The sequence below is a fragment of the Paenibacillus dauci genome (genome assembly GCF_000971985.1).
GTDB classification, from domain to species: Bacteria; Bacillota; Bacilli; order Paenibacillales; family Paenibacillaceae; genus Saccharibacillus; species Saccharibacillus dauci.
Genome location: NZ_LAQQ01000001.1, coordinates 115,344 through 173,014, shown reverse-complemented (window position 1 = coordinate 173,014; position 57,671 = coordinate 115,344). Strand labels below are relative to the sequence as shown.

General features: G+C 46.1%; 51 protein-coding genes (2 of these 51 cut by a window edge). 11 read left to right on the top strand and 40 right to left on the bottom strand.

The features are described from left to right. Positions 1-579 carry the 3' portion of an NAD(P)H-quinone oxidoreductase gene (locus WH46_RS08235; RefSeq protein ID WP_046226363.1) on the top strand. 402 nt of this gene lie to the left of the window's left edge, so the window shows 579 of its 981 coding nt (coding positions 403-981); its start codon lies beyond the left edge, outside the window; the stop codon is at positions 577-579. A gap of 221 nt (positions 580-800) precedes the next feature. Here WH46_RS08235 and WH46_RS08230 read toward each other — a convergent pair whose 3' ends face one another. The 3 genes from WH46_RS08230 to WH46_RS08220 form a co-directional block, all read right to left on the bottom strand. Beyond that, positions 801-1,412 (bottom strand): response regulator transcription factor, encoded by a 612-nt coding sequence (locus WH46_RS08230; RefSeq protein ID WP_046226362.1) that lies wholly within the window; start codon positions 1,410-1,412, stop codon positions 801-803. Positions 1,413-1,430: 18 nt separating this feature from the next. Then, positions 1,431-2,555, bottom strand: a complete 1,125-nt coding sequence (locus tag WH46_RS08225; RefSeq protein ID WP_046227151.1) for a sensor histidine kinase — start codon at positions 2,553-2,555, stop codon at positions 1,431-1,433. A gap of 84 nt (positions 2,556-2,639) precedes the next feature. Beyond that, positions 2,640-3,698, bottom strand: a complete 1,059-nt coding sequence (locus WH46_RS08220) for a Delta(5) desaturase DesA (RefSeq protein WP_046226361.1) — start codon at positions 3,696-3,698, stop codon at positions 2,640-2,642. A 262-nt stretch (positions 3,699-3,960) separates the two neighbouring features. On the opposite strand from WH46_RS08220, the gene bla reads away from it, so the two are divergent. Next, positions 3,961-4,953, top strand: coding sequence for a class A beta-lactamase (gene bla / locus WH46_RS08215; RefSeq protein ID WP_046226360.1), 993 nt, complete (start codon positions 3,961-3,963; stop codon positions 4,951-4,953). Positions 4,954-5,120: 167 nt separating this feature from the next. On the opposite strand, the gene WH46_RS08210 is transcribed toward bla, so the two are convergent. From WH46_RS08210 to WH46_RS08200, 3 genes are all read right to left on the bottom strand, one after another. Beyond that, positions 5,121-6,008 carry a class I SAM-dependent methyltransferase gene (locus WH46_RS08210; protein WP_046226359.1) on the bottom strand — a complete coding sequence of 296 codons (888 nt, stop codon included), beginning with the start codon at positions 6,006-6,008 and terminating at the stop codon, positions 5,121-5,123. Positions 6,009-6,038: 30 nt separating this feature from the next. After that, positions 6,039-6,944, bottom strand: a complete 906-nt coding sequence (locus WH46_RS08205) for an NAD(P)/FAD-dependent oxidoreductase (protein WP_046226358.1) — start codon at positions 6,942-6,944, stop codon at positions 6,039-6,041. Positions 6,945-7,015: 71 nt separating this feature from the next. Next, complete coding sequence (locus tag WH46_RS08200; protein WP_017812230.1) at positions 7,016-7,417, bottom strand: RrF2 family transcriptional regulator; 402 nt, start codon at positions 7,415-7,417, stop codon at positions 7,016-7,018. Positions 7,418-7,784: 367 nt separating this feature from the next. Between WH46_RS08200 and WH46_RS08195 the strand changes: the two genes are divergently transcribed. Continuing rightward, positions 7,785-8,642 (top strand): alpha/beta fold hydrolase, encoded by an 858-nt coding sequence (locus WH46_RS08195; protein ID WP_046226357.1) that lies wholly within the window; start codon positions 7,785-7,787, stop codon positions 8,640-8,642. Between the two features lie 153 nt (positions 8,643-8,795). Here the strand turns inward: WH46_RS08195 and WH46_RS08190 are convergent, their stop codons facing one another. Beyond that, positions 8,796-9,197 (bottom strand): NUDIX hydrolase, encoded by a 402-nt coding sequence (locus tag WH46_RS08190; protein WP_046226356.1) that lies wholly within the window; start codon positions 9,195-9,197, stop codon positions 8,796-8,798. Between the two features lie 144 nt (positions 9,198-9,341). Further along, complete coding sequence (locus tag WH46_RS08185) at positions 9,342-10,037, bottom strand: Crp/Fnr family transcriptional regulator (RefSeq protein WP_046226355.1); 696 nt, start codon at positions 10,035-10,037, stop codon at positions 9,342-9,344. 249 nt (positions 10,038-10,286) lie between these two features. On the opposite strand from WH46_RS08185, the gene WH46_RS08180 reads away from it, so the two are divergent. Beyond that, entirely contained in the window at positions 10,287-10,853 is a 567-nt protein-coding gene (locus WH46_RS08180) for a GNAT family N-acetyltransferase (protein WP_046226354.1), read from the top strand. 105 nt (positions 10,854-10,958) lie between these two features. Here WH46_RS08180 and WH46_RS08175 read toward each other — a convergent pair whose 3' ends face one another. The 11 genes from WH46_RS08175 to WH46_RS08125 all read right to left on the bottom strand — a co-directional run bounded on the left by WH46_RS08175 (position 10,959) and on the right by WH46_RS08125 (position 23,174). Continuing rightward, a complete protein-coding gene (locus WH46_RS08175; RefSeq protein ID WP_017812225.1) occupies positions 10,959-11,387 on the bottom strand; it encodes a DMT family transporter in 429 nt (142 codons plus the stop codon). 108 nt (positions 11,388-11,495) lie between these two features. Further along, on the bottom strand, positions 11,496-12,158 hold the full coding sequence (locus WH46_RS08170) for a serine/threonine protein kinase (RefSeq protein ID WP_046226353.1): 663 nt from the start codon (positions 12,156-12,158) through the stop codon (positions 11,496-11,498). 357 nt (positions 12,159-12,515) lie between these two features. Continuing rightward, positions 12,516-14,351 carry a UbiD family decarboxylase gene (locus tag WH46_RS08165; protein WP_046226352.1) on the bottom strand — a complete coding sequence of 612 codons (1,836 nt, stop codon included), beginning with the start codon at positions 14,349-14,351 and terminating at the stop codon, positions 12,516-12,518. Between the two features lie 95 nt (positions 14,352-14,446). After that, positions 14,447-15,976 (bottom strand): serine hydrolase, encoded by a 1,530-nt coding sequence (locus WH46_RS08160; protein WP_046226351.1) that lies wholly within the window; start codon positions 15,974-15,976, stop codon positions 14,447-14,449. 228 nt (positions 15,977-16,204) lie between these two features. Next, positions 16,205-16,672 carry a DinB family protein gene (locus WH46_RS08155; protein ID WP_046226350.1) on the bottom strand — a complete coding sequence of 156 codons (468 nt, stop codon included), beginning with the start codon at positions 16,670-16,672 and terminating at the stop codon, positions 16,205-16,207. Positions 16,673-16,789: 117 nt separating this feature from the next. Beyond that, the gene (locus WH46_RS08150) at positions 16,790-17,743 is read right to left on the bottom strand and encodes an MBL fold metallo-hydrolase (protein ID WP_046226349.1); all 954 of its coding nucleotides are present in this window, start codon (positions 17,741-17,743) and stop codon (positions 16,790-16,792) included. Positions 17,744-17,855: 112 nt separating this feature from the next. Beyond that, on the bottom strand, positions 17,856-18,899 hold the full coding sequence (locus WH46_RS08145; protein ID WP_046226348.1) for a threonine aldolase family protein: 1,044 nt from the start codon (positions 18,897-18,899) through the stop codon (positions 17,856-17,858). A gap of 213 nt (positions 18,900-19,112) precedes the next feature. Continuing rightward, complete coding sequence (locus WH46_RS08140) at positions 19,113-19,769, bottom strand: S-layer homology domain-containing protein (RefSeq protein ID WP_052714159.1); 657 nt, start codon at positions 19,767-19,769, stop codon at positions 19,113-19,115. A gap of 182 nt (positions 19,770-19,951) precedes the next feature. After that, complete coding sequence (locus WH46_RS08135; protein ID WP_017812217.1) at positions 19,952-20,680, bottom strand: YebC/PmpR family DNA-binding transcriptional regulator; 729 nt, start codon at positions 20,678-20,680, stop codon at positions 19,952-19,954. Positions 20,681-21,051: 371 nt separating this feature from the next. After that, entirely contained in the window at positions 21,052-21,456 is a 405-nt protein-coding gene (locus WH46_RS08130) for an NUDIX domain-containing protein (protein ID WP_046226347.1), read from the bottom strand. A gap of 161 nt (positions 21,457-21,617) precedes the next feature. Next, the gene (locus tag WH46_RS08125) at positions 21,618-23,174 is read right to left on the bottom strand and encodes an ABC-F family ATP-binding cassette domain-containing protein (RefSeq protein ID WP_017812215.1); all 1,557 of its coding nucleotides are present in this window, start codon (positions 23,172-23,174) and stop codon (positions 21,618-21,620) included. Positions 23,175-23,451: 277 nt separating this feature from the next. Between WH46_RS08125 and WH46_RS08120 the strand changes: the two genes are divergently transcribed. The 4 genes from WH46_RS08120 to WH46_RS08105 all read left to right on the top strand — a co-directional run bounded on the left by WH46_RS08120 (position 23,452) and on the right by WH46_RS08105 (position 27,514). Beyond that, the gene (locus WH46_RS08120; RefSeq protein WP_156172237.1) at positions 23,452-24,270 is read left to right on the top strand and encodes a hypothetical protein; all 819 of its coding nucleotides are present in this window, start codon (positions 23,452-23,454) and stop codon (positions 24,268-24,270) included. 142 nt (positions 24,271-24,412) lie between these two features. Beyond that, positions 24,413-24,877 (top strand): sigma-70 family RNA polymerase sigma factor, encoded by a 465-nt coding sequence (locus WH46_RS08115; protein WP_231584311.1) that lies wholly within the window; start codon positions 24,413-24,415, stop codon positions 24,875-24,877. Then, positions 24,874-25,242, top strand: a complete 369-nt coding sequence (locus WH46_RS08110; RefSeq protein ID WP_046226344.1) for a hypothetical protein — start codon at positions 24,874-24,876, stop codon at positions 25,240-25,242. The genes WH46_RS08115 and WH46_RS08110 overlap by 4 nt, the downstream gene beginning before the upstream one ends. Beyond that, positions 25,232-27,514 (top strand): carboxypeptidase-like regulatory domain-containing protein, encoded by a 2,283-nt coding sequence (locus WH46_RS08105; RefSeq protein WP_046226343.1) that lies wholly within the window; start codon positions 25,232-25,234, stop codon positions 27,512-27,514. The genes WH46_RS08110 and WH46_RS08105 overlap by 11 nt, the downstream gene beginning before the upstream one ends. Before the next feature lie 82 nt (positions 27,515-27,596). On the opposite strand, the gene WH46_RS08100 is transcribed toward WH46_RS08105, so the two are convergent. The 16 genes from WH46_RS08100 to WH46_RS08025 all read right to left on the bottom strand — a co-directional run bounded on the left by WH46_RS08100 (position 27,597) and on the right by WH46_RS08025 (position 47,866). After that, complete coding sequence (locus WH46_RS08100) at positions 27,597-28,454, bottom strand: aminoglycoside phosphotransferase family protein (protein WP_269430614.1); 858 nt, start codon at positions 28,452-28,454, stop codon at positions 27,597-27,599. 297 nt (positions 28,455-28,751) lie between these two features. Further along, the gene (locus WH46_RS08095; RefSeq protein ID WP_017812209.1) at positions 28,752-29,927 is read right to left on the bottom strand and encodes a sugar ABC transporter permease; all 1,176 of its coding nucleotides are present in this window, start codon (positions 29,925-29,927) and stop codon (positions 28,752-28,754) included. Positions 29,928-29,938: 11 nt separating this feature from the next. Beyond that, entirely contained in the window at positions 29,939-31,459 is a 1,521-nt protein-coding gene (locus WH46_RS08090) for a sugar ABC transporter ATP-binding protein (RefSeq protein ID WP_046226342.1), read from the bottom strand. Between the two features lie 116 nt (positions 31,460-31,575). Next, positions 31,576-32,703 carry a sugar ABC transporter substrate-binding protein gene (locus tag WH46_RS08085; protein ID WP_017812207.1) on the bottom strand — a complete coding sequence of 376 codons (1,128 nt, stop codon included), beginning with the start codon at positions 32,701-32,703 and terminating at the stop codon, positions 31,576-31,578. Between the two features lie 234 nt (positions 32,704-32,937). After that, positions 32,938-34,077 carry a D-xylose ABC transporter substrate-binding protein gene (gene xylF / locus WH46_RS08080; protein WP_407944404.1) on the bottom strand — a complete coding sequence of 380 codons (1,140 nt, stop codon included), beginning with the start codon at positions 34,075-34,077 and terminating at the stop codon, positions 32,938-32,940. Between the two features lie 131 nt (positions 34,078-34,208). Further along, on the bottom strand, positions 34,209-35,756 hold the full coding sequence (locus WH46_RS08075) for a response regulator (protein WP_046226340.1): 1,548 nt from the start codon (positions 35,754-35,756) through the stop codon (positions 34,209-34,211). After that, positions 35,731-37,197 carry a sensor histidine kinase gene (locus WH46_RS08070; protein ID WP_046226339.1) on the bottom strand — a complete coding sequence of 489 codons (1,467 nt, stop codon included), beginning with the start codon at positions 37,195-37,197 and terminating at the stop codon, positions 35,731-35,733. The genes WH46_RS08075 and WH46_RS08070 overlap by 26 nt, the downstream gene beginning before the upstream one ends. After that, the gene (locus tag WH46_RS08065) at positions 37,194-38,174 is read right to left on the bottom strand and encodes a sugar ABC transporter substrate-binding protein (RefSeq protein ID WP_197088262.1); all 981 of its coding nucleotides are present in this window, start codon (positions 38,172-38,174) and stop codon (positions 37,194-37,196) included. The genes WH46_RS08070 and WH46_RS08065 overlap by 4 nt, the downstream gene beginning before the upstream one ends. Positions 38,175-38,510: 336 nt before the next feature. After that, positions 38,511-39,266 carry an SDR family NAD(P)-dependent oxidoreductase gene (locus WH46_RS08060; protein WP_046226338.1) on the bottom strand — a complete coding sequence of 252 codons (756 nt, stop codon included), beginning with the start codon at positions 39,264-39,266 and terminating at the stop codon, positions 38,511-38,513. 72 nt (positions 39,267-39,338) lie between these two features. After that, the gene (locus tag WH46_RS08055) at positions 39,339-39,788 is read right to left on the bottom strand and encodes a MarR family winged helix-turn-helix transcriptional regulator (RefSeq protein WP_046226337.1); all 450 of its coding nucleotides are present in this window, start codon (positions 39,786-39,788) and stop codon (positions 39,339-39,341) included. 256 nt (positions 39,789-40,044) lie between these two features. Then, positions 40,045-41,766 (bottom strand): assimilatory sulfite reductase (NADPH) hemoprotein subunit, encoded by a 1,722-nt coding sequence (gene cysI, locus WH46_RS08050; RefSeq protein WP_046226336.1) that lies wholly within the window; start codon positions 41,764-41,766, stop codon positions 40,045-40,047. A gap of 36 nt (positions 41,767-41,802) precedes the next feature. Further along, positions 41,803-43,653, bottom strand: coding sequence for an assimilatory sulfite reductase (NADPH) flavoprotein subunit (locus WH46_RS08045; RefSeq protein WP_046226335.1), 1,851 nt, complete (start codon positions 43,651-43,653; stop codon positions 41,803-41,805). 719 nt (positions 43,654-44,372) lie between these two features. After that, complete coding sequence (locus WH46_RS08040; protein WP_046226334.1) at positions 44,373-45,212, bottom strand: hypothetical protein; 840 nt, start codon at positions 45,210-45,212, stop codon at positions 44,373-44,375. Positions 45,213-45,506: 294 nt separating this feature from the next. Next, positions 45,507-46,052, bottom strand: a complete 546-nt coding sequence (locus WH46_RS08035) for a GrpB family protein (RefSeq protein ID WP_046226333.1) — start codon at positions 46,050-46,052, stop codon at positions 45,507-45,509. An 87-nt stretch (positions 46,053-46,139) separates the two neighbouring features. Next, positions 46,140-47,327 (bottom strand): alanyl-tRNA editing protein, encoded by a 1,188-nt coding sequence (locus tag WH46_RS08030; protein WP_046226332.1) that lies wholly within the window; start codon positions 47,325-47,327, stop codon positions 46,140-46,142. Positions 47,328-47,410: 83 nt separating this feature from the next. Next, on the bottom strand, positions 47,411-47,866 hold the full coding sequence (locus tag WH46_RS08025; RefSeq protein WP_046226331.1) for a GNAT family N-acetyltransferase: 456 nt from the start codon (positions 47,864-47,866) through the stop codon (positions 47,411-47,413). 347 nt (positions 47,867-48,213) lie between these two features. On the opposite strand from WH46_RS08025, the gene WH46_RS08020 reads away from it, so the two are divergent. Next, positions 48,214-49,911: a methyl-accepting chemotaxis protein gene (locus WH46_RS08020; protein WP_046226330.1), complete on the top strand. Its 1,698-nt coding sequence runs from the start codon at positions 48,214-48,216 to the stop codon at positions 49,909-49,911. Between the two features lie 103 nt (positions 49,912-50,014). Here WH46_RS08020 and WH46_RS08015 read toward each other — a convergent pair whose 3' ends face one another. From WH46_RS08015 to WH46_RS08000, 4 genes are all read right to left on the bottom strand, one after another. Further along, entirely contained in the window at positions 50,015-50,842 is an 828-nt protein-coding gene (locus tag WH46_RS08015; protein ID WP_046226329.1) for an aldo/keto reductase, read from the bottom strand. Between the two features lie 201 nt (positions 50,843-51,043). After that, complete coding sequence (locus WH46_RS08010; RefSeq protein ID WP_046226328.1) at positions 51,044-52,072, bottom strand: acyltransferase family protein; 1,029 nt, start codon at positions 52,070-52,072, stop codon at positions 51,044-51,046. Between the two features lie 349 nt (positions 52,073-52,421). After that, the gene (locus WH46_RS08005) at positions 52,422-53,474 is read right to left on the bottom strand and encodes an LLM class flavin-dependent oxidoreductase (protein WP_046226327.1); all 1,053 of its coding nucleotides are present in this window, start codon (positions 53,472-53,474) and stop codon (positions 52,422-52,424) included. Positions 53,475-53,559: 85 nt separating this feature from the next. Then, positions 53,560-55,206 (bottom strand): tetratricopeptide repeat-containing diguanylate cyclase, encoded by a 1,647-nt coding sequence (locus tag WH46_RS08000; RefSeq protein WP_017812192.1) that lies wholly within the window; start codon positions 55,204-55,206, stop codon positions 53,560-53,562. A gap of 274 nt (positions 55,207-55,480) precedes the next feature. Between WH46_RS08000 and coaA the strand changes: the two genes are divergently transcribed. Next, positions 55,481-56,410 carry a type I pantothenate kinase gene (coaA, locus tag WH46_RS07995; protein WP_017812191.1) on the top strand — a complete coding sequence of 310 codons (930 nt, stop codon included), beginning with the start codon at positions 55,481-55,483 and terminating at the stop codon, positions 56,408-56,410. Between the two features lie 68 nt (positions 56,411-56,478). Beyond that, complete coding sequence (locus WH46_RS07990; protein WP_017812190.1) at positions 56,479-56,847, top strand: DUF423 domain-containing protein; 369 nt, start codon at positions 56,479-56,481, stop codon at positions 56,845-56,847. A gap of 216 nt (positions 56,848-57,063) precedes the next feature. Here WH46_RS07990 and WH46_RS07985 read toward each other — a convergent pair whose 3' ends face one another. Further along, positions 57,064-57,671: the end of a chitinase N-terminal domain-containing protein gene (locus WH46_RS07985; protein ID WP_017812189.1), read on the bottom strand. The gene runs 2,200 nt beyond the window's last position; the window shows 608 of its 2,808 coding nt (coding positions 2,201-2,808); its start codon lies beyond the right edge, outside the window; its stop codon occupies positions 57,064-57,066.

Here is a 57,671-nt window from a genome sequence, read left to right as displayed (position 1 = left end):
CAGCCTGGTGAGTCGGTGCTGATTCATGCCGGTGCCAGCGGCGTCGGAACAGCAGCGATACAGCTCGCCAAAAAACTCAGTAATGCCAAGGTTATTGTAACAGCCGGTTCCCAGGAAAAGTTGGATTTCTGCCGAGATCTGGGTGCCGATGTACTGATTAATTATAAACAGCAATCTTTTGAAGAAGAAGTACTTAAGGCGACTGATGGTCAGGGAGTCGATCTGATCCTGGACTTTGTCGGTGCAGACTACTGGGATAAGAACCTCGCCAGTATCAAAAAAGAAGGTCGCTGGGTGCTGATCGGTATTCTGGGTGGTATACAGGTCGAACAAGTCAATCTGTTTGCACTGATGTCCAAATGCGTTCAGCTGACCGGTACCCTTCTCACCCCGAGAAGTAACGAGTACAAGGCACGGTTGACTGCTGACTTTATGCGGGATGTATTCCCTCATATGGAAAACGGCGAAATCGAGCCGATCGTGGACACCGTATTCCCCCTGGCGCAGGCAATGGAAGCCCAGCAGCATATGGAAGCCAACCGCAATATCGGCAAAATCATTCTCAAGGTAACCGAATAAGACTTACTCTCGAAAAAATGAATTACCCAAACACAGAATGACAATTAAATACAAGATCACCAAAAAGCTGTAGATCAGGTTGAGCCCTGTATCTACAGCTTTTTTCTATACAACTATAAGAAAAATGAAAATTCACAGTATGTTTATCGAGCTAAAGACTATAGGATCGCAAAACCGATCGTACATTACCGCAAAAAAACAGTGAATTTCAATAGCGAAATTCACTGCGATTTAAACCAGCCTTTTTCCTTGAAATGCTTGATTGCTTCGATTCGATTACTCACGTTAAGCTTATCCATAATAATCGATACATAGTTGCGTACCGTACCGGTCGTAATGAACAGTTCGCTCGATATTTCCTTGGTGTTTTTGCCATCTGCAATTAATTCCAGCACAGCTTTTTCCCGTTCAGTGAGCGGATTTTTCTCGCCATGATAACCATCATCAATGAGCTCGGAAGCATAGATTTTACGTCCGGCCATAACCATGCGAATGGTATGAGCCAGCTCTTCTATTGGACTGTCCTTGAGCAGGTAGCCCTGTATATCCGCTTTGAGTGCCCGCTCAAAATATCCTGTTCGGGCAAAGGTAGTGAGAATAATAACTTTGCAGTTGCTGGTGTTTTTAAGCTCTTCTGCGGCATCGAGACCGCTTTTGGCAGGCATCTCGATGTCCATGATGCAGATATCCGGCTGCAGACTGTGTACCAGCTGAACGGCTTCTTCTCCGTTGGTCGCTTTGCCGATGACAGTAATATCATCTTCCAGATCCAGCAGAGAAGCGAGTGCACCGAGCAGCATGCGTTGATCTTCAGCAATGACGATCTTAATCATATCCATGCCCTTCTTTCTTTATAACTGTCGTTGTACCGCATTCGGCACGGTAATTCGCAGTGTCGTTCCTTCGTCTGACGCAATAGACAGATTACCATTTACAAATTCAAGCCGTTCTTTCATCCCTCTGAGTCCATTGCCGGGATAGCGCTTGGACTTTAGATTAATACCGACTCCGTTGTCTTTCACTGTTAGCCTTAGCTCGGTTGGACTGGACTCAATCACAATATCGCAGGCAGTGGCTTCACTATGCTTGATAACATTGTTGATCGCTTCCTTGAGACACATACCAAGTACATTTTCTGCAATCAGGGATACATCATGCAGATCATCATTCTGGGACAAGTGCAGCTCGACATCTGCCACTTCCAGAATCTGACGCGCCCGGAATAGTTCATCTTCAAGACGAGTACCACGCATCTGGGTAACCAGCTCACGAACTTCCTTGAGAGCGGTACGTGCAGTCTGCCGTACATCCAGCATCTCCTGTTCCGCTTGCTTCGGCTTGCTCTCGATCAGCTTGTAGGCCAGTTCGCTTTTCAGACCAATCAGTGACAATTTTTGCCCAAGTGTGTCATGCAGATCGCGGGCAATCCGTTGACGCTCTTCGAGCTTCACCAGCTCGGAGATTTTGCGATTGGCATCTTCCAATTGAACCTGCAAATGATCCTGACGAGTCTTGTTGTGTGCCTGAATCGGAACAAGAATCACAGCGATCACATTGATCATGACCAGAGGCAGCTGTCCGATAAACTCCGTCGTATCCGATACCAGACTGATATAACTGAGTCCAAGCGTACTGAGCAGATTGATAATGTACAGTACAAAAAATCCTACCTTGTTATGCACAGCTCCCAGGAAAAAAGACAGGAACAGAGAGAAATAAATAAAACCAAAGTTCAAGCCCATAATGACCGATAGCACAATCTGTATCCCAAACCATACATAAATCTGCCGCCCTTTGACAATCAGGGACAGCAGATTGGCGGTGAAGAATACCAGGATCAGGATAACTCCGAATACAAAGCCCATGATCGAGAATTTATCGTAGATAAAGTAGAACGGTAGTATAAAAAAGAGCAGCCATATGTACAGGTTAATGCCGCCTGTACTTTTTCGAAAGAGTTCCTGCAGTTTATTCATCCGGGTCACTTTTGCTTATCACCATTGCTTTCTTGCAGTTTTCCGGTGAACAGGATATTCCCGATCCACCGGTCTACTTCTATTTTACTTCAAATCCATCTGAACTGCAGCAGATGGTTTCGATTCATTGGTGAGTCGTTGATTCTGTCTTTCCTGCTGCTTGAATTGACGGAAGCTGACGAATTTCTTGCCTTCCTCATCCCACAGACGGAAACGAATCGATTTGAAGCTGGTTTTGAGTGTAATCGTGGTCGCTTTTTGCAGCGGCGGCGTTGCGTTATGCGCATCTTCCAGATAATAGTTCGGTACACGAGGGCTCAGATGATGCACATGGTGGAAGCCGATATTACCTGTGAACCACTGCAGTACCAGCGGCAGCTGATAGTAGGAACTTCCTTCTACCGCAGCCTGTACATAAGACCATTCGTCTTCTTTTTCAAAATATGAATCTTCAAATGTATGCTGTACATAGAATAACCAGATACCGAGCATCGTGGCGATGTAGAAGATTGGCAGTTGAATCATGACAAAAGCTTTCCATCCGACCAACAGACACAGTCCGGTATACAGGGCAACGATCAGGATGTTGATCAGATACGTATTCAGACGTTCTGCACGCTTCGCACCGCGACGGTTAAAGCGCTGTTGAATCAGGAATACTGCGATAGGACCAATACCAAACAGTACGAACGGATTGCGGTACAGACGATAGCTCAGACGTGTATACCATGGTGCTTCAGCGTATTCTTTGACGGTAAGTGTCCAGATGTCGCCGGTTCCACGCTTGTCCAGATTGCTGCTTGTAGCATGATGGATCGAGTGACTTTGCTTCCACTGCATGTAGGGAGTCAGCGTGATTACACCGGTAATTGTACCGATAATATTATTTAGCTGACGATTTTTGAAGAACGAACCATGACAGCAATCATGGAAAATAATGAATGTGCGGATAACGAACAGTCCAGCCACAATAGTAATCGGAATCGTTAACCAATAGGATACAGACAGACTCCAGTAGGCAGCGAACCAAAGTATGATTAAGGGAAGTATGGTCGTAATTAATTGCATAATGCTTTTGTTGGAGTCATTTTTTTCAAAGGGAGCAACTTCTTTTTTTAATTGTTTGATGGAAGACATAATCATTTCTCCTTCGTGGGTGTAGTGACCCATAGATAGATGCAATGTGCATAGCAACTTTCCTTATGTCTCCATTGTATCGTCATCAGGTGTTGGGATGAAGTCATAAGTGTCAGTAGTACACCATGACATTTGTCATGTATTTTGCTCTATCAGGCTCCTGACAGCTTTGTCAGATTCATTCCATTGCTCGGTTTCGGAAAAATTCTTATGCTTACTAAGGGTTCCACACTCTATCTATGATTACACCCAAAAAGGAGCGTTCATCATGAAAAAACAACTAAATTCCCGTCTTCACAAACAACCCCGGCGTACAGCGTATGCCGCTCTGGCACTACTCACTCTGACAGGACTAGTACTATCGGATATTCCGGCAACTCATCATACCGATGCAGCAGCACTTCCTGCTGCAGGTCATACCTTCGTAACCACTGCTGCTGTATCCGGGCAACCTTCTACCGCTGCCAAACACTCTACCGCATCGCTTGCGTCCAGCTTCCGCATGCTTGAACAGCAGCATCAGGCACGTCTAGGCGTATATGCCATAGACACGGGTACAGGAAAGGTTGTCGCTTACCGCCACAATGAACGGTTTGCTTTTGCTTCTACATATAAGGCGCTGGCTGCCGCCGCTGTATTGCAGCAGAATTCCATCGCTGATCTGGATCGGGTGATCACTTATTCCGCGAAAGATCTGGTCGAGTATTCCCCAGTCACCGAAAAACATGTGGATACTGGCATGACACTTCGGGAAATCTGCGAAGCCGCAATCCAGTATAGCGATAATACTGCCGGTAATATTCTGTTCCAGGAATTAAACGGCCCTGCTGGTTTCCAGCAAGCTCTGCGGCAATTGGAAGATCGGACAACTCGCTCGGAACGAATCGAGCCCGAGCTGAATGCAGCCGTCCCCGGTGATCCAAGAGACACCAGCACGCCGAGAGCATTGGCCAGGGACTTACGTCTTTTCACTACGGGTAAAGTACTCAGTCAGGACAAGCGCCAGTTACTGGCTGAATGGATGAAAGGAAATACGACCGGTGACGATCTGATTCGTGCAGCCGCTCCCAAAGGCTGGATCGTCGGTGACAAGACGGGTAGCGCTTCTTATGGCACACGTAACGATATTGCAGTCGTCTGGCCGCCGGGACGCTCACCTATTATTATTACTGTGCTGACTAGTCATACAGATAAGAACGCCAAAGTGGATAATGAACTCGTCGCAAAAGCTACAAAAATGGTATTCGATACTATGAAATAAAAAAAGAGCAACCAGCCGGTGATTATCATATACCCGTTGGTTGCTCTTTTTTTATTGGGATATTCACGTTATTGCTGATCTATCGCAGCATGTCCCGAATCGCCTGGATCGACTGCTCTATCGAAGTGACCTCCGGCTTTCTTTTCAGAACATGGGGATGCTACTACTCAGCTCATCGCCTGATCGCGCAGACGAATCAGTACTTTGCCAAAACGTCCACCCTGCTGGATCTCGGCCAGCGGTTCGGTATAGGTAGCTCTCACGTACTGTTCCGCTTCGCGAAGTGCATCAGAGTCAGTAGGCAGACCCTCGAACGCAAACCAGCCGGGCAGATTACGAACCATCTGCTCTACCGACATCCGGATCGTTTCCTTTTCATGTGTAACCAATGCCTGAAAAGAGTATCCGTATATATGCAGCAGCTGTGTGATATAAGCCATATCGGAGCCGTGCACCGGCTTCTCTGGTATCCCCAGCACCGGACGAAGCTCATCTATAATACTGAGCTCCCGAGGGCCGGCTATCGTGCTGATATAACAAAATTGACTGGCAGCACGGATCGCCTGTTCCACCCTATCCCAGCCGAATATCGCCGGACACATGGAGGCAAATACCAGATCATACTGGCCTTCCCACCCTTGCTGCTGCACATCAATATCTTCAAAAGGCTGCTGAACAATCTCAATATGATTCGTCCGATCAGATGGAATACTGTCACGCATCAAGTCTGCCAGATGCACAGAAGGCTCTACAGCAGTAACCAATGCCCCTCGCTCCGCAAAAGGAATACTGAATACTCCGGATGCCGCACCGATATCCAGAATCGATGCATTGGCAAATGATACTCCCTGCGTCTCGATCCAGTCCATGATGCGCTTGGATCGACGTCTTCCTTCCTCACTAAAAGCTTTCTTATGAAAATTGCGTGCCCTGGCAGCTTCATCAAAAGCGCTCACCGGTTCAACGCCCGATCGCCGCATACGATTAACGCCTGCCTCGGGATCGTTGATCCAGGCCTTTTTCCACTCTTCCGGGTCAAATAGGGATGAATTCATGGGATTCTCCTTTGTATTTCATAATAGTGATTATGAGCTGAACGTCTCTTCTGTCAATTCCATATTAATATGAACTGCTATCAGACTGCCTGCAGCCGCCGAGAGGATTAGCTGCGAGGAACCACCGGATGCGGCTTCACCCGCTGCAAATAAACCCGGGATACTGCTTCTCCCTGTCTCATCGGTCTGGATCCCGCCCAGCTCGGTCTTCTCATAATGCAGCTCTTCACAGAATCCAGCTTGCGGTACCCATGCCGGAGTAATAAATCCTCCAGTTCGATTAATGCGGGAACCATCTGCGAATTCTACCTGCTCCAGCTTGCCATTTTGACCGTGAAAGGCAGTAATCTTCTGCTCTGTAACCGTAACGCCGCGGGAAATCAGCTGCTCCTTTTGCTCGTCGGTCAGTATGGAACTTCCGTGCGTACAGATAACCAGATCCCGGCTCCATCCGTACAGCAGCTTGGCCAGATGATACATTCGCTCATGATCGGAGACGACAATCAGCGGCTGATCGCGCAGCTCCCATCCATCGCAATAAGGACAGTTAAACAGACTTTGACCGTACATGTCTACCACACCGGGGATGTCAGGCAGAATTTCTTTTAGCCCGGTTGTGATTAGTATTTTACGTGCCTGGATAGCTTCACCGTTATCTGCTGCAACCTCAAACCCATCTGCAAGGCGACGTACAGACGTGACCTTGCTGGTATGATGCTCTACCGATGGATATCGAAGCACTTCCTCATACGCTATTCGTCGAAATTCGGCTGGTGTTACTCCATCCTGTGTCAGAAATCCATGGGAAGCGTGAGTCACGGCATTGCGGGGCTGATTATTATCGAATAAAGCTACTGTACGCCTTGCTCTTCCCAGAACAAGTGCAGCATTCAGACCTGCCGGTCCTCCGCCAATAATGGCACAATCGTAGATCATTGGTATTCCTCCTTTTATATGGATATTAGAGACTATTAATATCTATGATTGGCGTGTAAAATGCTGCGGTTCTAATGAACCGACGGCATTTTGGCAACGAGCGATGACAGCTTCTGGTTTTGCAGATAGGTCTCCATTTCGTTCTCTGCGTGAATCATGACCTGTTGTACCAGACATTCCGGTCCGTGATCCAGACCACATTCGAAAAAGGATGATGTTCCTTCAATTGCATGAATAACATCGAGAAACGAAAACTCTTCCCAATTTCGCTTGAGTCGATAGCCTCCATTGGCTCCCGAAGAAGATTCAATCATATTGGCTTTGACCAGCTTGGTCAGGATTTTGGATAAATAGGTCGGTGATACATTCAATTTATCAGCCAGTGTCTGCACACCAACGAGTCGTGCAGGAGTTACTGCTGCCAGATAGAGCATCGCATGCAGTGCATAATCGGTTGCTTTGGAGAATTTCATAGAGAATCGTCCACCTTCATTACAGACTTTATTCATCCATGATAGCTCTTATTTGACCAAAGCGTCAATTCACCATGCAGATTATATTTTGTATTCGCGTAGAAACCCATCCACAATCACCAGCCTGCACTCCCAGTCTGCTTTACCTTTGGTCTTTGCCATTGGATAAAAGAACAATAATCATAGACTTTATGGGTCTATAATATATTTTATATCTGAAAGTGTCAATCTTTTTATCTATAGCCTATATCTGATAGATTGCTAACACCGTCTCCATTTGGTTAAAAGATATCATTGGGCTTTTGGACCCGTAAGTTTATTCGCCTCTATATAATGTTATACCATTTCACTTCTAGGAGAGATGACGATGTTATTCGAAGGATTTCAACAGACAACGATTCATACCAGTGAAATAAGTACACGTGTACGTCATGGAGGTGATGGCCCACCACTACTCCTGCTGCATGGACATCCTCAGACGCATATGATGTGGCATGCGGTTGCTCCACTGCTCGCTCGGGATTTCACAGTGATTATGCCGGATCTTCGTGGTTATGGAGACAGCTCCAAGCCTGCTACTACCGATAATCACTATCCTTATTCCAAAAGGGCGATGGCGCAGGATCAGATCGAAATCATGAAGCAACTCGGGTATGATCAGTTTGCAGTTGTGGGTCATGATCGTGGTGGACGCTGTGCGTACCGGCTCGCTCTGGATCATCCGCAGGCAATCCGCAAACTGGCAGTGCTCGATATTATTCCCACCCTGGAGGCTTACCGCCGAACGAACAAGGATTTTGCAATGGGATACTGGCACTGGTTTTTCCTGTCACAGCCGTATGATCTACCGGAGAGATTAATCGGAGCGAACCCGGAGAATTACTATTTCCACGGGAATCATGAGCTGTTTCATCCGGAAGCGCTGGCAGACTATCTGCACCACATCCATCAACCCGAGACGATTCATGCCATGTGCGAGGACTATCGCGCCGGAGCAACCATAGACTGCGAGATCGACGAAGCAGACTTTGGTCAGCGCAAGATTCCGTGTCCTGTACTCGCTTTGTGGGGAGAACAAGGCAGCCTGCCAGGTTGGTACGATGTGCTGGATGTCTGGCGGGATTGGGCAGAAGATGTTCAGGGACAAGGGATTAAAAGCGGTCATTATCTGCCGGAAGAAGCTCCCGAAGAGACATATCAGGCACTTTATTCTTTTCTGAAGTGATTCTGACATTAACCGTGAACCTCAAAAAAACCTCTGTCACCGTCTTTATTTTCTCGCTTGCCGAGCAGCAAAGCAGAAACAGACAGCACAGAGGTTTTTTATTTCGCATTATTTTTTGCGTTGTATTCATTAGAGACTATTAAGGAAGATACCTTATACCAGCAATCCGCGCTGATGCAGTTCTTCCATGATCAACCGGGTAGCTGCCGATGCATGCTCAATATCCTCGTAACCCAGCCAGGCTGTTGTCTCAATCTCGCTCGCTGGCTGAATACTTCCTTCATACTCGCCGGTATAGCAGGACATACGTACAATGGTGTCTTCACCTTTGCCATCTGCTGCCGCTTCGAATACGCCAAATGAAGATATAGAAGCCGGTTGAATCCGTACAGACAGCTCCTCCTCTACTTCGCGAATCAGCGTCTGCTCATCGCTCTCTCCCGTTTCCCTTTTGCCGCCAGGGATGTAGTATAGCGATTTTCCTTTGGAACGCGCGCAGAGAAGGTGCTGATCCTGTATATGTATCCAGGCTACTTTGTCGATAATTTTAGTCATTTGTATTCTCCTTTGTCGGTATAATGAGGCAGCTTACAATCAATTGGAGCATAGACGTAGAGTAAGCTGGATGAGTTACATGAGTTAGATAAGCTAAATAAGCTAAATTGTAAAATATGCACAAATAAAATCCAACCATTACGTCTAGAATACAGCAGCGCCAGCCAGTTGATATAGCGCTGGACGGTTGAGGATAGCAATGCTTCCTCTTTTGCGAACGATCCATCCTTCTGTGCAGAACTGACCAATCACCCGGTTCAGATGGCGATAGCTAGTGCCAATCAGATTGGCAATATCCGTCAGATTGTAGTCAGCAGGATGACCGGTAATCAGCACCGGATTCTGTTCTGTCGTCACAGACAGCAGGTAACTGGCAAGTCGGGTCTCGACCGGATGCATCAGGTTAAAGCTCATCGAATCAGACTTGATCCGAAACTTGGAGGTAATAATCTTCAGCAGAAACTGCAGCAGGGGCGGATGATCCTGTCCGTACCGATACAGCCACTGATACGGAATACCGAGCGCCTCTACAGGTGTAACGGCTTCGACTGTATTCATATTTTCGATTTTCTCGATATATTCAATATCCCCAATCATCTCGGGCGGTGTCTTGAAAGAAAGCACCAACGTACGTCCTTCCGGTGAAGTGGTAGACGTTTTGGTCATGCCTTTGACCAGTACATAGAGGATCTCGGACTGCCCGCCCTGCCGGCAAAGCTCTTCACCCGGTTCAAACATGTACAATGATACATGCGGCAGCAGTGGCTCGTGAAATACATCCTGAATATCGAACTGATCCAGATACGCGGCAAGCTGCTGTCGATTCTGATTCTCCTGCATCGTTAACCTCCTTCCTATCCCTTATGATCATGTCTCTTGTCATCTTCTTCTGACTATTATACCGAATATCACGGATACAACGATTAGGACATATGTCCTTTATTGATTTACAGAAGCGTTAGATTTGTAGAGCGGTGTGGTAAAGAATATCATATAAAGATGGCGATATAGCCAATCTGTGAGATTGATCTGCAGCAGTGTATTACTCTATGTACATCCGATTCGCAAAATTATTGGAGGCTAATACCAATGACATTAACGTTAACCACATATTCTGCCTGGGACCAGACACTCTGGGATCAGATACGTCCCATTTATACTGAAGCTTTCATTCATGGCGCCAAACCCGAGAAAATTCTCAAAGCCATGCTGGATCGCGGAATTGCCTTTCTGCATGCAGGCTGGGATGGAGATGAATTGGTCGCTATGGCAGTTACCGGATTAAGCGGTCCTGTCGAAACGCAGAATCTGATTATCGATTATATGGCGATTCGTCAGGATCAGCGAGGCCAGGGTAAAGGCAGAGCCTTTTTCAATCAGCTGCGCGACTGGGCAGTAGAGCAGCATCATATCCATGCCGTTATTATTGAAGCCGAGGCAGAAGATACAGCAGAGAACCGGGAGCGGATCGTATTCTGGGAGAAATGCGGATTTATCTCTACCGATTATGTGCATCATTATATCTGGATTCCAGAGACATACCGTGCGCTGGTACTCCCTATCATGCCAGGGCTGGAGATCAATGATGATGGGCAGTCCCTGTTTAAGCAGATTACGACTTTTCATGAAAAGTCGTTCCGCAAAAGCAAGGCCTGAGATAAGCGAATGATGCCTGTTATGAGGGATACTGGTCAATAGATGCATAGCAAAAAGCAGAGCCGAATAATATGGCTCTGCTTTTTACTATTTGGACCTTCTGTGTCAGCTCAGGCGCAGGATAATAACCCCGGCAATCATTATACCGATCCCGACAAATTGGGGTAGATGCATGGACTTCCTCGCCGTATCGAACCAGCCTTTGGAATCGATAACAAAGGTCAGACACAGCTGCGAAATTAGCACAGCCGAGACTGTAAGTGTCGCGCCGACCAGATGCATCGCACTAATATTGCTGAATACAATAATTGCTGCAAAAGCGCCTCCGAGCAGATAAAGCGGCTTTACCTCGCGGAATCCGCGCCAGTTCCCGCCGCGCATACATACAAGAATCAGGCCCGCCAGAATAAATCCGCCCAGCTGATTGATCATAACTGCTTTCCATGTTCCAATATCCTGTCCTACCCGGGAGTTCACCACGCCCTGCAGAGCAAGAAATACACCGGCCAGAATGGAAAATAACAAACCTTTCATCTTCTGTTCCTCCTTGATTGACTCCTTGCTCATTATACCGATAACCCGGCAGTTCGTCGTTAGGACATATGTCTTGATAAGCAAGAACTTTGGGAGGAATATCGGAAATCATGAACGAACAGCTGCTGCTGCTGTTCTGGCCCGGTATCTGCGGTAGATCTGATACCCTTTGCGTACTCCTTCGAGTACAAATCGGGGGACAGGAAATACACAGCGTGAAGCAATCGGCCAGTAGAATTTGTAATAGGCTTTTTTGAAGTCCGACCACATCCGGCAGTCTTCCTGCTTGGAGAAATCGGAGATGTCCACAATCAATCCGCGTCCATCGGCAATCATGACATTTTTGCCATGCACATCATGGGGACGCAGATTGCGAGAGACCGCATAATCCAGTGCATCATCGATATCACGGATCGCCTGCGGAGGAATCCGGATTCCTTTTTTCATACAATCGTACAAGGTGGTGCCTTGCAGCCTTTGCAGAATCAGAAAGTCCTCTCCTGCATAGTAACACCGTGAATAAGCTGGGTGAGCACCAAGCAGCCGATATACCTCCGCTTCTTCCTGAAGTCCCTTTTTACCATATGCATAGACTTTAACCGCATAGTCCGCGTAATCCGGATGATAAAAAACAGCTGCATAATTGCCTGCACCGAGCAGTATCCATGGTTTTGGATAATAACGGACTTTGATAGGCTCCATAGGATAAATACTTTCGATAACAATCTGTTTTAGAAAATGCTCTGTTACTTGCTTCAACAACTTTTCCATTATAACGCTCCTTTTATCAGGTATTGGATAGGCTATATAGGTTATGCATTTATGTATACAATTAAATATCTGTTTATATATACTGCTATTCTGACATAAGGTTACAAGTATGGATCATAATTTATTTGTCGGTAGATCGGAATTGTATTATTAGTCACTTTCGTACTGCATTGTTAGGCTCCATCTTTTGCCAAAAGAAGATCAATTCGTAGAGAAATATACAAAAGAACAGCTGCCCACTATCGCAGCTGTTCTTTTCATTATTCCAGATATAGATGTATATGCTTTTATTTTGAGTATTCTATTGGCATGATAGCCCTCTCACAAACAGTTGATGCTTCTGGTAGGCTATACGGGTTATTTCAGCTTGATCCCGCTCAGACTGCCTCCACTGGCAAAAAGACGCTCAATCTTCTGTTCTACAGCTGGATCCGGTACAAGCGGCGGTGCCTGGTGCGGCTTGACCCGTGCATCGATAATCATATTATCGCAGCCCCAATGCTTGTTCTCGTAGAAGCTATTGGTTCCATAAATATCATGAGATGGATTGCTGCGGGTAAAGGTCACCCATAGGAAATTGCTAAGTGTCTCGCTCACCATCGTACTGTCATCACACAAGATAATCATCGGTACCGACGATAGTGGACCTCTCGCTTCCAGACTGGCACAAATATCCGCCAGCTCCTGGCGTACAGATGCATAATCGGTAAATGGTATACTTTGCACAGCGATTACGCCTGGCATAACAAGACGTGGATTGAACAGCGTACGCAGGTGATTCATCTCTTCCGGCACTTCGCGGCACAGATCGCGGCGTTTGTCCCCATAGGCAGCGAAGATTACTTTACTGCCTGTATTTAGCCCTGTGCCCGAATAGTCCAGTGTATCAATCGTCGTATTGGTCTGGAAATGAATATCCCGATGCAGGTCCATACGTTCCAGAATATATCCAATAAAATCGCTTTCCCGGTGTGTATCCAGCGGAATCTGGTCTTCTGCTGTAATAAACAGATACTTGGCCAGACTCACTTGTCCGGTTCCCAGAATCCGGTTGGCTATGGTCAGAATCTCTGCCGGCTGCTTGACCTTCTGATACGGAGTATAGCGCTCGCTACCGATCGCAAAAAGCAGTGGATGCACACCAGCAGCATCGACGGCATGTACTTCCTTCACACCCGGAATCTCCTGTTTGACTGCATCACCGGTCAATTCGTGAATCAGTTCACCAAATACCGTATCTTCCTGTGGTGGACGCCCGACCACGGTAAATGGCCAGATCGCATCATGACGAGCGAATACCTTGTGTACTTTCATTACCGGAAAAGGGTGTGCCAGGCTATAATAGCCCAGATGATCACCAAAGGGACCTTCCGGCTTGGTCGCATCCGTGTAAATCTCGCCGGTAATCACAAAGTCAGCGTCGTTGCTGACACAATATCCGTCGATATAGCTGTAATTAAATCGTCGTCCGGCGAGCAGACCGGCAAAAGTCATCTCGCTCAGTCCTTCGGGTAGCGGCATGACGGCAGACAGCGTATGAGCCGGGGGGCCGCCGATAAAAATGCTTACTTTGAGCGGTTGTCCCAATTTGTTGGCTTTTGACTGATGCACTCCAATGCCACGGTGAATCTGATAATGCAGGCCGATTTCTTGATTCAGCTCATAATCATTACCATTTAGCTGGATGCGGTACATACCCAGATTGGAGTTCATGATTCCCGGCTTGTCCGGATCTTCACTGTATACCTGGGGCAGCGTTACAAAAGCGCCGCCATCCATCGGCCAATGCTGGATTAAGGGAAGATCGCTAATCTGAATTTCCTGTGCAGTGACAGGCAGCCCGTTTGCTTTTTTGGAAGGCAGTGCCTTAAAGGCAGCAAGTCCATTTTTCACATTGCCAAAAGGGTTCTTGAGCGCCTTCATCGGATCACTGCGCAGCGCGATAATATTCTCGGTGGATGCCCAGGTGCTGCGGAAAATAAACCGGCTTCGATCCATTGTACCGAATATATTGGATGCTGCACGGAATCGTGTTCCTTTTACATTTTCAAATAATAATGCCGGACCACCGGCTTCATATACTTTTAGGTGAATCGCAGCCATCTCCAGATGAGGGTCCACTTCTTCCTTGATCCGGATCAGATGACCATTACGTTCCAGATCCATTAGGCACTCTTGCAGGTTGCTGTACATAAATTTATCTCCATTCATGATCGGCTGTTATTTGGATAATGCGCATATGATACCATTATAGTCGCATTTTCACATGGAGACAAAAGGCGGTTTCGTTACGGATAGGAACGTCTGATGCGTCTGGAATGGCCTTTATGTCGAATCAGCCATATCAGCTTGAACAGACCCAGCAAGATCCAGAGAACCAGACCTATCAGAAAAGCGTGACCGATACCGGGCAGAAATAGCAGAATAACCGGCCATGATACAAGCGCCATACCAGCATACCCGATCAATAAGACAGGCAGGGTAATCTGGAGTAATATAATCACGATCACCCGCAGAATTGAATACGCTTTGCTGGCAGATGAACGTAGCCCTTTTTGGAAAAGGCGAATTAGTCTCCAGATCACCAGCAGTACCAATAATATGCTTATGACATTAATCATCATGTATATTGCACTTGTAGTTGTACTTCTGCCTACCGGTTCGGGAGATTGGTGATGTATGATCTGCTGAATACCGGTCAGGATGCCTTCGTAAGATCCGGAATCAAGGTAATCCAGCGAATTGGTCAGTACAACTATTCCATAATCTCCATCGATCATCATTTTGGAGTAACTGTTCTCTGTCGAACCATTATGTGCAAGTGTACGGCCTTCCACTACCCATCCCATGGCATAATGACTACCGTCGCCCATATCCGAAGCAGGTGTATGCATCGCTGTTAGGCTTGCTGCAGACAGCAACTGTCTGCTCCCGAACTGCCCTTTGTTCATCTGGGCAACCAGAAAATGAGCCATGTCTTCGGCACTGGACATCAGGTAGCCGGAAGGCACAGTGCCGCTGTGATCCAGCTGCGTAGTGGGCAGCATCCAGCCCAGTATCGGCTGATATCCCTGATAATCTTCTCCCGCACGCTGTGCCTGCTTTCGGGATGCATAACTATGTGCCATATCAAGCGGCTGGAAAATATGACTTCTAATATAGTCTGCATAGCTCTGACCCGATACGGTCTCTATAATACCACCCAGAATATTATAGTTTAGGTTGGAATACTCAAACGAATGGCCTGGGATGGATCGTATCTGGACATTTTGCAGACTTCGAATATGCTGCTGGATCGAGCCGGAACCTTCGGTTATTGCCTTGATTCCATCAACTTGTGACAATCCACTCGTCTGATGCAGCAGATCAGCAATGGTTATCTGCTGTGCTGCCTGTTTATTTGCCAGTTGGAATCCCGGCAGATACTGCTGTACCGGATCACTCAGCTTGATCTTCTTCTCATCGACCAGCTGCATAATAGCTGCAGCTGTAACTGACTTGCTCATAGAACCTATCACAAAAGGAGTTGCCGGTGTTACAGGCTGTCCTGAACGATCTGCTTTGCCATATCCTTGGGTATATATAATTTTTTTGCCATGAACAATGGCTATGGATGCTCCCGGGATATGCAGCTTCTTCATCGTCTGCTGCATGAACTGATCGACCTCTGCAGGTGCAAAAGAAGGTAGCTGCCGCTCTTCGGCATAGCTCTTCTCGACACGGGAACCGAGAATTCCACTAATCAAGCTGAATATAATAACAGCATATAGCATACATACCTTTCCGGAACGCTTTACTGACTCATATGAATTATTCATTTTTTCAATTCCTTTTATGTAAGTTGATGTACTTGCTTATTAGTTTATTTGTTATTTGTTGTTTGTTTAACAAGCATACAAAAAGGCAAGCCGGTATATGCACTTGCCTTTTGTAATATATCTACTGTATCTATTTGTTGTTTATTCGAGTTACCTTCTACTGTAAGAATAATAGACCATTTAAGGATATATTGTTCATACAGACCAAGCACTATAATACCTTTTGGATTAACCCTGCTTTAGCAGGCGGCTCATTGCATTGATCATCCCGCTGTGGGAAGACTCATGGGACAGATTCAATTCCAGCAGATCATTAATGACTTTGGCACCTGCAAAATTATCGGCTTTGCCTACAGGTGTATCGAGTTGGTCTGCGAATACTTCACGAAGCTGTTCAGGCTGCTCATTGAGTACCTTGATTATTTCATCCCATGCTGGTGGTTCGCCATTCCATTCTGCGGGTTTGGTACCTGGTCCGAAAAATTCGGAATACGCTTTGGGAAGTTTTGGTTCTTTGCCGGCAAAGCCATATACAATACCGTCTGTTACAGTAACAATATGGCCCATCTGCCAGTGAAGATTGTTATTGAATCCCTGTGGGACAGTTGTTCTATGCTGTTCCGGAAGGTTCTCAAAATATTTCTGAATATTCTGGCGGTTTCTTGTTGTCCATGTAAAAATAAATGAGTTTGACATAATTACCTCCTGTAAATAAGTATGCGTCCTCTCCTATCTTACCCCTTGGTCAGGAGCATTGTCCAACGAGCCTCCTGTTTATCATGGAATGAGCAGTAGAACTGAAGACTGATCATACTAGATTTTCCTGAAATATACCCGGTCATTATGCACATAAGAATCTGCAAATCCCTCCTGCTGCAAGTACATAAGCCGCGACAAGGCAGTATAGAATTCAAGCAGCTCCTGGGTGCTCGTGTGCCGGTGTCCATACAGTTCCCGGCAGAGCTGGCCTGCTGTTTTGCCTTCCTTGTCCATCATGCCCAGCAGCTGCTGCATACGGAAGTGATGCGCATTGCGCACATCTCGGATACGCTGACCCAGATCATGAATAATATGCTCATGTCCCGGCAGTACGAGTTCTGCCGGATAGTCCCTGATCTGGTCCAGAGAGCGGAAATACTCTTCCAGTGGGCTTTTGTCCTCTTCCGTCCAGCAAGGAACCATCGGAGCGGTATCTGCAAATACCATATCGGCAGAAAGCAGTATACGCAGCTCCGCATTCCAGAAACAGAAGTGATCTGAAGCATGCCCAGGTGTCCAGATCACTTCATACTCCTGATCTCCAAGCATAATCTTGTCACGATGTCCATACAGCTGATCCGGCTCCAAGAAGCTGCCGCCCATATGGCGATAGAATTGCTTGGCAGATACTTCTGGTCCATCGTATTTGACGTTAAATGCGTACGGAGTATGATCATCTTCGGACAATTTCTGCCACTGCTCATGATACTTTTTCATCCGCTCGCAGCCAATTTTGGAATAGATGATCGGTACACCGACTTCCTGCCGGAACCATTTGGCCAGACCGATATGATCCGGATGACCATGGGTAATCACCACTTTCTCGATGATCATTCCATTATCGATGAGCTGCTGCCATTCCCGGCGAGTCGCCTCATCATTTACTCCGGTATCCACTACCGTATATCCTTTGGTTCCTTCAAATAAATAACTGTTCACTTTCCCATCTCCCAGAGGCAGGGAAAGACGAAATACGTGATCTGCCAATCTGACGAGTCGCTTAACCATAAGTTCTCCTTCATGATGAAGTAGTCGGATACACTCCGGTGCATCATCTGCACGGCGGTATCATGGAACGTAAAGTGTACGAATCACTCTATGATTTTGGATAAGAAACGTTTTATTTGCTAACAGCTGCTCCGCTGACTGACAGCAGTTCTTCTGCAAATGCCTGTACATCTTCCTCAGATGTCGCCCAGGAGGTAACCAAGCGGATCACACTGTGTGTATCACTGACTTTCTCCCAGTGACTGAACAGATAACGAGATCTTAGCTTCTCGAGTATCTCATTCGGCAGAATCGGGAACAACTGATTTGTATTCGAATCGATCATAAACGAATATCCTGCCTGGGTGATCGCCTGCTTCAGCAGGGCAGCCATCGCATTGGCATGAGCCGCAATCCGGAAGTACAGCTGATCCCGGAACAGTTCGGCAAATTGGATACCCAGCAGTCTGCCTTTGGCGAGCATAGCTCCGTTTTGCTTGATGTGATGGCGGAAATCCTGCTGCAATGCCGGGTTCACGAGGACAAGTGCCTCTCCAAACAATGCGCCATTCTTGGTTCCACCAATATAAAAGGCATCTGTTAGTCTTGCCAGATCCGAGAGTGTCACATCATTCCCCGGCGCAGTCAGTGCCGAGCCCAGACGCGCACCATCAAGGAAGAAATATAATTGATGGGTACGGCAGTAAGCAGACAGATCTTCCAGTTCCTGAAGGCTGTAGAATGTGCCAATCTCGGTAGAATTAGATACGTATACCATCCGCGGTTTGACCATATGCTCGGAATTATGAGCTGCTCGAAGTCGTTCGGCCAATTCCGGCGTTAGCTTACCCTGCGGTGCAGGAATGGTAAGTACTTTATGACCGGAGGCTTCAATCGCTCCGGTCTCATGATCTACGACATGACCGGTCAGCGCAGTAATAACCGCTTCATGCGGACGAAGCGCTGAAGAAATCAGCACACGATTAGCCTGTGTCCCGCCGACCAGAAAATGCACCTGCGCCTGCTCCGACTGTATAGCTTCACGAATCCGGTCTGCAGCCAGCGTACAATATTCATCCAGTCCATAGCCTATAGTAGATACCAGATTGGTATCCTGCAATGCCTGCATAATATCGGGATGAGCACCCTCGCTGTAATCATTCAAAAAGCTGATCATCGTATGTCACCTCAGTAGAATATTGTCGATGCAATAGTTATGCCTTCTCCATTGTAGTATACGAATCCAAGGATAACCAGCCGGAAATGCACTGCGGATGATAAGGACGCTGAACAGAAGACAAAGAGAGACCGCTGACAGCGGAGTACCGATTCTCCATTGTGCAGCGGTCTGATCATGTAATGAAGAAAGCGAATAAGGCAGAGCTATCTGTTAAGAGGTCGGGTCAGTGTTGGTCGTTCCTTTTTGCTCCATTAGCTTCAGACTGTTCGCCAGCCATTGCGCTGCATCCCAGCGAGTAATCGCCGACTGCGGGTGAAAGGTTCCGTCTACGTTCAGTTTAGCGATCTGATAATGCAGCATACGCTGTACGGCTCCTTGCAGTTCCGGCTTCAGCTGGTTAGTATCTTTAATCGTCACCGGTTCGAGTTTTATCATCGGGAAGTTTCCTTTACTTTCCAGCGTCTTCATGAGCAGGCCAGCAAATTCTTCACGTGTAATCGCAGCACCGGGATGTACGTCCTGTGGCAGCTTCACATCATTATAATAACTATTAACTAATGCATCCGCGTACCAGGCATTGTCTTTTGCATTTTTGTACATATCCGTCGGTACAGGCATTTTGATAAATCGAATGGCGTCCAGATTCAGATCAAATGCGTTCACCAGCATAGTCACTGCCTGTGCATAGCTAAGATCTTTTTCCGGTGCAAAATGGTTGCCGTCCATACCACTCAACACTCCCTGCTGCTGCAACTCTTGAATCGTCTGGCCTTGCGCGTTATTGATATCATCAAATGCCATTGCGCTATGCAGACTCGTGCTACCAAGCAGCAGAGCTATTGATGTAGTTATGATTAATTTCTTCACATGTATCGCCTCCTGTATGTCTACCAGACGGGAATACGCTTCCAAAAGTTGCTGACAGCAAAAAACGACTATATACCAAAAAGCAGCATATCCAGATTATCTCCGGTTATGCTGCTTTTTGAATATAATGAGTGCAAGACCTTGCATCCAGATAGATGCAAATTACAACCTGCTGGGATATCTTATTGCTCGTCTGCAAACTCTACATTGTGGTAGACTTGCTGCACATCTTCCAGATCTTCCAACGCATCGATCAGCTTGTCGAATTGAGCTTCAGCTTCCTCATTTGGCAGAGTAACAAAAGTTTGCGGCAGCATGGTCAATTCAGCGACTGTAAAGTCTTCGATGCCTGCGCCTTTGAATGCTTCCTGTACAGCGTGGAATTGATCGGGCTCGGCGTAGACGATAACAGACTCGTCTTCCTGCACGATATCGCGTGCATCCACATCCGCTTCCATCAGGATCTCCAGCACTTCCTCTTCACTTTTACCGGACACACCGATAACGGCTGTCGAATCGAACATGTAAGCTACAGAACCGGCTACACCCATGTTGCCGCCGTTTTTGTTAAAGGCAGAGCGAACTTCCGGAGCGGTACGGTTTACGTTGTTCGTCAGTGCATCGACGATAATCATTGCTCCGTTTGGACCAAACCCTTCGTAACGCAGTTCGGAATACTGCTCTTCTCCGCTGCCTTTGGCTTTGTCCAGCGCACGATCAATGATCGCTTTGGGTACATTATATGTTTTTGCACGTTCCAGCACGACTTTCAGAGCACTGTTCGATACGGGATCAGGTTCACCCTTTTTCGCTGCTACATAAATCTCCACACCGAACTTGGCATAGATTCGGCTGGTATTGGCGTCTTTATTGGCTTTTTTTTCCTTGATATTATTCCACTTACGGCCCATATAATTCGCTCTCTTTCTAATTGTGAATTTATACGCTATTTATTATAACCTGTTTTGAAGGTTAATGAAAATATTTCGCTCATTTTGGCGTATTCGTTGGTGGCTCGGGTGAAAGAAACAGTTGGTAGCGTATCTAGAGACTACGTAGCGAAAAGGGATCCTGCCGGTGGCCTCTGGTTAAGAATGGATATCTGCAAGGATCCCTGATGGCGGTGGATATCCATTCTTAAATGTCGGTTTCTGGCAGGATTCCCTTTTCTTCGCTCTGTGCTGGGAGATGATAGTATGGTATCTATCTATTTACCTTTCACTTCCACTTTTTCTTTTCGATTTTTAAGCAGTTTCTGGGTAACGCGTATAAACGAATACTTCTATATAAGCTGCTGGTGGGTGAGCAGCAGGGCCTGGGTCGAGAACACAGCGATATTGGGTGGCAGGTTGGTTAGAGGGAACCATTTCATATCCAAGAGTTTATCGGGCTCGCGGTTGATGGCTGTGCCTGTCGTTGTCCGGGTGCTGTAGATGAGGGACAGGATGTGCTGTTCGTTAGATTGGCTGATCAGCTCTGAGGTGCATATTAGTTCTCCGGGTTCGATACGGAGATTCACTTCTTCCTCTACTTCGCGGATCACAGCCTGCTGGAGGGTTTCGTAGGGATCTACTTTGCCTCCAGGGATACTCCATTTATCTGCTTCCGGCTCCTTGCCGCGCAGAATCAGTAGCACTTCGTTTTGTTCATTAAGTATGACGGCTCCAACGCCGATGACGATAGACATGGATCAATCTCCTTTTTCTGTTGATCAGGAATATATAGATGAGTATAAAACAAAATCCTGTCTGAGCAGAAATCAGACAGGATTGGATAAACAGGAAAGCCATTGTACAGCTAATGATTGCTACTGTGTATATCTGTAATCATTGCTGTATTTTATTGGTATTAGAATACTTTGGTCGTCCAGGATTCACAGTTCCATGTCTCGGTCACGATGTCTTTGTAGAATTCCGGTTCGTGAGAGATCATCAGAATGCTGCCTTTGTAAGCTTGCAGTGCGCGTTTCAGTTCGTCCTTGGCATCGACGTCCAAGTGGTTAGTCGGCTCATCGAGTACGAGAATGTTGGTCTCGCGGTTAATCAGCTTGCACAGACGGACTTTGGCTTTTTCGCCACCGCTCAGAACAGCGATCTTGCTCTCGATGTGCTTGGTAGTCAGGCCGCATTTGGCCAGAGCTGCCCGCACTTCGAACTGGGAATAAGATGGGAATTCGTTCCAGATCTCTTCGATACAGGAATTGTAGTTATCCGACTTCATTTCCTGTTCGAAGTAACCGATCTGCTGGTGCTCACCGCGCTCGACTGTACCGGAAAGCGCCTGGATTTCACCAAGGATACTGCGCAACAGTGTTGTTTTACCAATACCGTTGGCACCCACCAGTGCAATCTTTTGACCGCGCTCCATACGCAGATCCAGTGGACGGGACAGCGGCTCGTTATAACCTATAACCAGATCCTTCGTTTCAAAAATCAGCTTGCCGGCTGTACGGCCGACTTTGAAGTTGAACTGTGGCTTCGGTCTTTCCTGTGCCAGTTCGATAACATCCATTTTGTCGAGTTTCTTCTGACGGGACATCGCCATGTTACGGGTAGCGACACTCGCTTTGTTACGTGCAACAAAGTCCTTGAGCTGGGAAATTTCCTGCTGTTGGCGCTTGAAGGCAGACTCCAGCTGTTGTTTCTTCATCTCGTAGACTTCCTGGAAGTAATCATAGTCACCAACATAGCGGTTCAGTTCCTGATTCTCCATATGATAGATGATATTAATAACGCTGTTCAGGAATGGAATATCGTGAGAAATCAGAATAAAAGCATTCTCGTATTCCTGCAGGTAACGGGTCAGCCAAGTAATATGCACTTCATCCAGATAGTTGGTCGGCTCATCGAGCAGCAAAATATCGGGTTTCTCGAGCAGCAGCTTGGTCAGCAATACTTTGGTACGCTGTCCGCCGGACAGATCGTTCACATCTTTGTCCAGACCAATATCGGTAAGACCCAGACCACGCGCGGTCTCATCAATCTTGGCATCGATCAGGTAAAAGTCCTGGGCTGTGAGTGTGTCCTGGATCGTACCAACCTGCTCCAGCAAGTCTTCCAGCTCCTCGGGAGTCACATCACCCATTTTGCCGTACATTTCATTCATTTCCTGCTCCATATCCAGCAGGTATTGGAATGCACTTTTCAGTACATCACGAATTGTCATGCCTTTTTCCAGTACAGCATGCTGATCCAGATAACCGACACGCATACGTTTGGACCATTCTACTTTACCTTCATCCGGCTGTAATTTGCCGGTAATAATATTCATGAACGTGGATTTACCTTCACCGTTGGCGCCGATCAATCCAATATGTTCGCCTTTAAGCAGGCGGAAAGATACATCTTTAAAAATAGCCCGGTCACCAAAGCCGTGGCTGAGTTTTTCTACATTTAATATGCTCATTCATTACACCTTTTCTGTTAGACTTTTTCCTTCGTACTTACACCCCATTGGGTCAGTAAGCTCATCCTGTCTTATTATAGAGATTATTGACGGACAACTCAACGGAATTATTCAAAAATGAAAAGCTTATTTTACAGGAATTATCGGCAGTCATATACAGGGATTGAATAACAGGCCAGCAAACAGATGAATAAAATGCCGAATACAATTCTGTCATTCCTTTGAATATCAAATGCGTTATGCTGGTTTGGAAATAAAATGGAAAGCAGGTGACTTGATGTATAACATTCCACGATCATTGCTACTCGGGTTAGGTGTATTCAGTATGCTAGCCACTGGCTGCGCTTCACAATCCGTATCAGATGCTGCCTCTACTATTGCTTCCTCCTCCAACAATTCCAGCGGGCAAAGTACGGTTCTGGTTCATAATGAAGACTCTACCCTCACAGCGGATAACAATTCAAAAAATGACAGGTACACTGCACCACTCTCATCACAGGTCCTTAATCAGACCAAGATCTTGGATGAAATTGAATATTTGAATCCATTACGATCTGTCCGGGCATTTGTACAGACTACGGATGGATCGCTACAAGTCATCTCTGCCGGTCCTGAATGGGTAGGACGTTTGGGAGCTCCCAGTAATTACGGTGAAGCGGCTGATCGGACTTTTCATGGTAATTATATGGTCATCTATACTCATCATGACGTACGACAGGTATTGACGAGCTATCAGGATATGATGTTTATACAACCAAGCTTCAAACCGGCTGCTTTTACAAAAGTCACCCTGGATGAAGCCGATCTGTATTTGCTTGCTCCCCAGTACCGGGATGGGCATGCTCTGGAGTATACTGCATTTGCAATACGGAAGTCGGACGGTGCGGCTGTGGCTCTTCGATTCGTCACTCCGCAAGGCAGCCATTATAGTGCAGGAAATACTCCCCTTATCCAACCGGGCAATGAGCATAATCGACTGGTGATGCGTCTTCCGCAGGGACCCGGTGGTGAGCATAATGATCAGCTGTATGACATTTTCACCTATCGACTCAATCTGCAGCAAGGAACACTGGTTTTGGAACAAAATCATAATTAATTGTATATTTCATGCAACCATGATGCTCCAGCACGCATCCTAATCTATAAAGGGGGAGTTTCATCTGGATATTGTCGATAGACTGAAGAACCGGGATGAGGCCGCTCTTCGTCTGTTAATGAATGATTATGGAGATATATTGATGCGGACAGCATTTCTGCTGGTGAAGGATCAGCAGGCTGCTGAAGAAGCCGTACAAGATACATTTGTTCAGGCTTACCGTAGTATCGGTCAGCTGAACGACCACCATAAACTGAAAAGCTGGCTCGTTCGTATCGTAATTAATCGCTGCCGAATGAAGCAGCGTACATGGAGCTGGCGCAACATTTTTCCCGGCGGCGGAGCCGAAGAACTGCCGGATACGGATATGACAATTGCTACCGGAGCCGATGAGCTTGCTATTAAATACATAGATCAACATAAGCTGGTTCAGGCTGTACAGCAGCTTGACTATATGTATCGTGAATGTATCGTACTTTATTATTTTCAGGAAATGAGTATACAAGAGATTGCCGACCAGCTGGACAGCAAGGAAAATACGATCAAATCAAGACTAGCCCGGGGACGCAGTCAGCTGCGTCGTCTATGGGAGGAGGAACAACAATGACATCCGATCACTCACCGAATGAACAGCAGCAGATCCGGCAGCAGCTGGAGCATGAACTGCAATCGATTCAATTCAAGGGACATGATCATGTCCTTCATCAGACCCATCCGGAGAGCCTGCGCTCCCGAATACATGCCCTGTGGAATTATGAATTTGATATATCGCTGCGACCTGCAGGTATTGCAGGAGCTCTTACAGCTGCCACTTTTGCAGCTTTTTTGATCCTATTCAATGATCCGTCTCCTTCTGTCCAAGATCCTGCAAGTTCTTCTTCATCAAGTTCGCAGCGGCAGCTTATACAAATAGGTGGTAACACGTACTGGCAGGATCAATATGAACAGGCGGTGAAGCAGGATGAGAGTTAAATTCAAAGTAAAGCATATCGTACTATACGTTCTACTGCCTCTCCTGCTAATCTCGTCCACTGTTTATATATTAATGATACCGCAGGTATCCGCCTGGTTACATGGTCGGACCAATCAATCGCTGGCTGAACAACGAACCGAATTACTGGAAGACCTCGCCAAAGCCTCTGCTCCGGAACGAATAAATATAATTCGTCAAAAGGTTATAGGCAGCGGAGGCAGTTACACTCCGTTTTCTTTTGATGTCTATATCGGTTCCAATTCCAGTCAATCAGGAGGCGATTCGGAATCTGCCTCCCCTCTACAACCAGCAGAACAAATCGATCTACTGAATGAATATATTGCTCAATCCACACCTGGATATGAGCTGGAAGACGCGTCACAGCAGCTTGTTTTCCTGTATGATTCACTTGGACAACAACAGCAAGCCGATCAGGCACTTCAACAAGCAATGGCCAGGTTCCCTACACCATCCGAGCAGCGCAGTCAGCTTGCTATTCTGCAGGCCGGTCGTCTGCTTAATGAAGGTGATGCAGATGGAGCCAAAGAAGTTTATCAGAAGATTCATCCGGAGACCCTTTCCCAAAATACGGATCTGAACGCTGCATATGCATTGCTTCATGCCCGTCTATTGTATACTGATCACCAAGCAGACCAGGCACTGGCTGTCCTCACCGATGCCATTAAGGAATTAAAAGAAAACAGCTATTCTTCCGGAAGTGATCCGGCGAGCAGCATGGGCTACACGCCTTTAACTCGAATGCAGCAAACCATCCAGACAGCCATCCGGATGGATGAATACACGGCAGGTACTATACAGGGAACTCTGAAACGAAGCGATGGCACTCCTGTGGCTGGTGCAGGTGTATTCCTGATTGCCGAGGGCGATCTGAACTCCTATTCTTCCAATGTATTCGATTCGGGTCCTTATCATACAATGACAGATGCTAAGGGTCGTTATGCTTTTCATGCGGTAATGCCCGGATTCTATCAGCTGCGGTTAGGCCTTTCCTTTCAACAGGTAGATGGCTGGACTTGGCAGGTTCCTGCTGACCCTTGGATTCATGTGACAAAAGGGAAACAGCTGCAGCAGAATACCGTACTTCAGCCGCTGATTCAGCTCAAGCAGCCCGTGAATGATCAGATAATTACAGATAATCAGATTGTTTTCAGCTGGCAGCCTGTAAAGGGCGCTGCCTATTATAATCTTGAAGGTGGTATACAGTATCCAAATGGCAGTACGCGTAGTGTAGTCAAAGAAAACATTCGTACTCCTTCTCTAACGATAACGGCAGAAGAGCTGTACCGAATGTCGATGGGATTCTCTTATGGATCTTCCGGAGATTTTGATTCGGTTGTGCCGGAGTCTATGCTGTCATTTATGAATCCCAACGGACGGTTGTCATGGAATGTAATTGCCTATGACTCAAACGGTCAGCAGATCAGTCAGAGCAGCGGATACCGATTAACACGCGAGAGTATGGGGAATCTCCCCTTTTTCTATCTGAAGAATCGTATATTAACGCCAGCAGACCGCATATTGCTGGACAAAAAGCCGGAAGAAGCATTAGCTGCTTATCGCCAGGATGTGGCTGCCAATCCGCAGGATACTCATGCACTGCGTATGCTGACACGCCTGTTAAGTACCAAACAGTCCATTATGGAAAATACAGAGGGAGAGGCTGAATACATCAAGCTGATGCAGCGACAGCTAACCCTCTCTCCGAGCAGTCAAGATGCTTATACTCTGGCCGATTATTATTACCGACAACAGGACTGGACCGCGTACAATAAGTATCATGGGTTATATCTTGCCCTGAATGATAGTGATCCCAGTGAAAATGAAATAGCACTGAACTCTTATGACCGATCTACATATGCGGTCGCCCTGATGAGACAAAACAAGCTGCAGGAAGCCGATCGACAGTTCAAATTGGCTATGCAGCAAGACCCTGATCACCGGTTTGTCGGAAGTTATATTGCGAACCGGCTATATATGGATCATACGCTGGAGAGTGCGCTCGCGCTTGCAGAACAATATCCTCAGCATGAGTCCGAACAAGCTGCCTATTTCTGGACTAACCTGCTGCAGGATATGCAGGCAGAACGCAAACAGTATTCCAATACAGCACGATATGATCAGGAACTTCAGCAGAAGCTGGGATGGTACGTACAGGGACATGAAGATCGATTAAAGCCATGGGCTTCTCAATCGTCGAAGGATACACCAATTATGCAAAAGTTTATGAAAGCTCTACTGGAAGTAAGATGATCATTCTATTGATCTCGATCAACGCATACGATTCATTCAACACATACGATTCATTCATCAAAAAAACAGGAGCATGGCGTCATCAACGCTGTGCTCCTGTTTTGGCATACCAAGCCGGCGGTCCCTGACCTGCAAAATCATGCGTCTCTATGGTATGCCGGATTTTGTCCAGTACATAGGATGGCGCATGATGCTGAAGACCACCAATCAATGTCGCATGTTGATTCAATGCGACATACAGATTATAATGCGGCCAAAAAGCATCGGGAATTGTATCTTGAAAATAGCCATCTACCTGTCCGCAGGCAAAAGGTGTACTGACTTCACAGGTATACTTGGGAAGCTTGAAAAATTCCTCCCACGCGTCTCCCCAGTCGAACCGGCTGAAATCGATAATACCGGATAGCTGCCCATTCTCAAAAATCAAATTAGCCGGATGAAAATCATCATGTTGAAATACCACACGGTCATTGCACAGTAGATCTACATTTTGCTCAATATACTGCTCCAGCTCGGTTTGACGATAAAAGGGAAGATCAAGCTGTCTCGCCTGCTGCTTTTTCTGTATGTATTTGTTGTAGCGTCGCTTCGCCCAATCAATCGGCTCGTCAGGTATCACTTGATGTATGATATGCAGCTGTTGACCAGCAGCTCTTCCCTGCTGATATTGCTCATCTACCGGGAGGTGTGGCAACACGTTCTCTCCATCTTCTCCACTGAGATAGTCCAGTAACAGGTAGCAGCAATTCAGCTCGGGCAGTATCTGCATAGTCAGCGGCTGCTGGCATTGTACTCCGTTTTGATAATGCTGATGCAAATAGCGATGTTCCAGTGTACAGCGAATAGACTCGTTCAGTGGGTATATTCGCAGCAAATATACAGGACGATTGGTATGGTAAAGTGTATATTTCATGGTATCCGAGTATCCCTTATCTAGCACCAGCGCATGATCAAATGTATAGTTTTCCTCAAGTATATTCAGTAATTTCCGAACGGTATGTTTGGATAGGATTGGAACAACCACCGTATTCACCCCATTATTCAGATCTATATATTACATCCTTTTATCATAAACCAAATAGCCGATGTCTGTCCTGATTAGCATGCAAAAAAGCTGGTATAGGCATACGGCCAAACCAGCTTTTTCAGCATGTATTACAGATTAAATGAGCATTGCACCTACTAACCCTACATAGAATAGAGAAACAATCAGATCTACCAGCGATGCTGCGAATGATTAACCTCTCTTCTTACGGGTCATGACGTCGAAGATAACAGCCAGTGCCAGTACTGCACCACGGATCATATACTGATACGAGATTCCTACACCGAGCAGGTTCATCCCGCTGGAGAGTGAAGCCATAACCAGTGCACCGATGATGGAGCCGGTTACTTTACCCACGCCGCCTGCTGCGGATACACCGCCGACATAAGCAGCAGCAATCGCATCAAGCTCGAACAGCGTACCTGCTGTAGTGGTTGCAGACTGTAGACGGGAAGTATATAGAATACCGGATAATGCAGACAGCATACCCATAGAACCAAATACGATATACGTAATCTTCTTTACGTTAATTCCGCTTAAGTGTGCCGCTTCCGGATTACTGCCCACTGCATAAATGTGACGACCCAGCACAGTTCGGGTAGTCAGGAAGTGATAGATGATAACAACGGCCAGTGTAATAACAACGGTCCAAGAGAAACCGTTATATCCCGCCAGAATCCATGTCACATATGCGATGATAGCGGATACAAATAACATTTTGACAACAAAGATCTGATTGGATACAACTTCGAACTTGTACTTGATCTTTTGTCTGCGCTTGCTTGCTTCTGAATAAATGAAGAACAGAATAGTAATGGCTCCGATAATCAGAGCCAACAGATTCAGACCACCGATTTGTGCAATAGCCGGCAAATAACCATTACCGATCGCATTGAAGTTATCGTCTTTAACAATGATTGTACCTGTCTTCTCCGTCACCTGCAGCAGAGCGCCGCGGAAAATCAGCATTCCTGCCAGGGAGGATACGAATGATGGGATACCGATCGAAGCAACCAATACACCATTGAACATACCGATAACGATACCCAGTACAAGAATAATCGGAATCGTCAGATAAAAGGGTACACCCATCTGCGATAGCAAAATGGCTGCAATCGCTCCCATAAAACCGGCTGCAAAGCCGACCGAGAGATCGATATGCCGGATAACGATAACCAGCGTCATGCCGACTGCGAGTACGGCAATATAACCTGTAGCATCCAGCAAATTACTGATATTACGGGAAGACATAAACAGACCATCCGTCATAATCGAGAAAGTCAGCATAATAACGAATAATGCGATGTACATACCATAATCACGGATATTTACTTTGAGCAGTGATCTTGCCTCAGTAAAGAAATTCACGGCTTAGCCCCCTATTGTGTAGCAAAGTGCATTATTTTTTCCTGATCGGCTTCTTCAGCCGTCAATTCACCCTTGATCTTGCCTTCAGCCATGATATAGATCCGGTCGCTCATGCCAAGTACTTCTCCAAGCTCGGAGGAGATCATAATAATACTCATGCCTTCGCTGATCAGCTTATTCATAATCGTATAGATTTCAAACTTCGCTCCTACATCGATACCGCGCGTCGGTTCATCGAGAATAAGCAGCTTCGGTCCGACAAACAGCCATTTACCAAGTGATACTTTTTGCTGATTACCACCGCTCAGATTGCCTACGGTCTGTTCTATCGATGAGGCTTTGATATACATGGAGTTTTTGTAGCCGCTGGCTACCTGAACTTCTTCATTTTCGTTAACTACACCGCCTGGGGAGATCTGTTTGAGATTGGCGACGGTTACATTGCTTTTGATATCCTGAATCAGGAACAGTCCATCACCTTTGCGATCTTCTGTTACATAAGCAATGCCTGCATGAATCGCGTCACTGGTATGCTTGAATGATCTTGTCTTGCCATCAACCAGCAGTTCGCCCTCGAGCTTGTAATTCTTGGGATTACCAAACACGCTGAGTGCAAATTCGGTACGTCCCGAGCCCATCAAGCCGGCGATACCGATAATCTCGCCTTTATTGACGTGCATGTCTACATTTTTGACGACATGACGACCAAGTTCCTGATCATAAGCACTCCAGTTTTTCACTTCGAGAATCGGACTGCCGAACTTCTTGTCCGGACGTTTTGGATAAATATCCTCGATATCCCGTCCAACCATATTTTTGATAATGGACGATTCTGTGATCTCACCTTTGGCACCATCCAGTGTACAGATCGTTTTACCATCACGTAGTACAGTGGCTTTGTCTGCGATAGAGATGACTTCTTTTAGTTTATGGGAAATCATGATACAGGTAATGCCCTGATCCCGCAGATCGCGCAGCAGCTCGAGCAGATTCTCGCTGTCATTTTCATTCAGCGCCGCTGTCGGCTCATCCAGGATAAGCAGCTTCACATCTTTGCTCAGTGCTTTGGCGATCTCAACCAGCTGCTGCTTACCGACGCCCAACTCGCGAATCGGAGTTTCCGGGTTTACATTCAGCTTGACCTTTTGCAGCATTTCCCTGGATTTGATAATCGTCTCGTTCCAATCAATAATGCCTCCACGCTTCACTTCGTTACCGGCAAAAATATTCTCATAGACACTCAGATCCGGGAAAAGAGCCAGCTCCTGATAAATAATGACAATACCTGTTTTGACACTGTCACTGATCCGGCTGAAGTTCATTACATTGCCTTCATAAATGATATCGCCTTCATACGTGCCGTATGGATAAACGCCGCTCAGTACCTTCATCAGCGTTGATTTGCCTGCGCCATTCTCGCCGATCAGACAGTGAATTTCGCCTTTGGCAACCTGAAAGTTCACGTCGGATAAGGCTTTGACTCCTGTGAAGCTTTTGGAAATATTGCGCATTTCCAGAATATTCTCACTCACTGCTGCTCCTCCTTGCCTGCTCTTGCGGATTATTCATCTTTACCGGCACGCGAATGGCAAGACAGGAACATGATTCTGTCCCTGTCTTACCACCGGATGCCTGGATGGATTTGAGCTTACAGACCTGTGAAGTCTTCCGCTTTGTAGTAGCCGGAGTCGATCAGTTCTTTTTGTACATTATCTTTATCGACTACGATAACGTCGGTTTGCTTGGCTTTGACATCTACAGTTCCATTGTTGTAAGAGCCTGTAGTTTCCGGTTTTTTGCCTTCCAGTACTTCAACAGCCATACCCATTGCATCTTTGACGAGGGTACGAACATCTTTAAATACGGTCATGGACTGTTTTTTGTTGATAATATACTGGATGGAAGCCTGCTCTGCATCCTGACCAGTGATCACATAGCTCTTCACAGTAGAGTCGGCAGAGAATACATCAGCGATAGAACGTGCTGTACCATCATTCGGTGCCAGGATAGCGATATCGCCTTTCATATCATCCGATACAGCTGTCAGGTGAGTCTGGGCTTTGTTTTTCGCTTCGTTTGGATCCCAGTTGGTCGTTACCTGACCGATAATTGCACCCAGCTGGTCACGGGACAGCTCTTTGGTGTCTTTCAGTGCTACTGCTTCAGAGGAATTGGCGATTTTGAATGTGCCATCAGCAATTTTCGGTTGCAGTACTTCCCATGCTCCCTGGAAGAACAGGAACGCGTTGTTATCCGATGATGCACCAGCATACAGGTAAAGCGGTACGCCGGATCCTTTGGCATGATCAACCAGATATTGTCCTTGAGCTGCACCTACTGCGAGACTGTCGAAAGTCACATAATAGTCAACAGCATCTGTATCTGTGATCAGACGATCGTAAGAGATAACGGTAATGCCTTCTTTTTTGGCGGATTCTACAGCGGCTGCGGCAGCTGCACCATCCTGAGGGCAGATGATCAATACTTTAATTCCTTTGCTGATCAATGTTTCTACATTTTCTTTTTCTTTGGCAGATGAACCCTGACTGAACAGGATTTCTGTGGAATAGTTGGTGCCTGAGAGTGCATCCTTGAAGCGCTGTTCATCCTGTACCCATCTTGGTTCATCTTTGGTCGGGAGAACGATACCAACGCTGACTGCGCTGCTGCTTCCACTGCCGCCGGTTCCATTAGCTCCACCGCTGCATGCAGAGACCAGAACAGTTACCATCATAATAACAAGCAAAAGTGCCATGCCTTTGAAGTTTTTTCTCAATTGAATAACCCCTCTCAATCGTATCTGTCTTCTTACAGGACTAATCATATCACTGGTTTTACGTTATGTAAGCGCTTAAATATAGTACTCTTTTGCAATCATCTGTACTTTTTTATCCTGGGGTTATTCAGGTTAGAATAGACAAACATCCCTGTACTACGTTGGTATGCGCAGTACAGGGATGAAGTAAGGGTAATTTATACCATATTATAAAAAATCGGCGTCATTATACGGTTATTGTACCTGTCCATAAATCTCTTCACGGGAATGGAAATGATCCCGGATCATGGTCTGATCCAGATTAGTGACATCTACTGCAATCGGCTGGAGCAGTACTGCAGGCACTTCGGTTTTACCATTGTTTACTTTTTGCCGGGTATCAATTTTCTCACCGCGAGCCAGACGAATAGCCATATCCGCTGTTGTACCGGCAAGCTGCTGGAGGGGTTTATAGACAGTCATCGTCTGGGTTCCCTTGACAATACGGCGGGCTGCAGCAAGATCGCCGTCCTGACCAGCAACAGGAATCTGTCCGGCCATTCCTTTTTCCGCAAGGGCCTCGATCGCTCCGCCAGCGGTAGCATCATTAGCTACAATAACTGCATCCACCTTATCGCGGTTGGCCTGAAGTGCCTGCTGCATATTAACTTTGGCATAGGCAGGTTGCCAGTCTTTGGACCATTGATCATACACCACCTGAATATCGCCACGTTCAATCAGGGGCTGGAGAATATCGAATACTCCTTTTTTGAACAGATGGGCGTTATTATCGGTGTTGGCTCCACCAATGTATACATATTTCCCTTTGGGAACCTGCTTAATAATCGCACGAGCCTGCAGACGTCCCACTTCTTCATTATCAAAAGAGACATACAGATCCACATCTGCATTTTTTACCAGCCGATCATAGGATAGCACTTTGATTCCTGCTTGATGTGCCTTCTGTATAATTGCAGCTGCGGCTTCCGCATTATGAGGTACGATGACCAGCACATCGATCCCCTGCCGGATCATCGTCTCTGCCTGCACAATCTGACGAGCATCATCTCCGTTGGCGGATTGGATGATTACTTCTGCCCCTCTCTGCTCGGCAGCTTGGCGAAACAGCTCACGGTCCTTTTTCCAGCGCTCTTCGACTAGAGTATCCATAGAGAAGCCGATTCGAATCCGATGGTCCTTGTCTTCAAAACCGGTTGATGAAGAAGGCATGTTCTGCTTTATGGATGGGGTATTCGTATCCTTTAGCTGAACAGATTGCGAATCCGGTCTGATCGGCGCCGATGAATCGGTAGAAGCAGAATGACTACAAGCAGACAATAGCAGACATAGTATTAACATCAGTAAGATATTGGTACGAAAATACCCAGGTTTCAATTGAATCTCCCTGCCTGTTTTTGTACGTATATAGGATATTACATTCTGATCGTAGGAACGTGTCTTGGTAGTTCCGCTGTTTCTGCTTATTTTCTTATTTGACCGGCTACAAGTATGATCTTCTGTATACTTCATGAGGAGCCGCCCAGTAATGACCTTCGATATTCTGTAGGCGATACATCACACATTTTCTTGAACACTTTACTAAAATAATTGGGATCGTGATAACCGACTTCAAAGGTGATCTCTTTCATGCTGCGCATTGGATCACTCATCAGCTTTTTCGCCTTGATAATCCGGCATTCCGTCAGAAAATCAATATAGTTGATTCCCAGCTGTTCCTTGAATAATTTACTAATATAAAAAGGACTGAGTTCAAACTTCTGTCCAATCCCTTCCAGAGAAATGTCTTCGTGGGAATGCTCCATGATATATTGTTTGATTTTGCGAATCGTATCCGGCTTGATTCTCTCCAGATGCTCCTGATAGCTCTGTTCCAGATGGTTCAGAATATGACCGGTCTCGATACGCAGCTGACGGTAATCCTGCGCTTCGAAAGAGTACATCGGTGTCGTGATTTCTACCCCGATCTCGGTCAGTACCCGGGAAGCAATCCAGATTCTCTCCAGAATCCGCTGCTGTGCCTGCAGGCGGCTGGTTCCCCTGTTCTCGTACTGTCGCAGCAAATCCAGTGTCTCTTCGCGGATATGCTCCCATTCCCCCAGACGAACCTGTTCAAAAAAGCGCTGTTCCCAGCTTCGTCCGGAATGAGCATGCTCCTGATGAGCTGTATCCGCAGCTGTAACATCGGTATAAAATCGATACTTGACCGGAAGGGATATATCCATTGTCGCAATAAGTGCCTGCTGATAAGACTGCCGTACCTCCGCTAGCGATTCGTAAGTATTGCCAATGCCGACAAACCATCCTTCCCGCTCATCCATACCTGCCGCAGATAATAGGTCACGCGCCAGCGAAGAAGCCTGGGCGCGAAAAGAAGTACCTGGTTTGCGAAAAGCAATTACCGGAATCTGCCGACCATATAATGCACCTACCCAGCCGCTGCCGGTATAACTGATTTTGGCTTTGATGGCACTGTAGGCCTGCTCTTGTCCGGGAGGCAGCAGGATGGCAAGAGCGAACTTCTCACTGGCTGTATCTACCCCAAGCCATCGTACCAGTTCATCCGAATGAACCTGATGCACATGATCGAATAGCAGCTGGGTTACAATATCCGCTTCAATGACCGGCATAATTTTTTGCAGTGCATCATTGCGAAGGTCGCTTTGCTCACGCTCTTTGCGCTCCTGGATAATCTGTTCCAGCACCTTCTGCACGGTAGACACAATCTCGCCTGCCTTACTGGGTTTGAGTAAATAATCTTTGACGCCCAGCTTGATTGCACGCCTTGCATATTCGAATGTATCATAGGCCGTGACCATAATGACCTTGATATCCGGAAAAGTGACTCCGATCTGCTCGGTCGTCTCCAGACCATCCATACCCGGCATTCGGATGTCCATCAGTATCAGATCTGGCCGGAATTCTTCTGCCATTCGGATGGCAATTTTCCCGTTTTGAGCCTGTTCAATAACGAGATCGGGGAAGCTTTTTTGCAGAATCGCTTGCAGTCCTTCCCGTCCGACCTGCTCGTCATCCACGATTAGCAGCTTCATCATGCGCCGTATTTCTCCCCTTTTTTGGTAAATTTAAAATAACGGTAGTTCCTTTGCCCGGACTGCTCCTGATTTCTATCACATCATCGGTTCCATAGAATAGCCGCAGCCGCTGAATGACATTGCTAAATCCGATTCCGGTAGAATGTCCTTCATTTTCTACTGGATACTCATCCAGAATCTGCTGCACTTTTTCCTGGCTCATGCCTGGGCCATCGTCTGCAATCTCGACTCTGACCTGCTCGCCGAGATCCTGTATACTAACGCGGATGGTTCCTCCATGTTCATCCGGCTCCACAGCATGGATGATAGCGTTCTCAATAATAGGTTGAAGCGTAAGCCCCGGAATAGGCACATGCAGACAACTGTCATCAATGTCGGTCTCCAGCTGCAGCCGATCGGTAAAACGTGCTTTTTGGATCTCCATATACTGCTGGATCACACTGACCTCGTTGTAGAGTGTAACTGATCGATCAAGCCGTTTGAGATTATAACGCAGCAGTCCAGCCACACTAACGAGCAGATCACTGGTTTCTTCAGCACCTTCAAGAAAAGCTTTTTTGGACAACGTATCCAGTATATTAAATAGAAAATGCGGATTGATTTGACTTTGCAGACTGCGCAGCTGACTTTCCTTGAGCAGTAGCTTGCTGCGTTGAAGCTCACTTTCCAGCTGCGCATTCTGCTGAATCTCGAGAATCAGATTGTTGATATTGATACGCATATGTTCGAACATTCGGGCCAGAAACGAAATTTCATCTGTCGAGTTAACCTTGACCTGCAGATCAAATCGCCCCTTGGCCAGTTCCTGTGCTGCCTGGGTCAGCTGCTGAATGGGATGTGTAATACTCAGTGAGAACCAGTAAGTGAATAGCAGCAATATAAAAGTAATTGTCAGCAGAATCAGTACACCCAGCTGCTTGAATTCGTTGGACTGCTTGATCATCTGACGGTAGGATTGTTCATACGTATGAATATCCTTGTCCAGCAGCGTCAGCGTCATTTCTGAGATATATCTGGAAATGCGTGTTGCTTCGGCAAAGGCATTAACGGAATCTTCAGTTTCTTTTTCTGAATGGAACATCACCGAGCGATCTGTTGCTTCTATCAGACTATCTACCAGGTTCATATAACTGGTTAAAGCAAAATCATTTTGCTCGTTGCGCAGCATGCCTACCGACCACTGCACATTTTTCAGTTGATGTTCTCTACTGCGCAGACTGCTCAAATTCCCCTCGGTAGGCGTAAGCCTATAATTGTTGAGCGAAGTGATCAGCTGCTGACTCGCTGTTGTCACTTCATTCATCCGCAAATAACGCTGCAAAATATCATTATACTGTTCCTGCGTTTTCTGATTGTAATACGTGAGCGTGATCCAGATCACCGCCATAATAAACATAACGACTGCAGTCAGTGTCCATATTTTCCGCTGAATACCGATCATTGCACATCCGCCGGTTGGATAATTCGTATGCTGGTAAAGAAACCCTTGGTATTAAGCGGAATTTCTTCTCCTTTCAGCCACTGGGTCATCATTTCTACACTCATCTTGCCCATCGTTTCCGGTGACTGTTCAATGACTCCATCGAGTTTTCCTTTACGCAGCAGGGATATGATATCAGGATGATCGTCAAACGAATAAATATAATAAGGAGCAATTTGCGAACGTCGTTCAATCTCTTGTACCATTGCGCTTGTTAGATTGGCATCAACAGATATGAATGCGTTTACATCAGGGAAACGATTTAATACATCCTGTGTGGCTGCCATTACTTTTTCTTTTTGATTAGAGGTCTGGATATATTCAATCTGGATATCAGGATAATTTTGCAATACTTCCATCACTCCTTTTACCCGCTGACGCTGATCATATTCGTGACGGTCATTACCAATCAAGATCGCTGTTCCTCTTTCGCCCATATCTTTGACCATTTGCCGGGCAATAGTGCGTCCTGCCATCACAGGGTCAGAACCAATATATGTTTTGCGCATACTATCGTTCATCGGAACATCACTCGCCACTGTAATAATCGGAATGCCATAAAAAGCAGCCTTGATTTTGGTCATTTCTTTGAAAGCCTCCGTATCCAGACCTTGCACAATAATGCCGTCCATCCGGGAATCAATCGCAATCTCGATTTGTTTAAGAAAATCGTTCTGATCTTCACCATAGCTTCCCCATACTTCGAGTGTCGCTCCTTGCTGCAAAGCTTCTTTCTTGGCACTCTCTCCGATTTTATCCCAAAACGGCGTACTCAAATCATGGGTAATGAGTACAAGGCGATACTGGGATGTTTTTTTTGCTGCAGACTGTGGCAACTGCTGCTGATCGGATTGAACCATTCGTACTACAGTCGCAATCGTAAAACAGAGCAGAATGATACATACCGAGCCAAGTGCCAAGCTGATTCTTTTATGCAAGCCAATCATTCCTTTTTCGTATAGGTTCATTTTTATACAGTTTATGCATTTCAAGGTTTTACCAGAGCAGGTGTTTATACTCTAACAAATCCTTTATCGGTTGGGTAGAAATTTTTTACCAGCCTAATTTATAACAGGCGCTAAGTTATTGAGCAACCAGCATTCTTGTGGATTTTATCTATTTCAATGCATACAAATCCAGTGCATTCTATTGCTCTCCTGTATATACACCAATAGAGTATGACCGATGGATTGAAATGACTAATAGGACACGAAAAATAAGCAAACCCGATCTTATTATGGTATCAAGATCAGGTTCGCTTATTTGGAATGTAGTTAATTCATATCTATGCCACCATTCACTGGTATGTAAGCTCCGGTAATGAATTGACAGTCATCATCGGCATACATAGCTATCGCCTTGGCAATATCCTCTGCTGAAGCTATTCTTTTCATTGGGGTTAACGAAGCTATCGTATCACGAAAAGCTTGTGGTTGATCCGATGAAGCTTCGGTATCCACGAGTCCAGGTGAAATAACATTTACCGTTATTCCATGCTCGCCTACTTCCTGAGCTACATATTTGGCAAACTGAACAAGACTTGCTTTGGCGGAACCATGCGCAATCATACCAGGAGCAGGTGTTTTGGCCAGACCACTGGCTACGTGCACAATTCGACCATACTGTTTTTTAATCATCGATGGCAGTACAGACTTTGTTACAGTAAATGCCGAGATCATCTCGTCATTTAACTTCTGGGAGAATTCTTCCCATGTCATTTCCAAAAAAGATTTTTGTACAAACGACATGCTTGCGTTATTAACCATGGAATCGATGGAACCCCATACCGATAATACTTTTTCGACCATCCGATGGACTTCTTCGGGATTGCGGACGTCCGCTTGGATAGCCATCGCTTCTCCACCATAGTTGCGGATTTCTTCGACTACTTTATCGGCTCGCTCTCTACTCGACGCATAGTTAACAACTACGCGGAATCCTCTTTTGCCCAACAGGATGGCAGTCTCGGCTCCTATTCCCCGACTTGCACCTGTAATTAATACTACTTTTTTCGACGATTGTTGATCCATCTCAAATCAGCTCCTCTATTTTAATTAGACAACTAATTGACTAATTGGTTAAAAATAAAAGGTTACATTCGATTAGAATTTAACCTTTTGTGTGAGTTGTGCAGTTAACCGCTGCAGTAAAGAAGAGAATGTAATCAATTCTTCAACATCAAATACTTCAAAGATCTGGTTATTTATTGCTGTTGTAAGAGGCTCCAGTTCTCTGATAACCTTTTTGCCTTCTGCGGTTAAACTTACTCGCGTAATTCGTCGATCCGTTGGATCGGCAGAAGTGGATACATATCCAGCTTGTTTTAGACGGTCTACCATACTGGAGACATTCTGCTTGGTCACCAGTGTATCGCCGCGCAATTCTTTGATGGCTACTTTCTCTTGTTTGGATATTGAAGAGAGAAGCATCCATTGCTGGATACTGGTCAGACCAACCGTTGTCGTCAACTCTCCTCCCATACGTGAAAAAAGATTAGAGATACGAAAAATATCCAGCACCATATTAACCTGAAGTTCTTCTTTATGTTCCATTGTATTCACCAAATTCGTCAATTAGTTGTTTTTTTAATTCTAAAGTAAATTTTGAAAATGCGCTAATACTTTTATTTCTCAAATTCACCTTTAGCGTTTAGCCGTTCTATCATCATGTCCGGTTGTAACCGTATATGCAGTACATGCGCATATTTAAGACTATATCCAAAAAACCCGATGTCTGCATAGACACGGGTTCTTTGTTGAATATAGCTGCTTGATAAAACCAACTTGAATTATCTGCTGTCAGAGATACTCAGGCGTGGAATTGACGTCCATCATAGACAGCATCCACATAACCGGCACGGATTACAAAGTCTCCAAAATGTTCGCCTTCGTTACGCTCTGCTGCATAGCGGCCAAAGATCGGCTGCAGGGTGGACAGAATCTCATCCTCATTAATATTTTCCTTGTACATCTTGTTCAGACGGCTGCCGTCAAAGCTGCCTCCGAGATACATATTGTAGCGTCCCGGTGCTTTGCCGATAAAGGAAAGCTCGGCAAGCGCTGGACGTGCACATCCATTCGGACAGCCCGTCATACGGATCACAATGTCTTCGTTGCGCAGACCGACTGCATCCAGCTGGTTCTCCAGCTTGGTCATCAGTTCTGGCAGATAACGCTCGGCCTCAGCCATAGCCATTCCGCAGGTTGGCAGTGCTACACAAGCCATGGAATTGCGGCGTAGCGCCGAGTAATGCAATCCATCAGTCAGATGATAACGGGCAATCAGCGCTTCAATGGTTTTCTTCTTCGCACTGGTTACTCCACCGATGATCAGATTCTGGTTCGGTGTCAGTCGGAAATCACCGGTATGCACTTTGGCGATCTCACGAAGACCGGTCATTAGCTGGTAATCCCCATCATCCATAATACGTCCATTCTCGATAAACAGGGTGAGTAGCCATTTGCCATCGACTCCTTTTACCCAGCCATAGCGATCCCCATTATGATCAAATTGGAACGGACGGGCTTTCTGCAGCTGCCAGCCAAGACGCTCATGAAGCTCGGCAACGAGCCAGTCCAGTCCGCGATCATCAATGGTATATTTGAAGCGGGCATGTTTGCGCACCGCACGGTCGCCGTAATCACGCTGGATCGTCACGACTTTCTCGGCGACATCAATCATTTGTTCCGGTGTAATAAAGCCGATGACTTTGGATACCTGTGGATATGTCTTGTCATCCCCATGGGTCATACCCATACCGCCGCCTACGGCTACGTTGAATCCCTGGAGCAGGCCGTTCTCTACGATAGCGATGAAGCCCAGATCCTGGGAAAATACATCAACATCATTGGAAGGAGGAACAGCGATTCCGATCTTGAATTTGCGGGGCAGGTAAACTGCTCCATAGATCGGTTCCTGTTCTACACCATCACGGCTGTCGATGACTTTTTCTTCGTCCAGCCAGATTTCGTGATAAGCGCGGGTACGTGGATCGAGATGTGTACTTACTTTGCAGGCCCAGTCATAGACCTGTGCATGTACTGCCGATTGATCCGGATTGGTGTTGCACATTACGTTACGGTTTACGTCACCACAGGCTGCAAGGGTACTCAGCAGCGCATCATTGACTTCACGGATAGTGTTTTTCAGATTCCATTTGAGTACGCCATGCAGCTGGAAAGACTGACGGGTTGTCAGACGAATCGTATTATTACCGTATTTATGAGAGATATCGTCCATCATCAGCCACTGGGCCGGAGTCACGATACCGCCGGAAGCACGTACACGCAGCATGAACTGATAAGCTGGCTCCAGCTTTTGCTTTTTCCGTTCGTTGCGCAGATCACGATCATCCTGCATATAGCTGCCGTGATGCTTCATTAAGCGGTTATCATCTTCAGGGATGGAACCGGTAATCGGATCTTTCAACGTCTCTTCGAGACTGCCTCGCAGATATTGACTATTACGCTTGATGTCCTCTACATCACTGTGCGGAGCATCATGCGGCGGATACTTTTCATACTGGACCATTTTGTGTTCTCCTCTCGTAATCGCCGGGATTCCCCATTAATATACATCCCGCTGATAACGTTTTTGCTGCAACATATTACTCATATATTCAGCCGCTGCTTCCTGGCTCAGGTTACCTTCCTGAACGAGAATCTTCTCCAGGGTCAGATGCACATCGTTCGCCATGTTCTTCTCGTCGCCACAGACATAGACGATCGCACCCTCCTGAATCCATTCATACAGCTCACGGCTTCTCTCCATCATACGATGCTGAACATAGACCTTCTGATCGGTATCCCGGGAAAAGGCTACATCCATACGTGTTAATATTCCATCTTTCAGCCAGCGCTGCCATTCGGTCTGATACAGGAAATCGGTCGCAAAGCGCTGATCCCCAAAGAACAACCAGCTCTTACCTTCTGCTCCGGTCTCTTCGCGTTCCATCATAAAAGCACGGAACGGCGCTACTCCGGTACCCGGTCCGATCATAATAATCGGTGTGGAAGCATCATGAGGCAGCTTGAAATTCTCGTTATGCTGAATGTACACCGGCAACGTATCTCCTGCCTCCAGACGTTCAGCCAGATGGACAGAGCATACGCCATAACGCTGACGACCGTGCTGTTCATATTCCACTTTGCGTACGGTCAGATGCACTTCATCCGGTGCAGCCTGCATACTGCTGGAAATGGAATATAGACGCGAAGGCATTTTACGCAGCAGGGACAGGAACTCATCCGCCGGAATACCTTTCAGGCTATAATCCTGAACCAGATCCAGCAGATCGCGTCCATACATATAGTTACGCAGATCCTGCTCGCGACCTTCTTCGAGCAGATCGTACAGCTGTTCATGATCAGCGAGTCCGGCTACTTTTTCGAGCAGCGGTTTGGTTAGTACGCTGATCTCATAGTGACGCAGTAGCGCATCCCGTACACTCAGATGATCACCATTTTTATTGATAACGATCGATTCATTGCCGTCCCAATCCATCGCCTGAATCAATTCGTCAACGAGCAGCGGATGATTCTCCGGGTAGACACCCAGACTGTCGCCGGGCTCATACTGAAGACCCGATCCTTCAAGAGATAATTCAACATGGCGAGTCTCCCGACTGGAGCCGCGTCCATTCAGGTTGAGATTCTCCAGTACTTCTGCCGGGAATGGACGGGTACGGGAATAAGGTGACTCGGCGGCGGCTTCAGTCGTGTCTGTTGTTCCAGATACAGCTGCTGCTCCCGCCGCTGTCGCTGAAGATTGGGCTTGTCCCAGAGCGGACAGTACCTGATCAATCCATTCAGTAGCTTGCTCTTCAAAATCGACATCGCAGTCGGCACGCGATACGATTCGTTCTGCGCCCAATTCTTCCAGACGCTTATCAAAATCCTTGGCGGTCTGACAGAAAAACTCATACGAGGTGTCGCCCAGACCAAGAACAGCATATTTGGCATCTGCCAGCTGTGGTGCACGTTTGCTGTGCAGGAATTCGTAGAAAGGAATAGCATTATCTGGCGGATCGCCTTCTCCCTGCGTGCTTACGAGAACCAGCAGGTTTTGGACCTTTTTGAGATTGTTTGGTTTGTAATCGCCCATGGACGAGAGCGTTACGTCAAATCCCTGGGAAGTCAGCTGCTGTGCCAGCTTTTTGGATAATCCCTGGGCATTACCTGTCTGTGAACCAAATAGTACAGTGACTTCTTTGGATACAGCAGGGGCCGCTTCTACATTTACGGTTGTATCTGCTGCCGGTACTGGAGCATTTGTCCCGGTATTCCCACCTGTCTGAATGCTCGCTGTCAGATATCCGCTCAGCCAGATTCGCTGGGTATCTGTCAGTGTAGGCAGCAATCGGTTCAGTAGTTCAGCTTGCTCTGGTGTAAAAGGACTATTAGTTACTTGAAGTTCCAACGATATCCACCCCATCATTTAGCATGACAATATGCTAATCCCTAGTATAGTGCTCAGATTAATTTTACTCCTTTGAACTTATCATAGTGTACGAAACGGGTCAATTAGAATGCCTTATAGGTGTTATCAGTTCTACTGATGATTGAGATTGGAGGATGTTTTATTGTAAATAGGTATGGATTAAGATAGCTGGATATGATTTTTTTCGATTTTTTTTGTTTTTAAGGTGGGGATATGGTTACTGATCTTCTTTTTTCTTTCTTTGTTGATAGATTCTGATGAGTGTTCTGTTATGGAGTAGTATCTAAGTAGTTTTCATATTACTATTATGAATTTTTCATATATTGAAATTATCATTTTAGTAGGGTGAATGGTTGGAATTTTAAAATCTATTGAACTTTAAGTCCTCTTCCAAATGATCACTTATTAAAGCTAATTTTGCACTGCTTTAAAAATTTCTCAATTTATTTTATTCGGTTTTTATTGACTATTCTTGATATCTTGCGTTTGAGCGTATTATTTAAAATCCACTTTTAAAAGTTTTATTTGCATAAGTTAAAGATCTTTTTTCCTTTAATAATCATCAGTCCATAATAAAAAGCACTTCTACCAGTTTGTCGTATACCTACGTTAGGCTTTACCACAAACCGATATGAAGTGCTTTTATTCCAATATATTTCATTATTAGCTATTAGTAACGAGATATCTGTAGTACTAAATTATTTTACATAAACGCTAAATTCATAATCAACTTCGTGGTCTTTGTCCCATTGCGCGCTTATGTTATAGATGTAATATCCGGGCTGGGCGGGCAGTTTATATTGGCCGTTGGTTATTTTGCGTTCTGCATAGTTCCGACCTTTTTTCAGAGACAGTGTTACTTTGGTCGGCTTGCCGGCTGTCGTAATCGACAACATAGATGACTTGGGCAGCTTCGGGGCAGCTTTTTTCATTGCTGCATTTACTGTCTGCGGGTCGAATCCGCTACCCGCTAGAGTTACTTCGTTACCATCAGACCCGATCCCTGTCCATGTGCTTCCCCCATACTGAAGATCCAATGAAGTGGAACCATGCTTGACTACAAGCCGGTCACTAGTAAAAGTCAGTTCTGATTTGGGAGCAAAAAAATTCCGCAGAATATCCGCATACTCTACTGTTGTCTCATAACCGTGAGATTGGCCGTTTTTGTTCGATACAATCAAGGCAGATGTACCTTTCTCGTTACCGAGTGCAAGCATATATTTCTCTTTGCTTCCGTCCTTTTTGTGGACCGTAATTTCATATTCTGCTGTATAATTCAGCTGTCCTTCCAGATCTGTACTTCTAACAATAGCCTGCTGGAAGATTTCTATAATCATCCCGTCTGTATAAGTACGGGATATGCATGGGGAAGCATGCTTAACTGGTAGACAGCTGACCTGCACGGATGCGGTAGATTCGACGATTTTCTGCAATTGTTCTGGTGTAGCCGGGCTTGCATGGATAGTAAATGGCAGGAGTGATAACCCCAAGCAGGCCGTTAGCAGAAGCCCAGCCACCTTTTCGAAAATAGCTTTCATTAATTTCTTTCCTCATTTCTCTTTTATGTATTTTCTGTTAAATTATAGAATAAATAAGCTGCAGAGTCACTATCATTTCGTACAGGCAGCCTGACTTGATGCCGAACTACCTGTACATTTTGCTGGGCTCCTGTACATTTGGTACTTTTATTCATGCTGATAGTGCTGTTTACTGTTTGTCTTTTTGAATAAACACTTTTCTGAACCTGATATAGGGTATCCTGGTACTTACTGCAGATTATTCGACGGAAACATGCCTTTTAAACCTTGTCTTTTAAGCACGCTGACCTGTTACTACTCTGCGTTTCTCAACTGAAATATATGCTGGATATAAGCTTCCTTATGAGCCGTGTACTCCTGAATGCCTTCCGCGTTCTGTCCAGTAAATGCTTTTTTAACAGCCTCATACTCTTGACGAGCAGCTGCATGGGTATTCATATAATCCCTGAAAAATAGCATATCTCTCCAGTGTTCGCTATCATACGGAAGCATATGAATAAAATGCGTTTTGATCTCAAACGAAGAATCCCGAAAGCGGGCAAACACAATCTCGTCCGGACGCTCTACCTTCAATCGATAAAATCCGATACTTCGCAGTGCAGCTTCATACTCACTTGCTTCCGTCTCCAGCTGTATCACCCCTATTGCAATATCCAGAATCGGCTTAGACTGAATATCCTGAATAGCTGTGCTGCCAATATGCTGGATCGACTGCTCCTCCAGTTGTGGAATAGCAGTATGGATCCTCTGCCTCATTCGCTGGAATTCCTCAGCCCAGCCGGGATGATGTGGAACGAGACGTACTTCGTTACGAGCAAGGCCGAGTGATGGATGCTTCATCTTTTCCCTCCCCTTTCCATTATGCTAACGACACCGCCTATCATGCAGTCTAATAACAGTAAGATAGCATGATCATAATCCCGCTCATTATTGGGAAAGCTGAACAGACGCATACTCATAAAATCCCAGCAGGTCTTCTTCATTCGTAAATCCGCCCTGTGCAGACTGGTCATTACCGCCGCCTTTACCACCAAAAGAAGCCAGATGTTCTTTGAAAAAAGCGCCGCAACGCAGTTCGCTCTCTTCATGGCGTGCAAGCAGAATTTTACGGTCCTGTTTGGTAGCCAGCAATACATGGCGCTGCTGCCGCATCAGCAGCTCACTCGCAATACGCTGTAGATCCTGCGAGGATTTATGGTCAAATATATGCGTCAGTACTGATGAATGGGCTACTTCTGCCTCGCTAATCAGCTGCTCTGCCAAATACCGGTCATTTTCGCGACGCAACTGTTCGATCTCTGCTTTGAGTCCCTGCTGCTCTTCTTCCCATTTATGGAAACGCTCTACTACATCTTTGCGCCCTGTATTGAACCGATTGGTAAATACATCAAGTTTAGCAAGTGCTTCCTGGTAATCCGCGAGCGCACGATAGCCATATTTAAAGTACAAACGGGTATGTGCTTTTTGCTTCTCTGCACGGTACAGTTTGAGTATACCCAGTTCGCCAGTACGAGCAACATGGGTACCACCGCAGGCATTATGTTCAACACCTTCAATTTCAACAATACGAATATTCTCTGTCACCTTGGGCATCTTTACCAATGTCAGCCGCGCAAGCTCTTCTTGATTAATAAAGTAACCATGTACGGGCAGATTGCGATAAATATATTCATTGACCCGCTGCTCAAGTTCCATCATTTCTGCGCCAGAAAGGGCAGAACAATTAATATCAATGGTGGCATAGTCTTCCCCCATATGAAAGCTCAGTGTCTCTGCATTCAGTTCCTTCAGACAGATCGCAGACAGCAGATGCTGTCCGGTATGTTGCTGCATATGATCGAATCGGCGCTTCCAGTCGATATCACAGTGCACACCAGCATTAATCTCCAAGCCGTCAAGCTGCTCTACCTGGTGAACAACCTGCTCTTCCCGTCGCTGTACATCAAGTACCTGCACACTGCCGATTGTCCCCGTATCGCAGGGCTGTCCCCCACCTTCCGGATAAAAGGCTGTCTCTGCGAGGCAGACATAATAATGACCTTTGTATTCATAAATATCGGTAATTGTCGTGTCCCAGCTGGTTGTATAGGATGAATCATAATAGAGTGTTTTCATGGTATGGGTTTCCTCTCCGGATACGATTATATAAGTACTCACTGGGACTATTATGCCTTATAGCAAACAGCCGAGACAAGATATCAAACCTGCTGCTCGTTATACAGATCTTTCACCATAATACGATGCGGAATACCAATCTCGGTAAAAGGCTCTCCTGTAATCTGATAGGCCAGCTTCTCATAAAAGGAAATGGCAACCTGCCGGGCATGCAGCATGATATCCTGGTAACCCTGTTCACGGGCAGTCTGCTCGGCATAGTGAACCAGCTTTCGCCCGATATTTTGTCCACGCAGCGCCTCATCTACCGCCACCTGCTTCATTTGCAAGGTACGCGAATCGATTGGTTTTAACAGCAATACACCGACTACCTTTCCTTCATAAAGGGCAATAAGATGAGTCGCATACTCTTCCCCCTCCAGTTTCTCATCCCACAGACTCATACCAAGCGGCTCGCGCAGTACTCTGTTTCTCAGCTCCAGGGATTGTTGATACAAAGGATCATGGGCCGAGACAGTCTGAATATTGATTGCACTCATGGACATTCCCTCCAGTCTATTGTTCACCATTTTTCAGGTGTTGAAATGTAATAGGTATGTATGAAGCAGTTAATCATATCTTGGCAGGAAGATCAAGCCAAAAGGCAGACCTTTGGCTCTGTCTTTGCTGCTTCTCAATTCAATGAAGAGAGAGCAGCTAATGACAAAATATATTTTATGTATAAATTTGAATTTTTTACAAATCCTACACGATATGTGACTTGTATTTAATTGCGTATATATGTAAATTAGTTCTAAAGGATGATATATATCCAAAAAAAGGAGTCCGATATAATGTTTATGATGCCCATATTATCTAATCTTATAAACAGAGGTGGACTGTGAAAATGAACATTATGAACAAAATTCTTTTGGGCTATATTATTATTGTACTTTGCTTTGCAGCGACGATCGTGATCGTGCACTCACGGATCAATGAGCTGGAAGACAGTATGACTTTTGTGGCCAGTCACGATATGCAGGTACATGATTTAGCCAATCAGATGAAGCTGAATGTTGTAGATATGGAGACAGGACAGCGCGGCTTCGTAATTACAGGCGAAGATGGCTATTTGGCTCCCTATAATGATGGTAAAACCAAATGGGTGAAAAATTATAATTCTCTTTATCCGCTGCTCGCAGATAACCCGACTCAACAGAAAAATCTGGAGGCTCTCAAAGCACGGATTGAAAACTGGATTAGTGTAGCAGGTGAGCCGGTTATCGAGCTTAAGCGTGCCAATAATACAGCTGCTTTGAATCAATTCTTTGCAACTGATCCCGGTAAAACCGATATGGATGCTTTCCGCCAACAGTTGAATACTTTCCTGGATACAGAAACCCAGTTAACGATCAAGCGTGTAGAAGGCATTCATACCAGCAATGTGAATCTGAAGATTCTGCTCTATTCTCTGCTTGCTGGTGTTACACTGCTGGCTATGGTTATCGGTACAATCATTTCCCGCAGAATCAGCAAAAACGTCAAAGCTGTTACAGCAACAATTGATGATATTGCTTCCTCGGGCGGAGATCTGACACGCCGAATCGAAGTCACAAGCAAGGATGAAATGAAAGATCTGGGTGCTGCCACGAATGCGCTCCTTAGTAGTCTACAACAGATTATCGGTGAAATTAAAGGCAACACTATGCAGCTGGCTGAAGCATCTATTCAGCTGGAAAAAGGGGCTCTGGAGAATTCACGTTCTGCAGCTGAAGTAGCTCAATCTATTCAAAGAGTATCCGAGGGAGCCGAAAATCAGGTATCCCGTACAGAAGATATCTCTGCTGTTATGGAACAGTCTATTGCCGGTCTCGATGTAGTCGCAGGTACAACCAACGAAGTAGCTGGCCTAGCCCGCACGACCAAGGATCTGGCTTCTGTCGGCGAAGATAAAATTCATCGCAGTGTAAGCAGTGTAGAGGGAATGGCACATGCTTTCAAAGAAATTCAAAGCAGTGTACGCGAATTGGCAGATCGATCACGCGAAATTCTGTCTATTACCGGTTATATCTCCGAGACATCCAATCAGACCAACCTGCTCGCACTCAATGCTGCTATTGAAGCAGCAAGAGCCGGTGAACACGGTCTCGGATTCAGCGTTGTTGCGGATGAGATTCGTAAACTGGCTGATCAGTCTTCCCGTTCTACCAAAGAAATCAGTGTGATTATCAATTCGATGACAACCGGTATTCAAAGCATTGTACACCTGGTTACCGACAGCGCCAGCAATGTGGAGGAAGGCGTAGCTTCGCTTAATGAAGCAGGCGATACTTTTGGTACGATTGTGGCACAGATCGATTCATTGAACGCACAGATTACCGATGTAGCTGCTTCCGTAGAGCAAATGTCAAAAGGTACCCAGTCTGTTGGTTCAGCTCTGCAGGAGATTACGCGTATTACGGAAGAAACTGCTGCTTTTACCGAAGAAGTCTCTTCAATGACCGAAGCACAGACCTCTTCCCTTATGCAGATGACAGCAACGACCGAACAACTCAAAGAAATGTCCACCTCTCTGGAGACAGTGGTCAATCAGTTCAAAATTTAATCCTGTTATCACAAAAAAGACCGTACACTCAGCGTGTAACGGTCTTTTTTTGCGATTATATATTTAATGAAATGTACCATCTTACCAGTACACATCCACCCTGTTAGAAATTAAAATTATCCGGATCGGCTCCAAAGCGCTGGTTCTGGTTCAAATCATCGATTTGCTGCATATCTTCTGCAGATAGTTCAAAATCAAAGATATCAGCATTTTGCACAATCCGTTCCTGCTTGATCGATTTGGGAATTGTGACGATGCCACTTTGCAGATCCCAGCGCAGCAGCACCTGAGCGATCGACTTGCCATATTTCTCGCCAATTTCCTGCAGAACCGGATTATCCAGCAATCTTCCCTGAGCCAGTGGTGCCCATGCTTCGATCTGAATTCCCTGCTCTTTGCAGTAATTACGCAGTTCCACCTGACTGAGCAGCGGATGCAGCTCTACCTGATTGACTACCGGTCGAACTTTGGCATCTGCCAGCAGATCTTCCAGATGATGAACCTGGAAATTCGATACGCCAATCGCACGAACTTTGCCGTCTTCATGCAGCTTCTCCAGCGCTCTCCAGGTGTCTTTGTATTTGCCTTTGACCGGCCAGTGTACCAGATACAGATCTACATATTCGAGTCCCAGCTTGTTCAGACTCTGTTCAAAAGCTTGCAGCGTGCTCTCATATCCCTGATCCGAATTCCATACCTTGGTAGTTATAAACAGTTCTTCACGAGATACACCCGATTCACGGATTGCCTGACCTACTCCATCTTCATTCTGATAGAGTGCCGCTGTATCAATACTGCGGTAACCGGCTTCGATCGCCCATTTAACCGAGCTTACGACCTCATCACCATTTTCTACTTTGTATACGCCCAGTCCAAACCATGGCATTTGAACACCATTGGATAACTGAACAGTTGATTGCAGATTTTGCATGACTATTGTTCCTCCTGTGTGTATGATGACTGCCTCTATGATTATAACCCATTCGTTCATTCCGATAAAATGAACCAAATACTGATTTTCTTGTTCAATTCTCAGATTGGCGACTGTATCATTTGTTCTCGAATAACTGGAACAAACTGCCCCTCTTGCCTGCAATGGAGTGCTGACACGTAAACATGAATGTGAATTGGTTTATCCGTGTTCGGTCTGTCCTTCCCGACCGGAACGGCCAGGATGACGCTTGAATATTCGACGTGCGCGCGGTTCGATCAGCCAGCGCAGCCAGGTGCGAATACTACTCAGCGACAGAATAACAGTTATAGCGATACCCATAGGAATCAGCAGCCACTTGCTGGCAGCAGAATCCAGAATATCATACAAGCCACCTGCTGTCAGGGCCATTACAATAAATCCATGCAGCAGATACGTGTACAGAGTATTCATCCCCATTCCCGATACAACCGGAAGATTGCGACGGGGAACCAGGCTCAGTACTGCTCCACCGACTACTATCGCCAGTGCATAGACACCGATACGGTATATACCTGCACTCCATTCGTTATGTCCGAGCGACTCATAGGAAAAGCTGCCATAGAACCATTCCTTGCGATACAGCTGTGAATAGAACACGATCATGGCAAAGGATACTCCCAGTGCAACCGCCGAGACAATCCGCATTACTCGGGTATGGAGTCTGCTAATCATCGACTTATCCAGATAATAACCAATCAGGAAAAACGGGAAAAATACTATCGTACGCGAGACACTGGCATAGTACTGTGCATCATTGGCATAGCCGGCAAGTAGAGCTACCGCTATCGCAATAGGCAGTGCATATCGGATACGAATAATGTAAGGCATAGCTACTTTCCACAAGATCATGCTGAAGAAAAACCACATCAGCCAATAGGGAGTAAAGTAGGAAAATACGAGCTCATTCCGATCATAAATCCAGTAATCAAATAACGAATACAGTGTCTCAAATGCCAGATACGGAATAACCAGCCTGCTGATCACCTTGTTCAGGTAATCACCGGTACCGATATTTTTGGCAAAATAGCCGGATACCAGAACAAACATCGGAATATGAAAAGAGTAAATGAATAAATACAGCGGCCGCAGCAGCGGATCATCATATAAAGGCTCGACCAGATGACCGATGACGACCAGCAGAATAAGCAGAAATTTGACGTTATCGAAATAAGCATCCCTCTTGGTCACACTCTACACTCCCTTCACAAAGAGGACCCTGATCAAAGCGGTCTTTTTTTGTACGATGCTGGAGAGGGAAATCCTATATAATCCGCAGGATACAACAAAGCATCCGGCAGTTTGACAATGGTTGGACAGGTATGGGGTCTTATACCCGCAGCTATACAACATGAACCCCAATTATAACAACCGGTATAACAGATATCCAATCGACCCAGGAAAACAACATACCAAAAACCCGATATTGCCTATAATTCGCAATACCGGGTTCTATAAGGATTTATGAATAGAAATGTGATGATAAAGTAGTTAATGAAAGTGTGATATTTATCCATTCAACCGATCAGGCGGTAATGCCTCAGGAATGGGATTGCATGGGTTTGCGAATCCCTGCAGCTTCACTAATGATCTCGTAGGAACGCAGACGAGCCGAATGATCATAAATCATGCTGGTAATAATCAGCTCATTAACCCCGGTATCTGCTACATACTGCTGCAGACCCTTTTTGATCGTCTCCGGTCCACCCTTGATGGTAGAACGAAGCTGTTTCTCGACAGCAGCCTGTTCATACTCCGACCATTTGCCGGTCATATCTGCAGGTGGTTGAATCTGGCCGGTACGACCACGAATAATATTCAGGAACTGCTGCTGCATCGTAGTGCTGAGCCATTCGGCTTCTTCATCTGTATCCGCTGCAATTGCATTTACACCAAGCATCGCATACGGTTCTTTCAATACATCCGATGGCGTAAAATATTCACGATAGATACGCAGTGCACGCTGTGTATAATCCGGCGAGAAGTGTCCAGCAAATGCAAATGGCAGACCTTTCTGAGCAGCCAGTCTGGCACTAAAATCACTGGAGCCCAGCAGCCAGATCGGAATAGATAATCCTTCGCCCGGCACAGCACGCACCGGCGCATGGTATGAAGTGGAGGAAGCATCGAAGAAACGACTCAGTTCATCCAATAGCTCAGGGAAATCTTCTCCACTGTTAATATCCCGGCGCAGAGCCTGTGTCGTACGGCGATCACTGCCTGGAGCTCGTCCGAGTCCAAGATCGATTCGTCCGGGATACAGCGACTCCAGTGTGCCAAACTGCTCGGCAATGACGAGCGGGGCGTGGTTCGGCAGCATAATTCCGCCGGAGCCTACACGAATCGTGGAAGTCCCACCAGCCAGATAGCCGATAACAACGGATGTCGCTGAACTCGCAATTCCCGGCATATTGTGATGTTCGGCTACCCAATAGCGGTTATATCCCCATTTTTCGGCATGTTGGGCGAGATCCAGACTGTTACGTAGCGCATCAGATGCAGTCGCACCTGCATTGACCGGTGCCAGATCGAGCACCGACAGTGTTATATGATCAGGAGTTGCCTCCCGAGATGATGAATATTGATCAGACATAGATATGCCTCCTTCTTGGAAATAGTAGAGGTTCAATATACTATTATCCGCCTTTTCCAGCTAAAATGCCAGTCAATCTCTTACTTTACAGGGAATCTCCGACGACACGGTTGCGACCTGAATGCTTGGCTTCATACAGACGATGATCCGCAATCGCCAGCAGTTCCGTTCTGTTAATGGCAACACCAGCCATTGTACTTACACCGAGACTTGCTGTAACCGGTAAAGTCCCCGTGATAGTGCTCCAATCTGCAGAATGGATTGCCTGTCGTAAACGGTCTGCCTGCTGAAGTCCCTGTACTGCATTGGTATCCGGCAGAATTGCCAGAAATTCTTCGCCACCGATCCTGGCCAGCGCTGAGGAAGGCGGCACCGTAAGCGACAGAATCTTGGCCAGATGCACCAGCACCGTATCCCCTACCTGATGAGACAATGTATCATTAATCGTCTTGAAATGATCCAGATCTATCAAAATTGCCGTTACCGACTGCCCTTGTGCAAAGGAATCTTCCAGCAGCTCATCGATATAAGGTTCGATATACCTGCGATTATGAAGTCCGGTTAACGGATCACGCAGAGCAAGCTCACGGAACAACTCACTGTCCCGGCGTGCCTCTTCTGCATCAAATGTAATCTGCATAATACGTGCACGTGCTTCTCTCTCGGTAGAACGCAGTTTCTCCCCTGCCTCGTGATAACGCTTATGCTCCTCATAGGCACTGCGGTAATCCCCTGCTGCTGCAAACAGTTCGGACTGCTGCAGCCGGGCACGTACCATCAATCCTGGCAGACCGTGCTCATGGCATAGATGTCTGGCTTCATCCAATGTTGATTGTGCCTGTGTCAATTTACCCTGAAGCCGCTGCGCTTCGGCAGCAGTAAGCAGACATTCCGGAAGTACCATCAGATCACCCAGTTTGCGGCTAAGCGGATCATTAATAACCGGAGCCAGCGTTTGTTCCGCCTGGGCCGGATGACCGAGCAGAATCTCGACCTGTGCAATTGTATCGAGTTGGGAAGCACCCAACTCTACATGTTTACGTTTGGCGAGATCACGAAGCTTATTCACTAGCCGATAAGCTTCTTCGGCTTGTCCCATTTCATAGCGGGTATAAGCCATGTTATTGAGCGCGAACATGAGCAGCTGGGTATCATCCATCAGAGTAGCCAGCATCAGTACTTCCTGGAAGCGGCGCTCCGAATCTTCATAAGCACCTACTTCATCAAGTGTCAGTGCGAGCATCATCAGATGATCCGCCCGTGTAGACGGCGGAGCTGTATCCGGCAGTTCGCGCAGACCGGCTATCGCATGCTGAAGAGCGCTCTCATTATCTCCAATCCGCCGATAAAATCCGGCAATCAAACGCTGGCTGCGTGCGAGAATGTGAGGATGCCGATGCTCCTCTGCCCACTGATGAATATGGAACATAATCCGTCCGGCTTCTGCTACTTTGCCCTGCCTCGCCATTACATCTGCCTGGATCAAACGGGTCCGCTGGCTTAGTTCTTCATTGTCCATCTCTTCAACCAGAACAAGTGCCTTCTGCACAGCTGCAACTGCTGCGTTGGTATTACGATACGGCATAAGTTCCAGTGTATCCAATACGTCAGCAAATTGCTCTGCCGTATAACTGTCCATATCGTCTATATTGAGGTTATTTATATTTTTATCATTGCTAAAATGAGAATAGCTGCGAACCGGAACAAAATGTCGATTAACGGATTTGGTCAAGATTATCCCTCCCCTATCACAAGCAAAGACACCAGCCTGTTATGTATCTGCCTATTTATATCTATTTCTATAGTCCTAATTTCTATGTAATCTATATTAACACTGCTTATACCTAAAATCTTTAGCGAACTTGTAACTAACGATAATTAATTTAGCAATTTTCTATAATCTTTACCCAAATTGGATGGCCTTATCTCATTCCTATGAAGAAATGAGGTTTTTATGCGCCAAATTTGTTACACTAGAAATAAAAAAAGTCAGAAAGTGAGAGCACATGAAACGTTATTCGCCATACATCGAGTTCGATCGCAAGGAATGGGCTTCCTTGAGAGATCATCATACCCCACTACCATTAACCGAACGAGAACTTGAACAGCTGAGAGGATTGAATGAGCATGTTTCTCTGCAAGAAGTGGAAGAGGTCTATTTACCATTAACCCATCTCATCCATCTGTACGTTGGCGCTTCTCAGCAGCTTCACCAACTCACCACTACTTTTCTTAAGAAAAAAGCCCGTAAAACGCCTTTTATTATTGGTATAGCAGGCAGTGTAGCCGTTGGTAAAAGTACAACAGCCCGCCTGCTGCAGACTCTGTTGTCCCGCTGGGATACCCACCGCAGAGTCGATCTGGTTACGACTGACGGATTCCTTTATCCCAAAGTGGTTCTGGAGGAAAAAGGGATCATGAACCGAAAAGGATTTCCGGAAAGTTATGATATTAAACGGCTAATGGAGTTTATGGGAGATATCAAATCCGGCAAGCCTGATGTGAGAGCACCCAAATACTCGCATTTGACCTATGATAGAATTCCTGATGAAGAGAGTATTATCAACAACCCCGATATTCTGATCGTCGAGGGTATCAATGTGCTGCAGGTCAAAAAGCAGTCCCCTTTGTTTGTCAGTGACTTTTTTGATTTCTCCATCTTTATTGATGCAGATGAATCCAATATTGCCCGTTGGTATGTAGAGCGCTTTCAATTGCTGCGCCAGACGGTGTTCCAAAATCCGGATTCGTATTTCCATAATCGGTTTGGTCACCTGACAGCAGATGAAGCCGAAGAAGCGGCAAAACATACCTGGAAGACGATTAATGCCAAAAATCTGCATGAAAATATTCTCCCGACCAAGGGGCGTGCCCAACTGATCCTCCGCAAGGAAGCAGATCATAGCATTCAAAATATTTTTCTGCGTAAACTTTGATTGGAGCCCGGTGCACCTTTCACTCACCATTCTCGCTATTTTAAATCTTATTGACGGAGGAACATACATTGCAATCCATTCTTGTAGTCGGCAGTATCATGATGTTTCTTGCGGTAGCGCTTGGAGCCTTCGGCGCTCATGCGCTCAAAGCCAAACTCTCACCGGATATGATGAAGATCTACGAAACCGGTATTCAATATCATATTGCTCATAGTCTCGGTATGCTGATCATTGGATCGTTGGCCCAGAACTTCCTGCAGGGACAAAGTCTTGCAGTAGCTGCAGGCTGGTGTCTGTTTGCAGGTATTATTCTGTTCTCCGGCAGTCTGTATGCACTCAGTCTGAGCGGCGTACGCAAGCTGGGAGCGATCACACCGCTTGGCGGACTGCTGTTCCTCGCCGGTTGGGTACTGCTGTTAATCGCTGTACTGTCCTGATCCAGCCTACTGGCAGTAAAATCGAATAGCAATCCTTTATCTCAAAAATTTGTATACTGTAATTCAGCCGTATTTATTTTATTCGTTAGCAAGTCTTCACCAATAATCATATGAATGTGTCCATAAAAAAGCCCTGAATCTTCTGCAGCAATCTGTGCTGGCAGGATTCAGGGCTTTTGTTTTATACTTTTTGGAAATTAAAATTCGACTACAAAATTAACGCACAACACGCACTGTTATTTCATCACTGCGTGTCGTTCCTGCAGCATTTACCAGTTCGGCCGTATATACATACTCGCCTGGTGCCCGATCTGTTATGGCACTGACAGCATTTTGTGCTTGTGGCGTAGATGCTTTCAGCGATTGAGTATCGATTAATTTACCATTTTCATACAGACGATATTCGGAAGCATTGGTTCCCCACCATAGATTCATCGTAATGGAGTAACTGCCGTCACCATCCCAATTATTGCTTGCCAGTACCGGTTTGCCCGGCACGGCGTCTTTCACTTCGACTTTTAGCGGCTGGCTCTTCGTGGTGCCATAGCTATTCGTCAGTTCCAGTACATAAGTGTACGTACCGTTTGCTTTGCCTTGAATATCCTGAGTCAATACCTGGGCAGCTGGAGATTGATCTGTCAGCTTCCCTTCCCCGATCAATTGATCATTTTCATACAATTTGTAGGACGAACCGTTATTGCCCCACCACATATTCATCGTAATACGATAATCACCATCACGCAGTCCTGTATCCTGACCGTTATTATCGGAGAGCATAGGAGTACCCGGAACTCCTGTTGCCAGCGGATCTTTGACTGGCGGAG

Coding starts and splice junctions, on each gene's coding strand:
- WH46_RS08145 (WP_046226348.1), bottom strand. CDS start 18,899: ATGATCAGCTTTTTGAATGATTACAGCGAGGGTGCTCATCCCGATATT.
- WH46_RS08070 (WP_046226339.1), bottom strand. CDS start 37,197: ATGATCGGTATTCAGCGGAAAATATGGACACTGACTGCAGTCGTTATG.
- WH46_RS08160 (WP_046226351.1), bottom strand. CDS start 15,976: ATGAATAATTCATATGAGTCAGTAAAGCGTTCCGGAAAGGTATGTATG.
- WH46_RS08120 (WP_156172237.1), top strand. CDS start 23,452: ATGTATAACATTCCACGATCATTGCTACTCGGGTTAGGTGTATTCAGT.
- WH46_RS08175 (WP_017812225.1), bottom strand. CDS start 11,387: ATGAAAGGTTTGTTATTTTCCATTCTGGCCGGTGTATTTCTTGCTCTG.
- WH46_RS08115 (WP_231584311.1), top strand. CDS start 24,413: ATGCGGACAGCATTTCTGCTGGTGAAGGATCAGCAGGCTGCTGAAGAA.
- WH46_RS08135 (WP_017812217.1), bottom strand. CDS start 20,680: ATGGGCCGTAAGTGGAATAATATCAAGGAAAAAAAAGCCAATAAAGAC.
- WH46_RS08220 (WP_046226361.1), bottom strand. CDS start 3,698: ATGATTATGTCTTCCATCAAACAATTAAAAAAAGAAGTTGCTCCCTTT.
- WH46_RS08015 (WP_046226329.1), bottom strand. CDS start 50,842: ATGCAAAATCTGCAATCAACTGTTCAGTTATCCAATGGTGTTCAAATG.
- WH46_RS08040 (WP_046226334.1), bottom strand. CDS start 45,212: ATGAAAGCTATTTTCGAAAAGGTGGCTGGGCTTCTGCTAACGGCCTGC.
- WH46_RS08230 (WP_046226362.1), bottom strand. CDS start 1,412: ATGATTAAGATCGTCATTGCTGAAGATCAACGCATGCTGCTCGGTGCA.
- WH46_RS08210 (WP_046226359.1), bottom strand. CDS start 6,008: ATGAATTCATCCCTATTTGACCCGGAAGAGTGGAAAAAGGCCTGGATC.
- WH46_RS08180 (WP_046226354.1), top strand. CDS start 10,287: ATGACATTAACGTTAACCACATATTCTGCCTGGGACCAGACACTCTGG.
- WH46_RS08020 (WP_046226330.1), top strand. CDS start 48,214: ATGAACATTATGAACAAAATTCTTTTGGGCTATATTATTATTGTACTT.
- WH46_RS08105 (WP_046226343.1), top strand. CDS start 25,232: ATGAGAGTTAAATTCAAAGTAAAGCATATCGTACTATACGTTCTACTG.
- WH46_RS08155 (WP_046226350.1), bottom strand. CDS start 16,672: ATGTCAAACTCATTTATTTTTACATGGACAACAAGAAACCGCCAGAAT.
- WH46_RS08205 (WP_046226358.1), bottom strand. CDS start 6,944: ATGATCTACGATTGTGCCATTATTGGCGGAGGACCGGCAGGTCTGAAT.
- bla (WP_046226360.1), top strand. CDS start 3,961: ATGAAAAAACAACTAAATTCCCGTCTTCACAAACAACCCCGGCGTACA.
- WH46_RS08190 (WP_046226356.1), bottom strand. CDS start 9,197: ATGACTAAAATTATCGACAAAGTAGCCTGGATACATATACAGGATCAG.
- WH46_RS08060 (WP_046226338.1), bottom strand. CDS start 39,266: ATGGATCAACAATCGTCGAAAAAAGTAGTATTAATTACAGGTGCAAGT.
- cysI (WP_046226336.1), bottom strand. CDS start 41,766: ATGGTCCAGTATGAAAAGTATCCGCCGCATGATGCTCCGCACAGTGAT.
- WH46_RS08165 (WP_046226352.1), bottom strand. CDS start 14,351: ATGTACAGCAACCTGCAAGAGTGCCTAATGGATCTGGAACGTAATGGT.
- WH46_RS08130 (WP_046226347.1), bottom strand. CDS start 21,456: ATGTCTATCGTCATCGGCGTTGGAGCCGTCATACTTAATGAACAAAAC.
- WH46_RS08110 (WP_046226344.1), top strand. CDS start 24,874: ATGACATCCGATCACTCACCGAATGAACAGCAGCAGATCCGGCAGCAG.
- WH46_RS08075 (WP_046226340.1), bottom strand. CDS start 35,756: ATGATGAAGCTGCTAATCGTGGATGACGAGCAGGTCGGACGGGAAGGA.
- WH46_RS08170 (WP_046226353.1), bottom strand. CDS start 12,158: ATGGAAAAGTTGTTGAAGCAAGTAACAGAGCATTTTCTAAAACAGATT.
- WH46_RS08195 (WP_046226357.1), top strand. CDS start 7,785: ATGTTATTCGAAGGATTTCAACAGACAACGATTCATACCAGTGAAATA.
- WH46_RS08185 (WP_046226355.1), bottom strand. CDS start 10,037: ATGCAGGAGAATCAGAATCGACAGCAGCTTGCCGCGTATCTGGATCAG.
- coaA (WP_017812191.1), top strand. CDS start 55,481: ATGAAACGTTATTCGCCATACATCGAGTTCGATCGCAAGGAATGGGCT.
- WH46_RS08055 (WP_046226337.1), bottom strand. CDS start 39,788: ATGGAACATAAAGAAGAACTTCAGGTTAATATGGTGCTGGATATTTTT.
- WH46_RS08150 (WP_046226349.1), bottom strand. CDS start 17,743: ATGGTTAAGCGACTCGTCAGATTGGCAGATCACGTATTTCGTCTTTCC.
- WH46_RS08225 (WP_046227151.1), bottom strand. CDS start 2,555: ATGAATAAACTGCAGGAACTCTTTCGAAAAAGTACAGGCGGCATTAAC.
- WH46_RS08025 (WP_046226331.1), bottom strand. CDS start 47,866: ATGAGTGCAATCAATATTCAGACTGTCTCGGCCCATGATCCTTTGTAT.
- WH46_RS08030 (WP_046226332.1), bottom strand. CDS start 47,327: ATGAAAACACTCTATTATGATTCATCCTATACAACCAGCTGGGACACG.
- WH46_RS08200 (WP_017812230.1), bottom strand. CDS start 7,417: ATGAAATTCTCCAAAGCAACCGATTATGCACTGCATGCGATGCTCTAT.
- WH46_RS08125 (WP_017812215.1), bottom strand. CDS start 23,174: ATGAGCATATTAAATGTAGAAAAACTCAGCCACGGCTTTGGTGACCGG.
- WH46_RS08005 (WP_046226327.1), bottom strand. CDS start 53,474: ATGTCTGATCAATATTCATCATCTCGGGAGGCAACTCCTGATCATATA.
- WH46_RS08035 (WP_046226333.1), bottom strand. CDS start 46,052: ATGAAGCATCCATCACTCGGCCTTGCTCGTAACGAAGTACGTCTCGTT.